Genomic DNA, 57,671 nt, shown 5'->3' with positions numbered 1-57,671 from the left:
CGTCAAGGCCGAGGACTGGAGCGGCTCCCAGCTCGCTGCCTGGTGCGCCGATCCCGCCTTCACCGTGACGTGCCACGGCCAGACCGGCGAGCCCCTCCCCCACTGACCCGCCGGCCGGTCCCGGGGCGGCAACCCCGGGACCGGCCCCCTCACCAACTCGAAGGGCACCCACGTGAACGCCGTACTCACCGCCCCAGCCCCCCGCGTGCTCACGCCGACGGTGGACGCCGAGACGTGCACGTGCACGCCCGCCGTCCGCTACGCCTGCGGCCACTGCTACCACGACCAGTGCCTGGACTGCGGGTTCTGCACCATCGGCAGTTGCGTCTGCCGCTGCGAATACGGTCTCGGCTTCCACCCGAGCGACTCGCCGGCCGAGGGACCGATGTTCTGGATCGGCGGGCACCACGCCAAGTGGCTCTCCACGTGGGGCGTGCCCATGTGCGTCTCGCGCTCGACACTGACCGAACGCGCGACGCTGCCGCGCGCCGCAGACGCCTGGGTGTGCGACTCGGGCGCCTTCTCCGAACTCGGCGACCACGGCGGCTGGACGGTCAGTCCGTACGCCTACGTCCGGGAGCTGCGCCGGTATCGCGACGAGATCGGCCTTCTGGTCTGGGCCGGCCCGCAGGACTGGATGTGCGAACCCGACATGATCGCCAAGACGGGCCTGTCGGTGGGTGAGCACATCGACCGCACCGTGGGCAACTTCGTCGACCTGATGGCCGAGGAACCCGGTGTCGACATCATCCCTACCGTTCAGGGCTGGCGACCGGCCGGCTACGAGGCCTGCTTGGACCTGTACGACAAGCGCGGCGTCCGGCTGGCGGACTATCCGCTGGTCGGGGTCGGCTCCGTATGCCGCCGCAAGTCGGTCAAGGACGTTCAGGCCGTCCTCGCCACGGTGGCCGCCGCCGGGCTGCGCCTGCACGGCTTCGGGCTGAAGACCCAGGCGCTCGAAACGTGCGCCGAGTACCTGGCCTCCGCCGACTCCCTTGCGTGGTCGCGCGATGCCCGCTGGAACGCCCCGCTGCCCCAGTGCGAGGGCAAGCACAAGAGCTGCTCCAACTGCGTGCACTGGGCGATGCGCTGGCGCGAACGCGTCCTGGACGTGCTGCACGCCCCCCCGTCAGCTGATGCTCCCCACCACCTGACCCACCGCCCGCTGTGCCGGTCCCAGGGCGGCAACCCCGGACCCGGCCTTCCTTCACCAACTCACCCACCCCGAGGGGAACACCCTGATGTCTGCGTACGAGCAACCCCCGCTCGATCTCAGCGCCGTCTGCCAGCGGTGGAAGAACCGCCGGCACAGCTGGAGGCCGACCAGCGAGGGCGGGTTCGACTCCACCCGCTACCCCCAGTCGTCCGCGAGATGCCGAACCATCTGGTCCACACAGCGAAGGCCTTCGTGCGCGCCCACCACTACAGCGGCTCGTGGCTCCGTCCGCTTCGCCTACGGTCTCATCGACACCGCCGCGCCCGCGGCCGGCCAGTTGGTGGGAGTGCTCACCCTGGGTATCCCGACCCAGGCCGCCGTGCTCACCTCGGTGTTCGGCCGGCTCACCCCGTACGAGGAGAGCTTGGAGCTGAACCGGCTGGTGCTGCTCGACGAGGTCCCGGCGAACGCGGAGACGTGGGCGCAGGCGTGCGCCTTCCGCCTGGCGGCCGCCCGAGGCGTGCGTGGGGTCGTGGCGCACAGCGATCCCGAGCCCAGGACACGCCTCACCGCCCACGGGCCCGAGACGATCTTTCCCGGCCACTACGGGACGATCTACCAGGCCAAGGGGATGGACTACCTGGGCAAGACGCGCCCGCGGCGCCTGACCATGCTGCCCGACGGCTCGGTCCTCCACGACCGCGCGATGTCCAAGGTCCGCAACGACGAGCGCGGCCGCGGCGGGGTCGAGCGGCGCCTGGTCGCCCTCGGCGCTCGCCCCCGTGACCCGGGCGAGCCGGGCCGGGCGTGGCTGGAGGAGGCCCTGCACGCCGTCGGCGCGCAGGGCGTGCACCACGGCGGCCACCACCGCTACGCCGCCTACATCGGACCGCGCACCGGCCGCCGCCTCGCCGTCACCTCCTACCCGTACCCGAAGGCCGACCAAGGGGGTGCGGCCGCATGAACGCCACCGCCCGCGTCGCAGCCAGCCTCGGCTTCGAGGGCATCGAGCTGGTCATCAACTGGGGATTGGGGGTCGACTCGACCGCGTACTTGGTGAAGATGCTGGAGGACCCTGCCGCTCACGGAGTCGACCTGGCCCGCACCCTGGTCATGCACCAGCTCACCGGGGACGAGTGGCCAGCCACCCGCGCCCACGCCGAGGAGTTCGTGCTGCCGCTCCTTCGCGAGCACCGGGTCCGGCTCGTTCAAGTCGCCCGGGCCAGCCGCGCGTTGGAGATCGCGGTCATGGACGACTCCCGGCAGCCCGAGAGGATCATCGAGCGCGGGCCCTGGGCGCTGTGGGACGAGTACGAGGCGGGCGGCACGGTTCCCCAGCAGGGCGGCATTCGGCTCTGCAGCCTGCACGCGAAGGGCGAGGTCGGTGACGCGCTGATCGCCCTGGGAATCGGCGACCGGCCGTTTCGGCAGGTGATGGGGTTCAACGCCGACGAGGCCGTCCGCAGTCGTCGGGACGAGGCGGCGAGCAAGAATCCGCTGCGCCAGGGCGTGTATCCCTTGATCGACTGGGGGTGGGGGCGTGATCGGTGCGAAGCGTTCCTGTACGAGCGGTTCGGCGTGCGGTGGGAAAAGAGTTACTGCAGCTTCTGCTGTTTCCCGGTCTCGATGGGCGCCATGGCTGACCACCTGGACCGGATGCGCGCGCACCCGGACATCGGCGGACGGGTGTTGCGCCTTGAGTACACGTCGGTGAGCCTGAACCCAAAGGCGAAGCTGTTCGGCCGAGACAGCCTGCTGGAGAAGTTTGACCCGAGCCGTCCCGCCGACCGGCCCGTCCTCGCCGCCTTCGAGGAGGAGCTCGCATGCCCGTGGGCGCTGTATCACGTGCGGCGGATTCTGCCCGTCGCGAAGGCGGACCCTGCTCGCCGCGGCCGGGCGCTGCGTTCGGTGGAGCGCGTCGACGTGGGCCGGGCAGCCGTTCTCGGGCGGCGGCTGCGGAGCGTCTCGGAGCGGCACGGCGTCCCCGTCGAGGTCGACGAACGCTTCGGGCGGGTGCGGGCGTGGATCCACCGGCGGGGGCCGGCCCTTCCGACCGTGGAGGAACTGATGGTCACCGCCCCGTTCCAGGTCCGGGACAAGCAGGTGCCGCACTTCGAACGGGAGTGGGCCGCGCACCGTAGGTTCCGGTCGTGACGCGGTCTTGGCGCCGGCGAGATTGACAGCCACCACCAAGAGCGTCATATTGATTACGCGAAACAAGCGGCAAAAGCGGTGGGCGGCGGAAGGCACCCTCTCACGAGGGTGTCGACCCAGGGCGGCAACCCCGGCCGAACGTCCCGCCGACCACCTTCACCAACTCGACTCGCCCGCCGGCGCGTGAGCGCCGGAGGAACAAAGAGGAGCAGGCCCCAAGTATAGGGCCGCGGCCAGAACCGGAGAGTGCAGTGACCAAGGCCCTGAACCCGCAGCGTCGCCTCGTCGGCGGCCGCACCGTGGTGAACCGCGACTGGATCCGCGAGTTCACCGGCGCCAGCGTCGGCACCGCGGCCCGCTGGTACAAAGTGCGGGACGAGCAGCCCAAGGAGCACCGCCACCCGGAGAAGGAGCGGATCGACGGGACCGACTTCTACGACGAGCAGCAGTTCCGGGACTTCTACACGTGGTTCCAGGAGGAGAAGGCGAGCAAGGTCCTCAAGGCCGATCCCGAGCTGTATGAGCTCGACCCCGAGGACGTCGTCTCCATCAACAAGGCTGCCAAGCTGCTGAACTTCAGCGGGCCCTCGGTGATCCGCAAGTACCACCAGGCGAACCCTGGCTACTTCCCGGACTCCGTCGGCGAGGTCGAGGGCCCCACCGGCCGCATGATTGCCGCCTTCCGCGTCGGCGACCTGCAGGACTTCGACCGCAAGCGCACCGGGGACAAGCTCGGCAAGGCCGGCCGCCGCCCCGGGCCTCAGCCGGAGGCGCCCGTCGGCCGGCCTTCCGCCCTCGAGGAGGTTCTCGCCGCCGAGCTGAGCGCCCACGCCGCCGGTGAGCCGCTCACCGCCACGCAGCTCGCCGAGCAGTTCGCCGCCGAGGCGATCGAACGCGACGGCTACCACCCGGGGCTGGCCGCAGATCTGAGCGTGCAGTACGGGGGGCCGCAGAGGTCCTGGGAGTACGTCGTACGCAACGCCCTCGAGCACCGCCCCACGCCCGCGGCCGCGCCGCCCCGCTCGGAGGCCGACCGGCGGGCGGACATCGCCCTGGTCGCCCTGCGCGAGCGGGGCGATGTCCGGGGACTCGCCGCCTCCCTCGCCCGTGAGCACGGCGGCAGCCCCGATGTCTGGTCGCGCGCGGTGAACGCGGCACGACGGCTCGCCGACCCCACCACCTGATCACCCCACCTGCCGGAGGACGAGCCCGCATGTCCAGCTACCAGCTCCGCGACACCGCCACCCGCCAGCTCCTCGCCCACGGCCTGGCCGACTACGCCGCGGCCGAGGCTGCCCTGGACCGCCTCGACGACCAACTGGAACACGACCTCGCGGCCAACGGTGAAGGCGCCGGGCGCATCCGGCTGCGCCTCGACGTCGAGAAGGTCACCGCCGGCACCACCGAGGCCGTCGGACACCACGTGCTCATCCTTGGCGTCGACGGCCCCACCGACCCCCTGCCCGCGCTGTAGCCGCCTCTGCCCGGATACCCGCTCCCGTCTTGAGGATCACGAGCTCGGCCGCCGACTGAACGGGCTTCTGACCTGCGCCCCCTTCTGCGAAGGGGGTTGCACCATTCCCGAAAGAGAGTATAATTGATTTTAAGTTTCAGGCGGCAACCTGGAACGGTCACCAGCCGGCTCAGGAGCAGACGTGATCACATTGCCTCTCACCCCCGAACAGCGCACCGTCTACTGGACAGTGACGGTCCACGAAACGTACGGGTCCGCGCACCAGTCGACCGGCCTGCACGCCTCAGCCGTTCACCAGCAGTACGACTTCTGGTCCGCGAAGCCGTCGACAGCCCGGATGGAGATCACCGAGCACACGCTCATTCAGGCCCGCACCATCACCACCTTCGAGGACCTGCCGGGCAAGGGCGAAGCGACGCCGCTGCCGGATCTCCCGGCCGGCGCACACGAGGTGAAGCGGTTCTTCAAATTCACCCGTGCTCTTGAGGACGGCTCTCTGACCGGCTTCGGCCCGACCGTTCTGCCAACCGGCGACGACGTCCGCCGCTTCTACAACTGGACCGTCACCACCCAGGACCGCGCCCAGGCCGTCCACGTCGACGTCACCACCCTCCGGATCCTCGACATCACGCTCACCCACTACACCCGTGAGATCCAACTCGCCGATCTGCCCGACGACTTCACCACCTCGCTCATGGGCCAGCTGGAGACGGAGGGCCTGTGCTGGGTCCCCGTCCACGAGCACGCAGGAACGTACCTGCGCGTCCCCCTCGCCGACGGCTCCGAGATCACCATCAGCGGCGCGACCGCCGACGGGCGCGAGGCCAGCTCCCAGCACACGGCCGACGACCACGCCGGCTGGCTTGCTGTGTGGGGCAACTCCAACGACACCGTCGTCGAGGTCTACCGCTCTGCCCGCCAGGGCCTGACCCGTGCCGCAGACACCACAGCTCTGGCGGCCGCCGTACTCAAGTACGCCCGCGGGCACGGTGGTGGGCCCGTCCTTCGGGACCAGCCCCGGCAACCCCACGCCTGAGACGCCTGCTCGATCCCCTGCCTGTCGGCCGGGCGCGGCAACGCCCCGCCGACGGCCTCACCACCTCCACTCGCAGAGGAGCCACTCGTGCTGCGGTACGCACCCGTTCTCTCATCTCTCGAACTGGCGCGGCTCAAGGCCGCCCTGGGGCCCATCCCCTTCATCGACCTCTTCTGCGGCTGCGGAGGCAGCAGCCGCGGCCTGGAGGAGGCCGGCTACTTGCTTGAGCTGGCGATCAACCACGATCCCGTGTCCGTCTGGACCCACCGCACCAACCACCCGCACGCCGAGCACAAGTGCGAGGACATCCACAAGTACGACAAGCGCAACCTGCCGCGCACCCGCGTGGTCTGGGCCTCCATCCTGTGCACCGAGGCCAGCCCCGCCGGCGGGAAGAAGCGCACCCGGGGACAGACCCGCCTCAGCCTCACCGGCAAGGACGAGGGCGCCAAGGAAGCCACCTTCGTACAGACGAGGGCCTCCGCCCTGGACGTCCTGGCGGTCACGGACCTGCACCGGCCTGACGCCGTGCTGATCGAGAACGTCACCGAGTTCGCCACCGACTGGGAACTGTTCGACTGGTGGCTGCGCGGCATGGAACTGCTCGGCTACAACGTGCAGATCGTCAACGCGTCCTCGGCGCACCTGGGCGGCGGGGACAACCTGCTGCCGCCGCAACTGCGCGACCGCATCTACATCGTCTTCACCCGCAAGGGTCTCCCCCTGCCGGATGTGCGGGTACGCCCGGAGGCGATCTGCCCGGAGTGCGGGCCGGTGTTGGCCAACCAGGTATGGAAGGACCCGAAGGCACGCCGCATCGGCAAGTGGGGCGTCGAGTACACCTTCCACTGCCCCAACCGGACGTGCGGCCACCTGGAGCTGACGCCGCTGACCCGCCCGGTCGGCGACATCATCGACTGGAACCTGACCGGCCAGAGGGTGGGTGACGGCCGACCCAACTTCAAGAAGTTCAAGCCGTACGCGGCCGCGACCCGGGCCCGGATCGCGGTGGGCTTGGAGCGGTTCGGCACTGACCCGCACATCGTGATGCTGCGCAACCACGGCACAGCCCTGCCGATCACCGGCCCGGTGCCCGCCCTGGCCGCGCAGGGCCGCCACCACGCGCTGATCGTCCCGATCGGCCGCAAGGGCGCCCCGCGCACCACCGCCGCGCCGCTGACCACAGTGGCGTGCAAGCCGCACCACTCGCTGGTCATCCCGGCCCCAACCGTGGACGACTGCACGCTGCGAATGCTGGCGGTGGAAGAGCTCAAGCTCGTCCAGCGCTTCCCGGAGGAGTTCATCATCCGCGGCAACCAGACCGAGGCGATCCTCCAGATCGGCAACGCGGTCAGCGTCAACGCCGCCCGCTGGCTGGGCGAACGGCTGCTCCCCAGCCTTGCCCTGGCCGCCTAACCCGTCCCCACGGCGGTCCGGAACCCCTTGGTCCCGGACCCTCCCCTCGCCCGTCGGCCAGGTGCGGCAACGCCTGGCCGACGCCCTCCACCGACTCACCTCACGAGAAGGAGCTCCGCCCATGTCCCTGCAGACGACCCCCGACCGGCGAGCCTTCACCGTCCGACGACACGTCGTCCAGTTCAGCGGCGGCATCGGGTCCTTCGCCGTCGCCGTCCGCGTCGCCCGGAAGCACGGCACCCACAACCTCACCCTCCTGATCGCCGACACGGGCATAGAGGACGACGATCTGTGGAGGTTCGCCGACGACACCAGCCAACTTCTCGGTGTCCCCCTGACGAAGGTCGCCGACGGGCGCACCCCCTGGGAGGTGTTCCGCGACGTCCGGTTCCTCGGCAACGACCGGCTGGCCCCCTGCACCCGTCTGATCAAACAGATCCCGTGCCGGGAATGGATGGAACAGCACGCCGACCCTGCCGACACGCTGGTGTACGTGGGAATCGAGAACACAAAGCGCGACCGGGCCCGGATCCCGGCGATCGCCCACAATTGGAAGCCGTGGCGGGTGCGGTTCCCGCTGTGCGGAAAGTGGGAGCCTGTGCGTACGAAGGAGGATCTCCTCAAGGAGGCGCGAACCCTCGGGGTCGAACCGCCACGTCTGTACGCGCTCGGCTTCGCGCACAACAACTGCCTGCATCCGGACACCCGATTCATCACTGACCAGGGCATCAAATCCCTGCGCGAGTGCGTCGGCATGGAGGTGCGAGTCCTCGGGCGCGGTGGTGGATGGCGCGACGCCACAGTCGAATCCTTCGGGCAACAGCCGACTCACGAAGTCAAACTCAAGCGATACGGAGACGAGAAGACCGTGGTCGCCACGGCAGATCATCTCTGGCCTGTGCGCAAGGCTGCCGGGCGCACCGACTACCAGTTCAGAACCACAGCCAGCCTGCCCGAAGGTGCTCGCGTTGCCGGGATGTACGGGCACGTTCGGCATAACGTCACGCCATCCGCCATCGGCATCATGGCCGGCTTCACCTTCGGCGACGGCACTGCTCCAGCCCTGGGCAGTGGTCAGATCCAGCCTGCCCGCGCCTATTTGTGCGGGGACAAGGACAAGGCTCTTCTGCCGTACTTTTCGGGCTGCCGCTCCAGGCAGGAGTCGGACAAGGTCACTGTCCTCGACCTTCCACGCTCTTGGAAGCAGCCGCCACCGCTTGACGAGTCTCAGTCTTACCCCTACGGCTGGCTGGCCGGGTACTTCGCTGCGGACGGCAGCGTGCGAAAGGGGTCGGCCACCATCAGTTCAGCTGACCTTGCCCACATCGAGGTCGTGAAGGACGTCGCCGCCCGCCTTGGTATGGCGACAGGCCGCATTCGCACCGAACATCGCCTTGGGTACGGCAGCAAGCCCAGCCCTCTACATCGCGTCGCGCTGCTGGCGAGCACGCTCCGAGAGGACTTTTTCCTTCTCCCCGAGCACCGCGCCCGGTTTGCCGCAGCTATGTCGCAGCCTCAGCCAGCGGACTGGACGGTGGTCTCCGTCATGCCCACCGGCCGCGTGGAGGAAGTGATGTGCGCGGTCGTGCCTGACGGCCACATCTTCACCCTTGAGGACAACCTGCTCACCCACAATTGCGGGGGCACGTGCGTGCGCGCGGGCCAGCGCCAGTGGAGGCACCTGCTGGAGACCCTGCCCGAGCGCTACGCGTACGCCGAAGGGCAGGAGGAGGAGCTGCGGGAGCTGCTCGGCGACGTCAGCATCCTCCGCGACCGGCGCGGCGGCGACTGCCGGCCTCTCCCGCTGAGCCTGCTGCGCGAACGGTAGGTAGTGATCACCGCCACGCCCCAGACGATCGTCTGGGGCGTCCGGCTGTTCAATGCCCCGTTCTGCACCCCGGACGCGAGCGGCGCACGCGGGGCATACACCTTTTAGAGGCCAGCTCTTGAATGGCCACTCTGCACATGTTCATCTTCAGCACGCCCTCCACCGGACCGATCCGGCGGGGGCGTTTTTCATGCCCAGTCCTGTCGGCCAAAGGGCGAACCCGCCGAACTGCTGGAAGCGGACACCGACGAGTGGTGGGTCTGGAGGTTGTTGCGGGGCTAACCCCTCAGCCCTCCACCGTCGTACCGATCGCCGGGACGGCGGGACTATTTCGAGATCTTGGAGGACCAGTGAACAACGACAAGCGCACCGAATTCGCGATGGTCGTGATCGCGGCGGTGGTTGTCGGAATGATCGCCGTGGCGCACCCCGCGTCGATCCCGGTCATCGGCGTCGTCGCAGCCGTCGTGGCCCTGCTGCTGGTCTGGCTGAAGCTCTGACGGCGGCCCGGCGTTGGGCCGGGGAGCGGAGCGGTGATCGGAGCGGCTCGGCCCAGCGCCGGGCCGCTCCGCCCGTTCGCGGGCGCCCTTGAAGCAGTAGAGAACGATATTCAGGCAGCGGGTGTTCTGCCCTTTGCCCGGTGTGTCAGGCGGTGGAGCAGTCGCTGGAAGTCCGCCCACACCGCCCGTGGTTCATATCCGAACAGCGTCTGCACTCCGCTTCCCTCGGGGCCGGTCGGGCCCATGCGGCCTGCGGCTCATCGCGGTCTCACGCGCGCCGGCAGAGCGGGGCCAGGAGGCCGTCGCCGGGCCAGAGGTCCTGCTCGGCCGCCAGGCAGGCGAGGAACGTGTCGACCTCGGCCAGGACGGCGGCACGCTCCGCTGGTCCGTAGGCGATGAACTCACCGGCCGCGGCGTCGAAGGCGCGCACGTGGCTGTGCGGTCCGGTGCAGATGAGGGCACGTGCGATCTCGGGCAGGCCGAGGCTGAGGGCATCGCACTCCCCGTCGCGGACGAGCTGCAGCAGGTCGGTGGTGATGCGTTCCCAGTCGCCGACCGTCGGCCAGTCGGCACCGCCACCCAGTTCATGGGTGAGGGTGGCCAGCGGAACGATCTCGCCCGGCTGGCGTCCTCGGGTGAGACGGTCGTGGATCTGGGCCCCGTCGGGCTGCTGTACCCGGGGGTGGAGCAGCGAGGCAGCAGGCACCAGGGTCGTGTTGATCTCCTGGGCGCCGGGTCCGGGGTAGTACGGCTCGTGCGCGAACAGCAGGTAGACGTCCGCAGCGCGGGCAGCGTGATCGGGCTGGGTCTGGGGCATGGGGTGGAATCCCTTCAGTGGTGACGTACCGGACGTGCGTCGAGGTGCGGGCCGTGCCGTCTGCTCGAAGCCGGGCGGGTACGGGCCCAACGGCCCCTCGTGCCCGCGGGGCTGGTCCGCGTCGGCTGGGCCGTCCTCGGTGTGGGTGCGCTTCAGCATCTGGGCGACCTGGTCGGCGAGCTGGACCATCAGCCGTTCGCGGGCGATGAGGTCGGCCGAGGCCGAGCGGGTGTCCTGGTTCTGGAGCAGGCCGGCGGAGTCCCACAGCAGGCATTGGCCGATCTCGGCCGAGCGGCGCAGCTCGTAGCGGTCGCTGCCGGCGGCGGCCTGGACGAGGGAGGTGTGCAGGGTGGCGAGGCGCTGCAGGTACCGGCAGGCGGCGTCGTCTTCGACAGTGCGCACGTGTTCGCGGGCCCGCGCGTCCAGCTGTCCCGGCAGGTACTCGGCGAGCAGCGGAGCGAGCAGCATCGCCGGCAGCACGACGTCGACGGGAATGCCGCGGACTAGAGCGAACAGGCCGACGACCAGGCTGATGGGGGCGACGGCGGCGGCGGAGAGCCTCAGGGATCCGGGGATGGTGAGGGCCAGGGCGATGCGCTGTGCGGGGCGCCTGGTCAGCCAACGCAGGGCCAGGCGCTGTACACGCGACGCGGACGGGGTGAGAACGCCGATCTGATGAGGTTGCTCGGGCAGGGTGCCGTCGCCGGGGATGGTCCAGGCGAGCCAGCCCCACCGGGTGCGCTCGTACACCAGCACGGGCTCGCACGCGGCTGAGCACGCGGTGCCGCGGACGTGGCCGGTCCGCAGGGCGCGTGAGCGTTCCGCCTCCCACCGGGTGGGGTCGCCGGCGAAGGGCCGCAAGGAGGGCGTGGCGGTGGGCGGCGGGGTGCGCAGGGTGTCCGTCATGATCTGCTTCCTTCGCTCTCGCGGGTCAGCGCGGCATGGCAGGAGGTGCAGCTGCCGTCGCCGTCGGGGTGGGCGCGCCGCGGTGTGGGTCCGGGGCAGGTTTGGCACAGCGGCCAGCCGAGGCAGGCCGGGCAGAGGTCTTCGCCGGGGGCGGTTCCGGGAGCGCCGCAGCCGGCGCATTCGACGAGGGCCCGGTAGGTCAGGGCCTCGGTCACCGTGCGGGCGGCGGACGTCGACGACCGTCCGGTTGGCGCCGAAGCGAGCGGCTGGTCCCACGGGGGCGCATCGTGGTGGTCCGCCGCAGTGGCGGGCGGCGGGTAGGCCTGGGCGGCACGGAGCCGGGCGGCGATGATCGCCCCGACCGAGGTACGCACCGGGCGCGGCAGGGGCCGGTCGGTAATGACGTGGCGCAGCTGCGCAGCACTCCAGCCGGCGTCCATCATCACGGTCGCCACTCGCCCCTGATCGGTCAGCGGCTTCCCGGTCAGCAGCAGTTCGGGACGGCTCGCTCCGATCTCGAGCAGCAGCCGGATCCCCGGATGCATCTCGTCTGCCGGGGGTGGAGGCGTCGAGGACGCTGCCGCGTCCGGGGGGGCTGTCCTTCCGTTCGTGCTCGCGGCTTCGGCGCGGTCGCACGGACGGAGGGAACTGGTGTGCTGCTTGTTGGTCTTCTTACTGATGGTGTTCTTAGTGGATCGATCAGCCAACGTAGGGTCATCCACTGGTGGAAAACCCGACTCTGGTTGTGACCTGGTGTCTTGCAGGGCCGGCAGATCGGTGATGAGGTAAGCGACCGCGCCGAGGGTGCCGTCTGGGTCGCGCTCGCGTTCGCGGACCAGGAAGCCGTGTTTCTCCAGTTCCTTCAGCCCGCTCTTGACGGCTGACTCGCCGTCGCGGCCGCGGCGGGCGATGTCTGTGACGGTCATCCGCCAGCCCTCCCGGTGCGTGGAGAGCAGTCCGAACAGTCCCTTGGCCTTGAAGGACAGCTGGGCGTCGCGGAATAGCGCGTTGGCGATCTGGGTGAACTGGTCGCCGGCCATCACGCCCCGGCGGATCCCCGCACCGAACCCGCCGGTCGAGTCGGTCTCGGGGGCGGTGACCACCAAGTCGGCTTCGATCAGCGCGATGTCCAGGGTGGCCGGGCGGTCGGTGATGCAGTAGACGATCTCGCCGAGGGTGCCGTCCGGGCGGCGCAGGCGTTCACGGATCAGGTAGCCGTGCGCCTCCAGTTCCTTCAGGGCGGTACGGACGGTTTCCCGTCCGTCCGGGCCCAGGCGGACGAGGTCGGCGATCGTCACCTGCCAGCCGTTTCGGTGCGTACTGACGTACCCGAAGATCCCCTTCGCTTTGAACGACAGCTGGGCGTCGCGGAACAGCGCGTTGGCGATCTGGGTGAACTGATCGCCGGCCATCACGCCCCGGCGGATCCCCACACCGAAGCGGCTCACCGCCGTGCCCCCGACGCCGGCTGCGCGCGGTGGCCACGGCGGCGCACCAGGCTCGCCGAGGTGGGGCGGCCGGTGGTCCTGGGTGTGGAGGCGTGCGTGTGTTCCATGACGTCAGCTCACTCGCCGACCCCGACCAGGCTGACGGCCACCAGCCCCGACCATCGGTCACGATCCGGCAACATGCCCGTCTAGCTGCCGTGGTCGGGCTCATGGTCGGGCCGACCACGCGGCGTCAGCCCGGCGGGCACTCGGTGCGCAGGCCCGATTGCGCAGACCCGGACGGGCGGTGCGCAATCGGGGCTGTGCAACTGGTCGAGGGTCGTGCGCAGTCGGGTGGCGTGGAGCGGCTGCGCAGTCCGCCCGCGGGTTCCTGATGTTCGGGTGCGCAGGTTCGGATGGCGCGCTGCGAGGCTCCGCCGCCGTCCCGGGCGGATGCCGTCTGCGCATCGGTGTACGGGTCCGATAGCCGCGCGGCATGAAGGCCTCGCAGCGGTCGCCGGCAGTAGGGGCTTGCGCAGGACAGGGTGAGCGGTCGCCAGCTCGCGGCTGACCCATGGTCGGGGTCATGGTCGGGCCGACCATGACCCCGACCATGGACTTCGTGTCTCCATCGTGACCGTGGTCGGGGTCTCGTGGTCGGTGGTCGGGTCGGGGTCGGCGGGTTTTCTCAAGGTCAGCAACATTCGTTCTGACCTGGGAGTTTGACCATGTCTCCTGGCAAGCAGGCCTCTACGAGCGAGGCCGCTGCTCCGATGGCGGCAGGCGCCCGGCTGGAGGCGATGCGGCGCCGCGTCCGTCTTTCGCGCCTGGCGTTCTGGACCGTCATCGCGGCCGGCCCGATCGCCCTGGGCGTCGCCGTCACCTCCACCCCGACCACGGTCGAGGCGGCCACCTCGACCAAGCCCACCGCCGTGCGCACCACGGCGGTGGCCGCCGACCCGTCCGGCTATGCGCAGCTGTTCGTCAGCACGTGGTTGCGCAGCAGCGCGGATGACGCGACGAGTGCGCAGGCGCGGCTTGCGCAGTCGATGGCACCCAACGTCGAACTGCCCGACCCCGCCGCGGATGCGCAGTCGACGCCTCAGTCCGTGATGGCGGTGCGCAGTGCGCAGCGCTCCGACGGTGCGTGGTCGGTCACGGTGGCTGCGCAATACGCCGACGGATCGGTGCGGTACTACGCCGTGCCGGTGGCCGCCGATCGCGCAGGCGCCTCGTTCGCCGTGACCGGTGCGCCGGGCGTGGTGATCGGCCCGTCCCGGGCCGAGGTGCCGAAGTCGTCGTACGGCGTGAGTGTCCCGGAGGGCGATCTGTCGTCCGCGCTCGGGGAGTTCCTCGCCGCCTACCTGACCGGTGCCGGAGAGGTGGACCGCTACCTCGCACCCGGCGTGCAGCTCACCGCCGTCTCGCCCGCCCCGTACACGACGGTCACGGTGCAGCAGGTCTCCGCCGTCGAGGAGGCTGCGGCCGCCGAGCAGGTGCCGGCCGACGGCACGAAGGTCCGCGTCCTCGCACACGTGGAAGCCCGGGACTTGGGCGGGCGGTGGCCGCTGGCGTACGAGCTCACGCTCACGGCCCGCTCGGGCCGGTGGGAAGTCGCAGCGCTTGAGTCCGGCACCGCTCAGCACGGGGGTGCCCGGTGAACACCGTGAACAGCCTGATGCTCGCCGGGCAGCTGGACGACCTCGGCGACTCGTGGATCACCATGCTCCAGGACTGGGCGACCAAGGGTCTGCAGGCCGGACTGCTCGTGCTCGTCGTCGTCATCATGATCCAAAAATTCAGCCTCAAGGCGGGGATCGGCGCCCTATTGCTGATGATCACCGCGCTGGGGTTGTACAACTCCCGCGAGGACCTCTCGGACATGTTCGAGGACGAGGTCAAGAACCCGGCCAAGGGCGCGCCCGCTGTCCCCGGAATCGAGCGCGGTTCTGATGCGGTCGTGCGGGAGCACTCCGTCGGCGCGGGAGGCTGGCTGTGAGCGCGGCCGCCGCGGCTGGGCGGGTAGGGCGCTTCTACACCGCCGCCCGTCGCCATCCCTGGGTGCTGGGGAAGGTCGCGGACTGGAAGATCCCCCTCGGCCCGTATACACCTGCGCAGATCGCGGTCGCCGCCGTCGGCGGCTTCCTTCTGGTCAAGACCATCAGCTGGTGGTCGATGCTGGGGCCGATCCCGATCGCGGCGTGGCTGCTGGCGATCTGGGCAGTCCGCCGTCCGAAGATCCGGGGCCGTGCCCCGATGCAGGCCGCTTTGGGCTGGGTGCTGCTGGGATGGCAGCCCCAGGGCGGGCGGATCGGCGGGCGGGCCGCCCGCGACCGCGCTCCCCACCCGCTGCTCGGCGGCTTCACGATCGAGGACACACTCAGCCCCGCTCTGGCAGCCACACCGTCCCGCCCGGCTCAGCGGCACACCAGCCGGGCGCCGCACCCGAACCCGGCCGCAGCTCGCACGTCCACGCGTCGTCGCACGGAGCCGGCCGCTCCCGCAGTGCCGGTGGGGCCGGTGTCGGGTGTTCAGCAGCTGCTCGCACTCACCTCGCAGGGCGGGGGTGTGCGATGAGGGTTCCGATCCGTCACATCGCCGGGCACCTTCTCTGGTCGACGCACGGCAGCGTGTGGGCCGTCTACCGCCTTCACCCGGGCCCGGACGCGCAGGGACAGAACGAAGAGACCGTCCAGGGCACCTACGTGCCCGCCGCGGTCCGCGACGAACAGCTCGCCAAGATCACACATTTGGTGAGGTCGTTGTCCGGGGCGCCACGGTTGTTCGGAGTGTGCGCGCAGGTCGACCCGGGCGAGATCGCCCTGCGGATGATCGAGGGCATCGAGCCGGCCGAGACAGCACCGGACGCGGGAGCGCACCCGTGGGTGGAGAACGTCGAGGCGGCCCTGGATCTGCTGGACGACCAGGAGATGCACCGCCGCACATTGTGGCTGGCGGTGCCGCTGCAGACCGATCAGACCGGTCTACAGGTGTCGGCGTCGCTCGGTGCGGCGTGGGCGGAGCTGTCTCCGATGCTGGGCATGCGCCCGGCGCCCGTGGCACGGCGCGAGGTGAGTGCCTACCGCGAGCAGGCCTCCCGGGTGGAGGCCGCGCTCGCCGGCGGGATCGCCTTCCGTCCGGCGCGCCCGGCGGAGATCGTGTGGATGATCCAGCACGCCCTCCATCGAGGCCTTGCCGAGCCGCTGCTGGCGGAAGCCGAGACCAGCGATCTGTACGGCGGGCACCTGCGTGACGGGGTGCTGCGCTCCCCCAGCTACGCCGACCTCGGTCAAGTGCGCCTGCAGGAAGGCGGCATCGACCCCGACCTCGACGACGTCGACGAGCTCAAGAGCGCGGGCCGGATCACGCGGTCGGGCCGCAAGGCCTGGTGGCGGCTGAACACCGGCTCGCCGCTGGGGCGGCGCTGGCTGCAGGTCGAATCCGAGGCTGGGGTGGGCTATCAGGCGCAGTTGGTGCTGGCCGAGTGCCCGCCTGCGGTCAGCCAGGACGCGGCCGACTTGTTCGCGCAGTTGGAAACCCTCGATTTCCCCGTCGATTACGCCGTCGACCTCACTCTGGTGTCCGCGGAGAAGGCCCGCGACCAGGTGCGGCGCAAGAAGAACGAACTCATCGACCAGGCCGACCAGTACGACGCGCGGCCCACCGGGATGCCGGCCTCGCTGACCGAGGCCGCCCGCGACCTGGGCGAGCTGGATGCCCGCCTGTCGCGTACGTCGGTCGAGGTCGAGGTGCAGTCCGTCACCGTCCTGACGGTGTGGGGGCCGACCGCCGCCGTCTGCGACGCCCGCGCCCGGGCGTTGGCCGCGCTGCTGGGTGGCGCCGACTACCGGGCGGTGCGCCCTGCCGGCCTGCAGGAGGCCCTGTTCACCCTCGGCCTGCCCGGCACCGTACGGCCCGGCGTGGTGCGGGAGTTCACGCAACATCAGGTCTCCGAGGACTGGGCGTTGGGCGGGGCCTTCACCACCGCGGAGGTCGGTGACCCGAACGGAATGTGCCTGGGCATCGACCTGGACTGCGGTACCAGCCGCCCCGTGATGATCAACGTGGCAGATGCGCCCAAGGTCGACGCGTCCGCCTCCATGGGCATCGTCGGGGACCTGGGAGCGGGCAAGAGCGTCCTGCAGAAGCTGATCGCGGAGGCGGTGTGGGCCCGCGGCGGCTGCGCGATCTGCATCGACCGCACCCCCGTACGCGAGTGGGCCACCTTCGCCCGCACCGCAGCCAAGGGCCGCGTCCAGATCATCGACGCCGCCCAGGCCGAGGTGTCCATCGACCCGCTGCGCATGTTCGACGGCCCTGAAGGCCGCCACTACGCCCTGTCCTACCTCACTCTGCAGCTCGGCATCGGCCCGATGAGCACCAACGGCGAGGTCCTGCACCACGCCGTCGAGCAGGCCGCCGCCCACGCCCAGCCGTCCATGCACCGTGTGATTCAGGTCCTCGAGGAGATGGCCACGAGCGAGGTGGGAAAGCGCCAGGACGCAGCCGCCAGCCTCGCCGGCCTCGTCCGCGTGGTGGCCACCAACTCCCTGGCCCGGATGGTTTTCGATCCCACGCTGCCGCCGGTGCGGCTGGACGCCTCCAGCGCCTCCGACATGATCGTGATCACGACGGCGGGTCTGAAGTTGCCGCCCAAAGCGGCTTTCGACAATCCGGAGGTCCTGCATCAGCAGCCGCTGGAGGCGCTGATCGGGCGCGCCGTGCTGTATCTGATCGCCGCACTCGCCCGGCAGACCGCGTTCGAGGACCCGGCGCGGTTCACCGCGGTGGTCGCGGACGAGTTGTACTGGCTCACCTCGTCGGCCGAGGGCACCGCGCTGGTGCACGAGATCCTCCACGACGGCCGCAAGCACGGCGCCGGCCTCCTCGCTGCCTCCCACGACGCCGAGGAACTCGGCCCCGACCGTGGCCTGATGGCCTACCGCGCGCTCGCCCGCACCACCGACCGCGAACGCGCCCGCCGCGGCCTGGAGTTCGTCGGCCTCGACCAGAACGACCCGGAGTTGCTCCGGCTGGTGACCACCGGCCTGTCCCCCGTCGGCCGCAAGGGCCGGGAGGGCGAGTTCCTGCTGACCTGCCCGCGGCAGAACACCGGCCGGGTCAAAGTCTCCATCCCCCGTATCCCGCGCATCACCACGTCCATCACCACCACACCAGGACGCCGCACGAGCGCCGCCTCGCCGTCTGTTCCTGAGCCGCTCGCTGGTGAGGCCGCGGGGCCCCGTCCGAAGGAAATCGTCTGATGACCTCTTCTTCCTGGGACCTCTCTCGGCGCCGTGCTGCGGCCGCGGGTGTCCTCATTGTCATCGCCCTCGCTCTCGGCGTGCTCGTCCTGGCCGTCGGGGTGGGTGTGCCTCAGGCGTGGTGGCCGGACACGGGGCAGGCCTTCGCCGCTGACGCCCGCCCCGCGGACCAGGATCCGTGCGACCTGATCGTGGGCCCGGTCAAAGACTCCTGCGAGCGGGGCACCACAACGACTGCCTCCGCCGAGCAGCCGGGCGTTGCCGGTGCGGCGTGGAGGCTGGTGTCGGCCGGTGCGGGCCTAGCCGCCTTCGTGGTGTGGCGGCTCCGGAGCGCCGTTGGGCAAAGGCGGCGCTGAAATGTTCCGTCCAGACCGCGCGACTCTCCGCTCGGCCGGCTTCGTCGTGCTGCTCACCGGCGTGTTCCTCATCGTGAACAGCCAGGTCGTGTACGCGGCGAGCGGCGACAGCGAGACCGGTGACCTGCTCGCGCCGCTGAACATCACCTCCTCGGAGGGGGTGCCGATCAACGGCTACGAGCTGAACGCTTCAGGGGGATCCATTTTCGCCTTCAAGGCGCAAGCCCTGGCCTTCGCCCTGTCCGGGCTGTTCACCCTCATCCGGCTGCTGGTCGGACTGGCGGGCTGGTCGATCGAGCTCGCCTTCCGGTTCCCGCTACTGAAGATCCTCACCCGCCCGGCGCAGAAGGTCGCCGATGCCTACAACGACGTGGTCGTCGACACGCTCGGGCTGAAGGCGCTCTTGCTGGCCTGGGCGTTCGTCTTCGCCGGTTTCATGATCGTGCGCGGGCGGGTCGGGCGCGGGCTGGGCGAAATCTTCCTGACCCTGCTGATCGCGGCTTTCGCGGCGTCGGCCTTCGTCCGCCCCGACTACCTGCTCGCCCAGGACGGGCCGCTGGGGCAGAGCCAGCAGGTGGCCGCCGAGGTCGCCAAGGAGAGCGTCAACTCCTACGACTGGGGCGGCAAGCTCGCCAGCCGTGGCCCGTGCGACGGCATGGCCGGCATGGAGGAGGTCAAGTGCCTGGAGCGGGAAGCCCGAGCCCCGATCTCCGCGACGGACGTGGCCCGTCCGCTCCAGGACTCGATCACCAACGCGCTGATCACGAAACCTTTCATGCTGCTGCAGTACGGGCGCATCCTCGACCCGGCCAAGGCTTCCGACCGCACGGCGTACGCCGTCCACCTGAAGTGGGTCACCGGCGGCTACAAAGCCGGCGCCCAGAAGGATGACGACGAGGACAACGCCTGCAGCCTGCTCTCCGGTGCGGCCAGAGAACACTGCGAACACGACACCAGCGAAGAGGCCTCGGACGGCCGGGAGGACGCCTGCAGTCTGCTCACCGGTGCGGCCAAAGACCTCTGCGAACAGGGCAACGGCGACGCCTCCCACGGCAGCGGCAGCCTGCCCTCCCTCACCCCTGGCGGCCAGTTGCTGGACGCCTCCAACGCGATCGTCACCGACGAGGACCGTGAGTTCGACGCCTTCCTGCACGACATGAAGAAGGCCGGCGACGTCGGCAAAACGTGCGCCGCCTACGCCGAAAAACCCACCTGGTGGCGCGTCGGAGGCGCCGCCCTGCTGCTGATCGCCGCCCTGTTCATCTGCGGCATGCTGCTGTCCAGCGCGATCGTGATGCTCGGCACCCAGGGCGTCTGCGCCGCGGCGGCGGCCGCCGGCGGCGTCACCCTCATCGCGGGAATGCTGCCCGGGCCCGCGCGCCAGTCGGTCTGGAAGTGGTTGTCGATCTGGGCCATCTCGGCCCTGGCCGTGGTTGGGATCTGCGCCTTCGTGCCGTTCTTCGGGATCGCCGTCGACGCCACCATCACCGACGGCCCGGACCTGATGGTGGAACGAATCCTGCTGATCGACGTGCTGGCCATCGCCGGTGCGGCCGGGCATCGCAGGCTGCTGACCGGGATCACGTCCTTCGGCCGGCGCATGGCCATGCGGATGCGCTACGCCAAGGTCGGCGGCACCCACCTGCCGGGCGACACCTCCGAGCTCGGCGCCGCGCTCGCTATGAACTCCCCCGCAGCGATGAGCGGATACGGCGGCGGACTGCGCGCCTTCACCGGCGGCGGTGGCGGCCGGTACGGGATGCTCGGCACCCGCCAGCGTCTGTTGGGCGCGCTCACCTCTCTGTCCGACGGTGCGGGCATGCCGGTGGACACCGGCCGGGTGCTTGCTGATGCCACTGCCGAAGCCGGGCGCGGTCTGGCTCCGCTCACCGCGGCCGCGGCCGTGGGCTCCCTGGGCGCACGGCTCGGCGCGAAGGGCGCGCACTGGCTGCTGATCGGCCGCCGGCCGGACAAGGAGCAGTTGGCCAAGTGGCGCAAGCCCACGGCCGACGGCGACCCGAACCCGGGCGGCCCGCCGGACGGCGGGGACGGCGGTTCAGGCGGCACCGGGCCGCGCCGGCCCTCAGGTCCGCCTGACCGGTACCGCAACGAGCACGGGCAGGTCGTCGACCGCGACACCGGCCAGGTGCTGCACGACCAGCACGCCGACCGCACACTGCTGTCGACCCGGGCCCACAACCGCCTCGTGCGCTTCCGCGGTTACCGCATCCTCAACCGGGGCGGCCGGACCGCGTACGGGGCGACGGCCGGCTTGCCGGCAGGCGTCCGCCGGGCCCGGTCGGGAGGCTCGCGGTATTCGCAGGATGCCCGGCAGCAGGTGCGGGTGTGGGGCAACACGGTCCGCGAGGACGGCCGGGCCTGGGCCGACACGGGGCGTCATGTGTCCCGTGTCCTGCGGGAGCGCACCGACGACAGGGGCGGACCCGGCCCGTTCGTCAGCCGTCGCCTGCCGACCCGGGCGGCCCCGGCTCCGCGTCCGACCGGTTCCTCCAGTTCCGCGGGCCGTACGAGGCCGGCCGCCCCGCGGCCCGGCGCGCCGACGTCTCCGGCCGGAGGCAGCGCCGCACTGGCGTCCACGCCGCCGACGTCCCCGACGCGGCTCACAGGCGGTGCGCCCCGTCGTCCGGCAAGCCCGGAACCGACCAGGCCCGGGCCGGTCCTTCCCCCAGGCGCAGGCACCAGCAGCACCCGTGACGAGGCGCGAGCCCGGTTCCAGGAGCTGATGCGGCGGACCGCGCCCGACGCCGAGCGGATGCGCCAGGAGCGGGACCGGCAGCGGGAGGGCGGTGAGGACGAGTGAGGCCGGCCCGGCGCCGCATGGCGCGGTGGGGGTGTGTGGTGGTCCTGCTGCTGTTCGCCGCCGTGTGCTGTGCCGTACCGGTAGGGAACGCGATCAGCGCCTACGTCGCGCTGAAGACGTGGGCGCAGGACGACGGCGGGATCGCCGAGGGCGGCAGTGCCGCGGACATCCCGCCGCGCATGCTCACCGCCTACAAGAAGGCCGTCCAGCAGGTCGGCAAGCATGTGCCCACGTGCCAGGGCATGCGCTGGCCGATCCTCGCCGGGATCGCCAAGGTCGAGTCCAACCACGCCATCGGCCGGAACATCGCCGCAGGCGGCGACATCCGCCCGCGCATCTACGGGGTGCTCCTCAACGGCTCCGGGGCCGGCGGCAACACCACCGTCTTCCCCGACACCGACAACGGCCGCTGGGACGGCACCGCCACCGGGGAGCGCGCGGTCGGTCCTTTCCAATTCTTGCCGTCCACCTGGGAGGGAGTCGGAAAGGACACAGGCGGCGACAAGGCCGCCGACCCGCACAACGCCGACGACGCCGCCCTCGGCGCCGCGATCTACCTGTGCGGCAACGGCCGTGATCTGACGAAGCGGGCGCAGCTGAAGGCCGCGATCCTGCAGTACAACCACTCCAATGAGTACGTCGCCAATGTGCTGGGCTGGATCGACCAGTACACGGCGGCCGCCAAGGACCCGGGCCTGAAGAACGTGTCCGGGCAGATCCGCACCATCATCGAGGCGGCGCTCTCCCAGCGCGGTGTCCCGTACTCGTGGGGCGGCGGCAACGCGAGCGGCAAGTCGTACGGCATCTGCTGCTCCCCCAGCGGGAAGAGCGGCACCAACATCAAGGGCTTCGACTGCTCCGGGCTGACCCAGTACGCGTACGCGAAGGTCGGCATCAGCCTGCCGCGCGTCGCGGCCTCCCAGGCCGGTGTCGGCAAGCGGATCCCGGCCAGCCTCGGCACGAGCGCGCTCAAGGCCGGTGACCTCGTCTTCTACGCCACCGCTCCCGGACGCGATTCCACGATCTATCACGTCGGGATCTACGTGGGCAGCGGAAAAATGGTCAACGCTCCCCGCCCGGGGACCGTGGTGCGCCTGGACGCCGTCAACGCGATGTCGGGTTTTGCGGGGGGAGCGCGGCTGCTGTGACCACCGCCCCGCGCTCACCGCGCCTGCTGTTGCTGAGCACCGTCGTGCTCGCCGTCGCGGGTATCGCCCTGCTGGGCGTGCCGCACGGTCAGGAGCAACCGGCCCCGGCGTCGACCGCGTACGCGACTACGGATCCATCATCGGCGGCCACAGTGCCTCCCGCCAGCAAGCCGACCGCTGGCACGTCTCGCTCCGCGACGCCCGCCGCATCGACCCCGTCGGCCGTCGAGTCCGCTCTGCCGCCGCACGGCGAGGGCGTGGCCGGCGACCCGGCGGTCCAGCGGAACCTGGAGGCCGCCTGGCCCGTCGACCTTGCCTCCGACGACGAGCGGGAGTTGCTTACCGCCGGGCGCGCTCTACTTCGCGCGGACGCCACCGGAGTCGGCCGCGCGAAGTGGCCAGAGGTTTTCCCCGACTCGGGCCAGGTGGTAGCCCCGGCGTTCGCCACCGCTCGCTTCCGTATCCAGGCCGCGATCGCTCGCCGCGACGGCAGCCCGGACAAGGCGGTGGTCCATCTGGTGTGGGCCGGCATGGACCGCGGCGGCACCTTCACCGACCTCCGCATCACCGACTGGTTCTTCACCCGCACTATCAAGAAGGGAGTAGCGACGTGGACTCCGCAGCCCCGTACCTGACCGACCGGGCCGATGACACGGCCGCTGGTCAGGTACTCGGCCTGGTCACCGGCCTGGTCGACGCCGCCGACTGGCTCTACGACCACTGGTACCTGCTCGCCCTGGCGATCGCCGCGTGCTGGGGCGTGGGTGAGCTGGTGGTACGTCGGCTCGCGGCCAAGGCTTCGGCCGAGCGGATGGCCCTGGAGCTCGTCTCCAACCGGCACTTCGACCCGAGCCTGGAGGAGATCTTCCGCCGCGGCGTGCAGCTCGCCCGCGCCTCCACGGCCATGCCCTGGTGGGCGCCCCGCAGAGCCAAGGCCGTACAGATCCGGCTGCGCGCGGACGGCAGTGCGCCGTTGCGCTACCGCATCGAGGGCCCGGCGGGCGGTGAACGCTTGTTGTCGATCACCCCGTTCGGGCCGGACGTCACCGTCAACCGGTCCCGGCCGATCGTCGACGAGCCCCGGACGCACACTGTGCGGGCCGAGTTCATCCTGCGCGGCAAACTCATCTCTCCGCTGCGCGAGGTGCCGCTCACCCCCGACCCGCTCCAGCCTCTCGTCGACGCCGTGGCCGACCTGCGCGCCGAACTCGGCGACCTCGCCGAGATCCGGCTCGACATCCAGCGCGCCCCGAAGTGGGCGTTGCGGGCGCGCCGCCTGCAGCTGATGAGCACCGCGCGCCGGTCCGAACGCCGGGAGGCCCAGCGGGCCGCGCGCTGGCTGCGGCAGGACGCCAGCGGCATCGAGGACTCCCTGGGCTGGCAGCTGCAGCAGCTCCTCAGTGACAAGCCCAGCTCGGGCGCCGGGCGGAGGCTGGTGATGCCGCCGGTGCCCCGTCGGGTGGAGTCGGCGGAGGCGCTGGGCAAGCTCGCCGAGGACGACCACCTGGTCCGAGTCCAGCTGCTCGTCCTGTGCGCCTCGAACACCGAGGGCCGCGCCCAGGCCCGGCTCGCCCAACTCCAGGCCGGCCTCGACGTGTTCGGCGGCCGCTCCCGGTGGGCCATGCGCGGCTGGAGGCTGGGACCGTGGCGAGTGGGCGCCGACCACTGGCCCACCCGCCGTGGCTTCGAGCGCCGCTGGAATCGGGGGCACTGCCAGCCGCCCCGCGCGAACTGGGTCCGGCTGGAGGAGCTGACCGGCCTGCTCAAGCCCCCGACCACGCACTGCCGTCTGCCGGTGCTCGCCGGTGACCTGCCGACCTTCGCCTTCGGCGAGCCCGAGTTGCTGCTGCAGGGCATCTACCGCGGACCGGACGGCCGCGAGCGGCTGGTCGCCACCCACGCCGAGGAAACCCTGTTCGAGGTCGGGGTCGGCAAGGCGGGCGGCGGCAAGACCGAGCGGGCCCTGGCGCAGGCGATCGGCTGGGCACACGCGGGCGGCGGGCTGGTCTTCGTCGACCCGCACCGCGACTCCTGGCCGCGGGCCACCACGTTCCTCGCGCACGAGGCCCTGATGCCGCGGATCGCGCTGATCGACCTCAACGGCCTCGGCCCCTCGCCGCGGGTGAGTTCGTGGAATCCGCTCGGGATGCACCAGGGCCAGGCGGCGCACGAGGTCGTCGAGGCGATCGCCGACGCCTACGCCTCCACACTGGCCTGGGACGACGCGACCGCCCCGCGCGCACTCACCATCCTCACCGCCGCGCTCACTGTCCTGGTCGCGGTCAACGAGGCCGCCTGCCAGGCCGGCCGGCCCGAGGACCAGGCCACGATCTTCCACGTACGGGCCCTGATCACCGACGCCAAGTTCCGCAAAGCAGCGCTCACCGCTGTGGCGGGCCGGCTGGATGAGGAGACCCGCGCGTGGTGGCAGGCGGTGTTCCCGACCCTGCCACCCGACGCATTCGCCGTCGTCCTCAACCCGATCGCCCGCCTTGCCGCCAACCCCATCACCCGCGCCTTCCTCGGCCAGGGAATCGGTGTCTACAACATCCGCGCGGCGATGGACTCCAAGATGATCGTGTGGGTGTGCCCGGGCGGCAACGGGCCCACCGACCGCCTCTTGACCGCGCTGCTCGCCCGCGATCTGCTGCGCGCCGCACGCTCCCGGCGCGACACGCCCGAAGAGAGGCGGGTGCCGTTCCGCCCGTACTTCGACGAGCTGATCACACTGACCGGCGCGGCCCCGGAGACCATCGCCGCGATGTTCGAGGATTTCCGCAAGTACCGGTGCCACGTCCATGGCATGACTCAGCTGCTGTCCCGCCTTCCCACGCCGGTGCGGCTGTCCTTGGTGCAGAACGCGTCCACGCTGGCCACCACCGCCGGTTCGAAGTCTGCGATCGCGCCCATCACCGCCGAGTGGGGAGACAATCCCAGCCCCGACCGGGTCGCCACCATGGAGCGGTTCGAGCACTACGTGTCCATGAACGTGCACGGCCGCCGGGTCGGGCCCGTCCAGCTGCGCGGGCCCCATCTCGACGACGTCTTCGCCGCCCAGGCCTGCCCGAAGGACGTCCCCGCGCTGGAGCGGGCCGCCTACGCGAACGCCGGGGCGCTTCCGCTGGACCAGCTCACCGAGCGCGCCGCGAAGCAGCTCGGTCGCGTCGCCGCCTTCCTCGCCGAGCACTCCCCCGCCGGCGCCACCGCTGTCCCCCTGTCGAAGGAAGACGAATGGAACTGACCACCGCCCAGCCGAAGGACCGTACGGCGGCGGGCTTCACGCCCAGCCCCGTGGAGCCTCTCGTGCATCAACTCCTGGCCACGCTCGCCCAGCACCGCATGGCCTCCACCAACCAGTTGCACGTCCTGCTGCGGCCCGACCGCTCCCGCCAGTCGGTCTCGGAGCGGCTGAACCAGTTGCTCGGCGAGCGCCTGGTCGACTTCGTCGTGCTGCCCCAGTCCAACCGCACCCGGGTCTGGTACCTCACCCCGAAGGGCGCCCGCCTCACGAGGGACTGGCCCGCGCTGCGCGGCCGCCCGCCGTACCCAATCACCTCGACCACAGCCGCCTCACTGAAAACCCCGCACACCCTCACCGTCCTGCGCACCCACCTGGTATTCGTCGCCGATGCCCGCCGCCGCGGCGACGAACACGGCCACCTCGACTGGACCCCCGAGGTGTTCCACGCGATCGGCGACGGCGAGAAGGTCGTAGCCGACGCGCTCATGCACTACACCCTCATCGACGGCCAACAGCGGCGGAAACTGAGGGCGTTCGTCGAGGTCGACCGGGCCACCATGAGCAGCGAGCGCCTGGCCGCCAAGCTGATCGAGTACGCGAGGCTGTGGTCGTACGAACCACAGCCTGTCGGTCGGCGCCGACCTGCCGCCGGGCCCGGCTGGCTGCGCTGGTACCCGGTGTTTCCCCGGGTCCTTTTCGTGCTGACCGGCGCTGGGCGTCAGGCGATGGACAACCGGATCAGCGACCTCAAGGCCATGGTCGCCCATCATCCCCTCGTGGCTGACCTGGCCCGCGAAGTGCCGCTGGGAGCGGTCGTCCTGGACGACCTCGAAGAGCACGGCCCCACCTCTGACGTGTGGGTTCCGCTGGCCGGCGGCAAGCCCTGCCCGTGGACCGAGCTGTGACATGGGGCGTTGTCCGCGTTCGCGTCCTATGCCGTACCAGGGCCAGGCGGACACCACGTTCATGACCCGGCACCCCACTCACTGGCCGTTCCTCCCCAGCGCTCTGGCGTCTCCTCCAGAAACCGCCCGTCAATCCGTGTTGAGGGCTTCGAGTTGCAGGAGGCGGCGTTCCCGCTCGGTCAGCGGAGGTTCCGCGAGCGGGGGCAGGAGTGGTCCCGTGAGGGCGGCGGCCAGGACGGAGGGGCGCAGGAGGCGGGTGGCGCCCTTGCGCATGCTGGTGACGTCGGTCAGGGCGGTGGCCATGAAGAATGATCCGGTTGCTGTGCGCGACAGTCGGCTGGTGAAGGAGGCGACGAGGCGGTCCTGCAGGGTGGGGGCCTGGTCGTGGGCGTCGGTGTAGTGGATGTCCTGGGCGGTGGCCAGGGCCCATGCGGCCTCGACGGGGCCGGCTGTGGCGCGTTGGACGCGGCGGGCCAGGCCGGGCGAGCGGACGTCACCGGTGCGGGCCAGGTGGCGGTGCAGGGCGAGGGCGCCTTGTGCGGCGACGCTCATGCCCTGGCCGTAGACCGGGTTGAAGGTGGCGATGGAGTCGCCCAGGGCGATGAAGTTCTCCGGCCAGTTCCGGGCTTTCTCGAAGTAGCGGCGGCGGTTGCGGGTGCTGTGGGTGAGCGTGACGTCGGTGAGGGGGTGAGCGCGGGAGATGATGTCGCCGATGAGGGGGTGGCGCAGGGAGCGTGCGAAGCGCACGAAGTCCTCGGGATCGGCGGTGGGTTCGCCGCCGCGGGTGCCGCCGAGGCTGACGATCCACTGGCCGTTCTCGATCGGTGCGAGGGCGGCGGCTTGTCCTGGGCCCGTCCCGCGGGGGTCGGCCATCACGTTGATCACGGGAATGGTTTCGGCGCCGTCGAGGGCGCGGTAGATGCGGGTGGCGTATGTGAGGCCGGTGTCCATGGTGTGCTCGGGTATGCCGGTGATGCCGAGGTCGGCGAGCCAGGTGGTGGCCCGGGAGCCCCGGCCGGAGGCATCGATGACGAGGTCGGCTGTCAGCTCCTCCGTGTCACGGCTGGGTCCGGCCGTGGTGAGGGTGACACCGCTCACGCGATGGCTGCTGCCGAGCAGACCGGTCGCCTGGCGGCCCGACAGTACTTCGATGCGTTCGTCCTTCAGGACTTGGGTGCGGACCACGTGGTCCAGGAGGTCCCGGCTGACGGTGATCAGGTAGTGGGTGGGGCGCCAGCGCCGGTACCAGCCCTCCGGTGACAGGGCCACCATGTGGGAGGTGAGCGGTTGGAAGTGGGCGCCTTCGGCGAGCAGGTAGTCCGTGGTGCCGGGCAGCAGTTTGTCGATGGCTTCGGCGCCGCCGGCCATGAGGGTGTGGATGTGCCGTGCCTGGGGCAGGCCCTTGCGGGGGCGGGGACCGTCCGGCAGTTCGTCCCGCTCGATGACGGTGACGGTGTCGACGGCCTTGCTGACGGCGGTTGCGGCGAGCAAGCCGGCCAGACCGCCGCCGATCACGATGGCACGGCGCATGGGGGAATGTGTCCTTTCTGTGGAACTGTCACGCAGTGTTCGGAGGTGCTTCGTGGGCGCGCCCTACCGCTGCGGGTGGTTGGGGCAGGGCTCGGGAGAGTTCCACCAGTGTGCGGACGGATCCGTGCGTGGAGGTGAGCTTGTAGGCGCCGTCGGGGTTGCACGGTGGTGCGCCGGCGGCGGAGGACTCGACAGCCGCGGCGATCACGGCTGCCTCGGCGGTGATGTCCGCGCTGGCTGCCGGCTGGCCGTCTGCCAGGGCGGATGCCCGGGCGCTGGCGTGGACTCGCTGGTCGAAGTGCGGGTTGAGCCGCAGCAGCGCGTCGTGGATGGCTATCTGGCGCAGACTCAGCCGGTACTCCGGTGACTGCCACCATGTGACCAGGGGCTGGATGGGAACGCCGACGTGGCTCAGCGTGGACCACAGAGGGGCCAGCTGCCGGTACTCGTCGTGGGCCTTCCACTGGGCGGCTATTGGCCGGCTGACGCGGGGCAGTGTGAAGCCCGCTGCGACGAGGAAGGCGGCGGTGGAGACCATGACCGGGGCTATGGAGGTGGAGAAGAAGTCAAGGTCGTGTCCGGTCCACCGGGCCACGACCGAGATGTACTTCGAGAACTGGAAACCGAAGTCGAACCAGCCGCCTATGAGGATCATCCACAGGCCGGTGCGGAGCGCGCCGTCGACCTCGCGCTGCCAGGCCTGGCACAGTCGCATGAGGGTGGCGACCGCGACGGTATGAGCGGCCAGGTACAGGACGATCATCTCGCGGATGAAGGGGGTGGTGGCGTAGTAGCTGTCGAAGTCGGTCAGCCGTTCGACGGGGGCGTCGCCCAGGGCGAACAAGACGATCACGGCTGCCGCGCAGGCGGTGTAGATGCTCAGGCACAGCTGCCAGGCACGGCGGATCCGGTCCGGCTCCCCGCCTCTCCAGTTGATCATGAGGGCGACGATCGCGCCGCTGAAGCTCGTGTTGAGGGCGTACACGAGTGGCGCGGAGAAGTTGGCGACGCCGGTGATGGCGTTGACTTCGCGGATCACGGCAGGTTGTGCGTGAAAGAGCGTCAGGGCTCCGATGAGCAGGACGGCGTAGCCCGATCTGACGACGGGTATCCGCCATTTCCTCCGCACGGGCAGATGCAGTGCGAAAGCGATGACCAGGCCCACGATCGGAACCAGATAGAGGGTCGTGGGCTTCATCTGCAGGACTCCCGCCGAGGCGGGTTACCGCTCAGGCACGTCAGTCGCCCCGGCACGCCGGCGAGTGCGACAGCCGGCTGCGGCCTGGCCGGGTGTCGTGTCACGCCGGTCTCCGGCCCGGCCGCGGACGCCGCACACCTGTACCGGGAGTGTCGGAGATGCCTCTCAGCGATGCCCCGATGCGTACGGCCAGCCCGTCGGAGGCGGCCGTGTCGGCTGCCCCCTCCAGCCACGGCGCCAGTTGCTGCCACATGATCAGCCCGAAACGCTCGGCGTCCTGCTCGGCCTGCTCATGGAAGGTGGTACGCGCCGCCAGGTTGACGACCACCGCGCCGAGATCGGCTTCGTCGGCCAGCAGCCGTGCGGCGACCGTGTCATCGCCGACATGGATGCCGCAGTCACCGTGCAGCATGTGCCACACCTCATGGAAGAAGATCACCAGCTGGTGCCAGGGTGCCGCGCGCTGGTCGATGACGATGATGTCGTGGGTCTTGAGCTCCATCCACAAGCCGGTGGCGGTCTGGGGCGGGAAGACCTCGGTGCGCAGCACCACCTCGCGCCCGCGTTCTTCTGCGGCCAGACGCGTCAGTTCGTGGAGCAGCGCGTCAGGGGCCGCGGGCGCCGGGAGGGTCAGGTCCGCAACGAAGCGCTCGGCCAGCCGCCGCATCTCTTTGCTCTTGCTCACCGCTCTCCCCGAAACGTTCGTGCGGGCCGGTGCCAGGTGTCCTCTTGACGCCGGAGCCTGTCGTGGGCGGCCGGTCGTCTCCTTATCGGCTGGCGCCTGTCCGCCTTTCCTGGGTAGTTGCTGTCGTCAATATGCCAAATCCCGTGTCCGGACAGCCACATGTGGCCCATGAGAGAGGCGGGAGCACGGGAGGGACAAAAGGTGTACAGCGCGGCAAGGGGGAACGAGACCGAGACCTGGTGACCGGAAACCGTCGCGGTTTTGGCGCGGTGGTGACCTTGCGGTGAGGCTTGCACGATCACCCTTCGGTGTTCTCCTTGCGGTCCTCGGTCAGGATCCACTCGGCGAATTTCAGGAGGGTTGCGCGCTGCTGGGGGTCCATGTCGGCTGCGCGCTCGGCGATTTGCAGCAGCCCGGCGTCACGGAGCCTCGCCTTCGGGTCTGCCGCGGTCTCCAGCTCGCGCAGTTCCTTCTGCAGTGCGCCGTTGAGGGCTTCCGGAGCGGTTGCGGTGAAGAATCCCGCCGGCAGGCTGAAGTGACTCCGGAGCCGCTCGGCGTGCTCCATGCTCGGCATGCCCTTCGTGCGCCACTCACTGAGCCATTGACGGCTGGTGCCCGCGATGCCCGCGAGCTCCCCCAGGGAATACCGTTTGCCGTCCGGCCTCCTCTGAGTCTGGCGGACGAATTCCAGGCGCTGGCGCACTCGTGCGGCGAGGTCAGGCTCGGGCACCTCCCGGCCGGACAGGAGCGCGGCCACCACGTCGGCGGGCACGCCCGAGCGCTTGGCCAGGTCCTCCACGTTGAGGATCTCGGGCAGGGAAGGGATCTCGTGTCCCGTCACCTGGGAGATTCGCTCGAGCGTGTCGGCGAGGGTGTTCGCATCTCTCACCGAGAAGTCTCCGATCGGTCGCTGATGCCGAGGTGAGGGTAGCCGTTCACCCCCTCCACAGCCAGACCGCCAACTATTACTACCTCATTGGGCAGCAATAGTTGACACTCGGCGTGTTGGGTAGAAGGATCACCACCCGGCGTAAGGGCCGACTTTCGTACCGCAGGTGAGGGTTCTCGCGTACGCCCGCGCTCACCAAGGCCCGGTCAGCGGCCGTGCACCGTCCAGGGGCGCGCGGACGCTGACCGGCCGTCGGCCACGAGGCCCGCATTGCCGCGCTCGTGGCCGACGGTCACCAAACTGACGCAGTCTGACGTCCGGAGGGCGCCCCGTGCACACCGCAACACGCCGCCGCCCCGTACTGCTCGTGGGTGCCGGCACCCGTGAAATCCACCTCCACACCTTCCTGCAGATCGTCGCCGAGCATCCCGTGGTACTGGTCGACCACCCCATTCCGCTCTGGGCCCGCCCCTACCTCACCGGCGAGATCACCGCCGCCCTGGCTTGTCCCGACGAAGTCGCCACCGCGGTAGCTGAGTTCACCGCCAGCCGTCCCGTCGGCGGAGTCATCGCCTACGACCAGCGGCGTGCCGTTCTCGCGGCCCGGATGGCCCAGCAGCTGGGACTGCCCGGCAACGCACCCCAGACCATGGACGCCTGCCGCAACCCGGCGTGGACGTGCCGGCTGCTGCAAGACCACGGCGTGCCCGCGGTGCCGTCCGCCGCCGTTCACGACGAGGACAACGCAGTCGAAGCCGCCCGAGCAGTGCGCGGTCCTGTCTCCCTCACCGCAACTGCCGCGGGTGGCACGCTGATTCGGGCGGACGGTGACGACGAGGTCCGCACGGCGTACCGGACGCTCAGCCAGGCCAGCGCCGGTGAGCCGTTCGTCGCGCCGGTGACGGTCGAGGAGTTCGGACTCGACGGCCCGGAGATCGGGGTCGAGGCGGTAGTCGTCTCCCCTCAGGAGATACAGATCATCGCCGTGACCCGCTCCGACATACGGCCGGAGCTGGCTACCAGTCCGTTCGGCCACAGCGTCGACGGCGCCGACGAGCTGCTCCAGGACGACGCGCTCAGAGAGCTCATAGGCCGGGCGCTGGCCGTACTGGGCCTGTCCGTCGGCGTGGTTCAGGTGCAGGTGCGTCTGACCCGCAGCGGGCCGCACGTGGTGCAGATCAGCCCAGGCCTAGCCGACGACCTGGTGCCGCTGCTGGTGGCCCGCGCCACCGGCATCGATCTCGCCAGGACGGCGGCCCGACTGGCCACCGGCGCCTTTCCCGACATGCTCCCCACGCGGCAAAAGGCCGCCGCGGTCCGGTTCCTCTACCCCCACGCCTCGGGAGAACTGGCGCGCATCACCCCGCCCGGCCCGGCTCTGGAGAGCCAGCACTGGGTGGACCGCTTCATCCCGATGCGGGAGACCGGCGGCACGGTTCTCGGACCGCCGCGCTGCGGTGCCCAGGACCGTCTCGCGTACTGGGTGGTCACGGGCGAGGACGCAGCCCAGTGCACGGTGCAGCTCGACGCGGTCGCCGAGCACGTCTCCGCACGCATCCGACGGCCGGTGCCCAGTCCGGTCGGCGCCCCTTGACCATGCCGCTTCACATGGGGAGACGACCTGACACGTACCGCGCACTGCGCAGTCACGCTGGTCCGGTGACGCCAACGGTTGCTGGAGATGCAGCCCGCAGCTTGGTCGACGGCGCCCTCCGTGTCCAAAGCCCGCACACGGCCCCGCGCCGGCTTCTCCCTCCCCCCCCACATCACATCGTTCCAAGAGGAGGAACACCATCCCATGTCCCGCCCCACGCGCCTGCGCCAGCTGACCGTGCTCGCCATCGGCGTGACCACGGCGGTCGCCCTCACCGCATGCAGCGCCGCCTCAGGCACCGACGCGGCCGAGGATCCCAGTCCGAGCGCGAGTGCCACCCCGCAGGGCGTGGTCACAGAGCAGGCCGCCAAGCAGGTGCTCGACACCTACGAGAACGTCAACAACAAGGCGAACAGCACCCGGAACGCAAAGCTGCTGGGCACGGTCGAAGCCGGGCAGCTCTACGTGCAGGACCAGGCCGACTACGTCCAGTGGAAGACATGGCCGAAGAAGAAACAGAAGCGGTACGGATCCCCCTTCACGTACCAGAGCCGCACGTACTACATCCCCGCCGCCGGCACCGCTTCCTGGTTTGCGGTCGAGGTCACCGCCTCCTCGTCCAAGTCCCGCGGCCTGCTGTTCTTCGACAAGGTCGACGGGACCTACAAGATGGTCATGGCGTTCTACGAGGGGGACGGGGAGTCGATACCCAAAATTGCCGTCGACCGGTACGGGCTCGCCACGGTCGTCGACCCCTCGAAGCGGGTCGGCACACTCGCCCCGGACCAGCTCAGCCCCGCGTATGAGGACCTGTTCGAGACCGGAGGGACGCGGGAGGGCAAGAAGCTGACGCCCACGAAACTGACCAAGCAGGCGGTCCGGGTCTACCGGGACAGCGAGAAGAGCGGCACCGCAGAGGGCCACGCGACCAAGAAGTTCTTCGCCGAGGACCCGGCCTCCAAGAGGGTGTACGCGCTGAAGACGGCCAACGGCGCAGTCCTCGCCTCCTTCGGCACCGCGCACACCCAGGAGTCGCTGGTCAAGTCCCAGTACCGGAGCAGCTACGAGCTCATCCCCAATGAGGTGCAGTCTCTCTACAGCGCTACGAGAGGCGCTCTGATCACAGACACGTACCAGGGGCAGGTCCTCGCCGAGCTGACCCCGACGAGCGCGCGATTGACGAACTCCGAGTGGCAGCACGTGGACTCTCGATGAGCGCCCGCTGCGAGCACACCTCGCCCAGAACAGCCCGTCCGCACCGTCTGCTCCGCCCGGAGGGCCCTTGGGGAGCGGGACAAGTGAGGGACCGAACCACAGACCGGCTTTCTGTCCTCAAAGCGGCCGCCGACGTTCCGGGCTGTACTGGTGAACTCAGGTGCCGAACCGGGAAGTTGACCGGACTGCCGTGCACCGGCAGCCGGATCCGGCGGGCACGCCGCACCACGTCGCATGGGGAGACAACGTGACACGTGCACAACCACACCCGTCTGGGCCCGCCGCTGTTCGCACCCGGAAGCCCGCAACTGCCCTGCTCCTCGCAGGGAGTCTGCTGGCGCTGGCCGGTTGCAGCGACAGCGACGCGGACTCGTCACCGTCCAAGCCCAGCCGTACTCAAACGGCCGGCTCGCCGTCCCCCAGTTCCACCGCCGACGCCGAGGACACCGCTGTCATCGCGGCGTACACCAGCTCGTGGGACGCGCAGACCGAGGCCTACAAGAAGGCATCCTCCGCAGGCACCGGCCTGAAGAAGAGCACCACTCTCCAGGCCCTGGCCGACATCGAGAACGACTTGTCCGCCATGCGGCAGGCCGGACAGGTGACGACCGGGAATCCCGTCATCCACCCGAAGGTCGTCAAAGTGACCGACGCCGAGATCCCCAAGGCCACGATCGCGGACTGCGTCGACACCACGAACTGGACCCTGATCGACAAGACCTCGAAGAAGGAGGTCCCGCTGCCATCGGAGCGACTCACCAAGTACGTCAGCACCGCAACGCTGGAAAAGTGGGGGACGAAGTGGATGGTCACAAAGTTGACCGCTCAAGATCAAGCCTGCTGACCCGACGCCTCGCCGTACTCACCGGCGCCCTCGTCCTGGCCTCAGCCGGTACCGCGCAGGCCGACGACGACCCCGATGTCGATGCGGGCAAGTGCCAGGTCATCAAGTTCTGCGTCGGTGTCGGCGTCGACGACACGACCGACGGGAGTGGCGGGCAGGCGGGCGGCTCGCAGGGCGGCAGCGACAGCAAGCTGGAGTGCGAGCTGACCAAGGTCGATCCAGAGCCGCCGGCCAACCATCCGGCCTGGAACGGCGCCGATCCCAAGACGAACGACCTGTACTTCCGCAGTTGTTCGGACGGTGGTCAGAACAACACCGACGGCTTCGTCGTCGTGAGGCAGGACCAGCCCGCGCCCCAGGTGGATCCGCAGGACCTGGCGCAGCAGGCGCTCGACAAGATGCTGCTGGAAGGCCCCGACATCAACATCAACCCCAAGCCCGGTGGCAAGGGCCTGGTGGGGATGCCCGTGTGGATGGCCGTGGAGCAGTCGCAGACCACGTGGGGGCCGAACACGGCGAGCGCTTCGGCCGGCGGGGTCACGGTGACTGCCACGGCGGAGGTGTCGCAGATCGTGTGGGCGATGGGGGACGGCACCTCGGTCACCTGCACAAGTCCCGGCACGGTCTACCAGAAGTCGTACGGGCTGAAGAAGTCGCCGGACTGCGGTCACGTCTACGCCCAGCCGTCGGCTGACGCGCCGGGCGGCACGTACAAGGTCACCGCGACCTCGACCTGGGTCATCGACTGGCAGGTGAACGGTGGCGGGGCGGCCGGCCAACTGACCGAGGTCCGCAACTCCTCGGTGGCAGTGACCATCGTCGAGTCGCAGGCCGTCAATTCGTAAACGTCGCACGAGATCGAAGGGCCTGTAGGCCGATGGACACCACCAAGACCTCATTTGCGCCGCGTCACGATGCACAGCGGCAGCCCGAGCTGGCAGTCAGCACCGGCACGAAGAAACGATCAGGCCGCACGTGGTCGACGCCGGTTCTGCTGGTGCTGGTGACGCTGATCGGTGCGCTCGGTGGTGCGGTCGTCGTGGCGCGGGCCGGGGACCGCGTCGATGTCCTTGCCGTCGCGCGGGATGTCCCGGTCGGTCAGACGGTCACCGTGCAGGACGTGAAGGTCGTGTCGTTCGCGGACGATCCCGGCCTGTCCCCGATCCCCGCCAGCCAGCGGGCCTCGGTCGTGGGCCAGCGTGCAGCAGTTGACCTGCACCCCGGCGAGCTGCTGACCCGCTCGCAGCTGAGCGCGCGCGGTGGACTGGGGGACAGCGAGCAGGTGGTCGGGGTGGAACTCAAGCGGGGCTTCGTGCCACGCGAGGAGCTGCGGCCGGGCGACAAGGTGGCCGCCGTCGTCCTTCCCGCCCAGGGAGGGGACACAGGATCCACGGGGTCCGGGTCCACGGGGAGCGAGGCGCCGGAGACGATCGCGGCAACGGTGAAGTCGGTCGGCACTCCGGACTCGACCGGCGCACTGGTCGTCAACCTGGTGGTGGCGCCTGCGGACGGTCCCCTGCTGGCGACGAAGGCCGCGGCCAAGCAGATCGCTCTCGTACGGCAGCCCCGCCAGAGCGGGAGCTGACCATGGCTCTGATCGCTTTGGTGTCCGCGAAGTCGGACGGCGTGACCACAGCGGCGGCGGCCCTGGCCCTGGCCAGCCGCAGGCCGGTGCTGCTCGCCGAGCTCGACATGGCCGGCGGGACCCTGCGCCACGGGCTGCTGCGCGACGTGACACGCGGTGAGCAGCGTCTGGACGGGCACATCGGACTGCACCGGTTGCCGCAGGCTGACTGGGAACGCACCAGCGCCGAGCAGGACTTCACTCCGCAGGTCGCGTGGCAATTGTGGCCGATGGACGACAGCGACTACCGGGTCGCGCTGCCTGGGCTGATCGATCCCCGGCAGGCCGCCTCCCTGACGTCGACCTGGCCGACGCTGCTGAACGTACTGCAGCTGACAGACCAGCAGCTGGGCTGGGACGTCCTGGTCGACGGCGGGCGGATGGTCCTCGAGGGCGGCCGCCTGCACCCGGTCCTCACCCCCGCACCCGTGCTGCGCGAAGCCGACCTGGTGCTGCTGGTGGTCCGCATGACCGAGGAGTCCCAGGCACTCGCCTACCCGATGGTGCGGGCCCTGCAGATCGACCTCGCCGCGCAGGGAGCCGGTGCCCGTGCCCTGGGGCTGCTCGTGCTCGGCGAGGGCTACCGGCCCGACGAGGTCTCACGGGCCTTGGAGGCACCGGTGCTGGCCACCCTGCCGTGGGACGAGACGGCCGCCGCCTACCTGCGCACCGGCGGACGCATGCCGCGCGGGGTCACGCGCTCACGCCTGATGCGCGCCGCGCGGGACACCATGGTGCCGCTGCGCGAGCACGCCGACCGGCGGCGGCTGCACCTGCAGATGCGGCAGGTCCAGGCGGCCAACCCGGCAGTGGAGCGGATCGTCGCTCAGCTCGGGCAGCGGGGGGTGCGTCATGGCTGACCGGCGCGGCACGGGCGGCGCCAACGGACAGAACGTGGCCACCCGGTTGGGGGGCCTGTGGGCCGAGCACGCCGCTACCCGTCCACCCGCGCCACCCGAACCTCCTCCCCCTCCGGCGCCTGCCCCGGTGCCGGCACCGATCCCGGCTCCTTCAGCTCCCCCCTCCCCGGCGCCGGTGCCGCCGGGGGCAGGACCTGCCGACACTGCCACGGCTGCCGCCTTGCCCGGGGCGCTTCCCGTGCCCTGGGGGGAGATCACGAAACTGCGGCAGCAGGTCGCTGACGACGTCGACCAGGTCAAGAAGGACCGGCGCCAGGCCGGATCGCCGCTCGGCGAGAAGGACCTGGAGGAGGCTGTCCGCGCCCGGGTGCGCAGCAGAGTCGCGGAGTGGGCGCAGGCGTGGTCGCTGACGAATCCGCCGCTGCCGGGCGGGGAACTGGAGCGGCTGCGCACCGAGGTCTTCAACCTGATCTTCCTGGCAGGTGCGCTGCAGCGGGTCCTTGACCGGCCGGGCGTGGAGGACGTCCTGGTCGACGGCGAGTGGATGTACATCGACTCCCACGGCAAGCCGCGCGAACGGGTCCGCTCCCCGTTCTCCAGCAAGGCGCAGGCCGTCGAGTGGGTCAACCAGATGGCCGCGGCCTCCGGGCACGGCGAGCGGCTGCTGTCGTACGCCACCGGCAAGGTGGAGTTCGACCTGCCGGACGGCTCGCGCGTGGCGGCCACGCTGCTGACCGACGACGTGACGATCGCGATCCGCCGCCATGTGCTGGAACGGGCCACCCTCGCGGACCTGGTGGAGTGGGGCGCCGTCGACACGATCGTCGCCTCGTTCCTGTCGGCTGCGGTGAAGGCTGGCCTGTCGATCATTATCGCGGGGGATATGGCGACCGGGAAGACGACACTGATGCGGGCACTGGGCCGGGAAGTCCCCGCTCATGAACGGTTGGCGACGCTGGAGAGCGAGCCGGAGCTGCGGCTGAACTTGGACGACCCGGACCGGCACGCGCACGTGCTGGCCTTCCGCACCCGGCAGGGCAACGGCGAGAGGGACGCCACCGGGCAGGTCACGCTCGCCGACCTGGTACCCGTCTCGCTGCGCTACAAGGCCACCCGGGTCATGGTCGGCGAGGTCCGCGGCGATGAGGCCGTAGCCATGCTGGAGGCGATGATCGCAGGCGGTTCGGGCTCGATGTGCACCCTGCACGCCAAGGACCCCGAGGCCGTGGTCGACCGGCTGATGGTGCCGCTGGCCCGGGCCGGGCTCAGCGACCAGGCCTCCTACCGGCTCATCGCCGCCGCCGTCGACCTGATCGTGTACGTGGACGCGATCGACGAAACCGACCTGGGCGGCCAGGTGCACCGGTTCGTCTCCCACGTATGGGAGACGGCCGGCCGCAGCGAAGGCGGAGGCGTCGCGTTGTCGCAGATCTTCGCGCCGCGCGAGGACGCGGGCGAGGCGCGCGCTATGCCCACCCGTACGCCGATGAACGAGCGCCGGATGCGCAAGCTGGAACGCAAGGGCTTCGACCGGCGCTGGCTGATCACCTACCCGAACGGTCAATGGCGGCCGCTGCGCCAGGCGGGAGGTGCCGCGTGACCTCGTCCTACCTGTCCGCGCTCGGCATGCTCGCCGGCGCAGTGGTGACCCTGAGCCTGACCGGGATCGTCGCCGTACTGCGCGGCTGGCAGCCCGCCTCGCGCGGCTTCCGGCCCGGCCGCGTGCGGGGCAGGCTGCGGCGGGCAGCTGAGGAACTGCCGCCCGGCTGGCGGGACAACTACCGGCTGCTGCTGGCCGGGGCCGCAGGCGCGGGCACGCTGATGTGGGCGCTCACGGGATGGCCGGTGCACGGCCTGCTCGCGTTCACGGCGGTGGCCGGGCTGCCGTTCGTGCTGTACCCGGGCGGTTCCGGCCGTACGGAGGTGGCCCGGCTGGAGGCGCTCGCGGAGTGGCTGCAGCAGCTCGCCAGTGTGCGGGCCGGCGGCAAGCCGCTGGAGGCCACGATCGTGGATCTGGACACCGTTCCGGCACTGTTGCAGCGACCAGTTGGCAGGCTCGCCGACCGGCTGGCTTCCGGAATGTCGGCGCGGTGGGCGTACCGAGGCCTGGCCGACGACCTCGCCAGCCGCATCGGCGACGACATCGCCCAGCTGTTCATGGATCACGTCACCAGCCGCGGCCCCGGACTGGCTCGCGCCCTGTCCGCGCAGGCCGCCCTGGTCGCCCGGCAGGCCGCAGATCTGCGCGACATTGACGCCGAGCGCGCCAAGGCCCGCTCCGAAGCCCGAAGGGTGTCCCTGTTCGCGATCACCGTGGTCGCCGTGATCCTCGTCAACGGCTCCTACTCCGAACCGTTCGCCACCCCGCTCGGCCAGCTCGGACTGCTGGTGCTGGGCGTGCTGTTCGTCGCCTCGCTGCTGTGGCTGCGCCAGATGGCCGCGATGGAGGAAGAGCCGCGCACCCTGCTCACCGCCGAGGAACGTGCGAAGGAGAGTGAGACGGCATGAGCCTGTCCGTCCCCGGCATGCTGCTGGGCGGGCTGAGCGCACTCGGCGGCACGCTCGCGGTGCGCAGCCTGCTGCCCAAGCGGACCCCACTCGATCAGGTCCTGCGCCGCACCCACGCCCCGGCCCCGCGCACCACGTCCGCCACCACGGCGGCGAAGGGGTCCGCGCAGTGGGCGGACCGGGTCGGTGCCCGGCTGATGGAAACCGACGCGTTCGTGACCCGGCTGCCCGCCCGGGACCTGAACCTGCTGGAGATGGCCCCCGCCTCGCTGCTGGGCCGCTGCGCCCTTTACGCGCTGGGCGGGTTCCTCATCCCGCAGTGGATCATGTTCCTGCTGCGGTTGGGCGGGCTGACGCTGCCATTCGTCATCCCGGCGGCCGCCGGGGTGGGCGTCGCACTGTTCATGGTGTTCAAGTGCCTGGACGACGTCCGCGGCAAAGCCACCGACGCACGCCTTGAGTACCGCTACTACATCGCCTCCGTCCTGGAGCGCGTCGCCCTGGCCCGAAACTCCGACGCCGGCGCGGCCGAGGCACTCGCCCGCGCCGTGGAGTCAGGCGACGGACACGCCGCAGTCCGGATCCGGGACACCGTCGAGCACGCCCGCCTGGCCGGAGTCAGCCCCTGGGATGCTCTCGGCCGGCTCGGCACCGAGCTCGGCGTGCCCGACCTCGCCCGCCTGTCCGCCAGCCTGAGTCTCGCGGGCGAGGAACAGGCTGCCGTCTACGACCAGTTGGAGGCCCAGGCCGAGGTCGTCCGCCGGGGTCTGCTGGCAGACCGCAAGGAGAAGGCGAACGAGGCCACCGAGAAGATGCACGTGCCCTCGCTGGCGATCGTCTTCCTGATGGCCATCTTCCTTCTCGCGCCGGCCCTCGTGCGCGTCATTTCGTTCTGACCGCCACCCCACGGGTGCCGCCAGGTCGGCGCCGTGAACCCCTGTGGAGGAAACCCATGCACACCGTACGCACCCGCTTCTCCCGCATGCTGGACGCGCTGCGCCGGCACAGTGCCGTGCTCCGCGCCCAGGTGAAAGACCGTGGCGCCTCGGCCACCGACTGGGCCCTGATCCTGGTCGCCGGGGGCACGATGGTCGGCGTCGTGTACGCCGCAGCCAACACCAAGATCGGCGAGAAGACAGCGCAGATACTGGGCTTCTGAACATGCCAGCGACACACATACGACCATGGCGGCACCTGACAGGCCGACGGTGGTGGCGGGAGGACCGCGGCGCCACAGCCCTGGACCTGTCAATGGCCGTCCCCCTCGCGTTCCTGATGGTGTTCACCCTGATTCAGGGCGGCATCTGGTTCCACGGCCGGTCAGTGGCACACCACGCTGCCCAGCAGGCCGTGGACGCACAACGGGCCTACGACGCAGCCCCTGGCGCGGGAGCAGCGGCCGCCGCCGACTTCCTGGCCCGGATGGGCAGCTCCCTGACCGGCGCAGCCGTACACGTCAGTGACAACGGCGAGACCGTCAGCGTCTCTGTGGAAGGCAACGTGATCAACCTGGTGCCGGGATGGAGCGGGCACGTCAGCCAGAGCGTCCAGGCCCCCGTCGAGAAGTTCCGCCCATGAGCCGCCACGTGTGGCCCGGCCGGTTGGACCGTGACCGCGGCAGCGTCGCCTTGACCACGGCCATCTTCGTGCCCGTGGCGCTGATGCTGATCGGCTTGACGATCGCCTGCGGGCGGGTGGCTCTGGCCGAGGGCGCCACCGACGCTGCCGCGCGGGACGCCGCGCGCACCGCGTCGCTGGCCGTCGACCCGGCCTCCGGCGAGGCAGACGCCCGCCAGGCCGCGCAGACCAGTTTGGCCAACTCCGGCATCCACTGCGCCGACATCAGCGTCCAGTTGGACACCAGCGGTCTCGCCGCGCCGGTCGGGCAAGCCACCAGTGTGACGGCCACCGTGTCGTGCACCGCACCGCTGAGCGAACTGGCGCTGCCCGGCGTCGCCGGGTCCAAAACGCTCACCAGCACCAAGACCTCCGTCGTGGACACCTGGGCAACACGGGACGGCACATGACCAGGTGGCGTCGACGACTTCGTATCCACTCCAGCTGCCCGGACCGGGGCGGCATGGAACTGTTCTACGCGGGCACCGTGCTGATCGCGTTCCTCATCATCGGCCTTGTCATCGATGGCGGGCTGGCCCTGGACCGGATGTCGGATGCCGACTACGTCGCGCAGGAGGCTGCGCGGGCCGGTGCCCAGCAGATCGATCCGGGCCAGGCCATCACCGGTGAGGCGATCGTGGTCGACCCGGACGCCGCCCAAGCCGCCGCCCGCGCTTTCCTCAGCCGCGAGGGCGTCGACGGTGACGTCGTCATCGCCGAGGACGGGCAGAGCCTCACGGTGACCGTGCGCGACGCCTACCACCCCTACTTCGCGTCCCTGATCGGCGTCGGTGAGATGTCCGTGACGGGACACGGCACTGCCACGTTGCTTCACCAGCCCGGAGGCTGACCCCATGCCCCACTCCCCCACGCCCGTGCGCCGCCAGGACCGCTCCTGGCCACGGGCGGTCGTGCGTGGCCTGTTCGCGCTCGTCGCGCTGGCCGCTCTGGTCGTCGGCGTGCCCGCGCTGCTGCTGGCCGTCGGCACGCTGCCCGCGACGGTGCCGACGCTCGACGAGTCGCGCAAGGTGCTGCTGAGCCCGGACGATGACGGCTCGGGGCTGCTGACCACAATGACCGTGGCGGCGTGGATCGCGTGGCTGTGGCTGGTGATCCCCGTCCTGATCGAGGTCGTCGCCGTCATGGCCCGGCGTACGACACCGCGGCTTCCGGGCATGGCGACCGGACAGCGTCTGGCCGGGTTCCTGCTGGGCAGCATCCTGCTGGCCTCCCCCGCTGCCGCGGCCAGCGCCGCCACCCCAGCGGTCGCCGCCACCGCGCCCCACACGCCAGCGACCGACCACGCGACGAGCAGCCCCCAGAGCACCCCCGCCCCAACCGCGGCCGCAGAGAGGACGGCGCCGACCGGGAACGTCCGGGAGTTCACCGTGGGGGCGGAGGACACCACCTGGTGGGAACTGGCCGAGCAGCTGCTGGGGGACGGCACTCGCTACACCGAACTGCAGCGCCTCAACCCCGAAGTGCCCACCACGGCCACGGTGATTCCGCAGGGCACGACCCTGCGCGTGCCCGCACACGCCGAGGTGAACAGTGAGGCACCCGAGACGGGCATCCGCACTCAACTCGCCTCCAGCACGCACGACGCTCCCGACGAGGGTGGGGACGGCGATGTGGTCACCGTGGAGCCCGGCGACTCCCTTTCGGAGATCGCGGCCGAGGAGCTCCATGACGGCAGTAAGTGGCCGCAGTTGTTCGAGGCCAGCCGGGGCACGGCGCAGCCAGACGGCCTGCCGAAGATCACGGACCCGAACATGATCTACCCGGGTCAGCAGGTCACCATGCCCACGGCGGCATCCGAGCGACCCGAGCTTCCCCGCGAGGACACAGAGGACGGCTCCGGGGCCAAGCGCTCCACTCCCCCAGCTCCGGACGACACCGAGCGGGAGCCGGATGCCGACACAGAAGTTGGCGAGCCGACGGCTCCCAGTCAGTCCGCCACCTCGGGAACGGAGACTCCTGCTCCCAGCGAGTCGAGCCGTCCGGCCGAGCAGCCCGGGCATGGCCAGGGTGCCACGCCCACCGGACCTTCGACCGGCAACAGCGCGCCGTCCGCACCCGAATCGGGCGAGCCGTCGATATCGGACACGCCCACGACGCCGGCGTCCGAGAGACCCGCATCGTCGCCCGCGGGTCAAGTGCTGCAGCTGCGGATGGTGCTGGGCGCCGGTGCGTTGCTGGCAGCGGCCGTGACCGGTGCGCTCGCCACGCGCCGCATGCTGCAGCGCCGTCGCCGCAAGCCCGGTGAGACGATCGCGATCGCCTCGGAGACCTCGTCGGCCGAGGCGCAGTTGGCGGCCGCCGCCGAGCCCAACGGGTCGGCCCGACTGGATGTGGCCCTGCGGACGATGGCCTACCAACTGGAGGACGAAGCCGGCCTGCCCGGGCTGCGGTCCGCACGGATCGGGGCCCGGTCGCTGGAGGTTCTGCCCGAGGACCTCGAGTTGGAGCCGCCGGTGCCGTTCACGGCGGGCCGCGCTGGTTGGTGGGTGCTGCCGGGGGACGCCGAGTTCCTGGACGAGGAGGCCGCCCGTGAGGTGCTGGCACCGTATCCGGGGCTGGTGACCCTGGGAAGCACCGAGGACGGTGACCTCCTGCTGGTGAACTTGGCCCAGTTGCCCGCGCTGTTGCTCGACGGCGATCCGACACGCATCGCAGAAGTGTGCACGTCGCTCGCGGTGGAGATCGGGATGAGCCCGTGGGGCGGCGTGGTCGAGGTCGTCGCCGTCGGGTTCGGTGAGGACCTGCCGCGGCTGCTGCCGACCTCTCGGATCATGCACATGCGAGAGGCCGTGCACGCCCTGCGGGATCTCTCCGAGCGTCTGCTGGAGGTGCACCAGATGCCGGAGACCAGCCACCATCCCTATCTGCTGCTGTGCGCCGCCTCTCTCGATGGGGACACGGCGTGGCAGTTCGCCGATGTCATCGACAAGGCCCGGATTCCGGTCACGCTGGTCGCCCCGGCGGCCGCGGCCGCCGCGCACTTTCCCGATGCCGAGCTCCTCAACGCCGAGCTCGACGAGCCGCAGCAACTCGACTACGCCGGCACCGAGATCACGGTGCAGCGTCTTGGGCACGCCGCGTACCAGCAGATCGCCACGGCGCTCGCCGTGTCCGGGCAGCCCGCCGCACCGGCCGAGGGGCCGTGGGAGGAGATTCCGGACGAGCCCGAGATGACGTCCCCGCCGGCTGTGGCAGAGCCCGATGACCACGTCACCGGCACCGACACATTTGCCGCCAACGACTCCTCCGGCGCAACGGTCGCGACGGTGACGGTGCACACCAGCGACAGCGACGACGACAGCGATGTGTTCCCGGCCCTGCTGGCCGCCTCCGCAGACCCGGCCGGGCTCCGCCTCCTGCCCTCCGCGCCGCCTCACGGGCAGGACAATCCCGACGAGGACCAGGCGCTCGCCGTTGCCCCCACAGAGGAGGAACCGGACGTCCAACTCCCGGAGCCGGAGAACGGCGAGGGTGCAGAGGAGCCGGAGGTACACGACCTGCATGCCCCGGAGATCCGTGTCCTGGGCCCGGTCGAGGTGGACGGCGTGGTCGCCTCAGGTCACGGCCCCCGGATCGCGCAGCTCGCCGCTTTGCTCTACTTCCGGCCCGGTCGCTCCGCCGATGCGCTGTGCACCGACATGGACCCGCTCGCCCCGTGGAGTTCGAGCACCCTCAACGCCCGGCTGCGAGGGCTGCGCAGCGCTCTGGGTAATGATCCGGCCGGCAACGCGTACGTTCCGCGCCGTCGCACCGGCGACGACCCGTACATGCTGTCCGACAGCGTCCAGTGCGACTGGACCCGGTTCACCCGGCTCGCCGAGCGTGCCCTGCCGCAAGGCCCGGCCGGGCTGTCCGACCTGGAGCGAGCCCTCGGCCTGGTGCGGGGCCGACCGTTCGGGACCCGACCGCTGCCGTGGGCCGTGCCCTACCAGCAGGAAATGATCATCCGGATCATCGACGTCGCCCACACTGTCGCCACCTACCGCACCCCCGCCGGTCCCCTGCACGACCTCTCCGCGGCCCGGCAGGCCATCGCGACCGGACTCGACGTCGACGACACCTCCGAGCTGCTGTACCGGGACTGGATGCGCATCGAGCACGCGGCCGGCAGCCGATCCGGCCTGTACGCCGCCATCACGCGCCTTCAGCAGGTCAACGCCTGCATGGACTGCTCCCCGGAGCCGGAGACCGAACAGCTCATCCACGACCTACTCGGCAGAACCGACCTGGGACACCGGCAGAGCCCATGAGCAGCTTTCAGACCACATCATCCGGCCACCGGATCACGCATCAGTTCACGGCGGCCACCTCCGCAGTTCGCCCGCCGCATACCACTGTGGCACCAGCCGCCGCGGAATCCGTCCCACACCGCCACGACGGCGCCTCCGTCCTGACCGGCAGGCAACGCCGGCTCATCGGCGTGGTCGTCACCGGTGCCGTCGTCATCGCCGGTATCGGCTTCGCGGGGTCGTACGCGGCCGTCCGTGAACTCGCCCTCAAAAAGGGCTTCGGGGACTTCAGTTACGTCTTCCCGATCGGCATCGACGCGGGCATCTGCGTCCTGCTGGCCCTGGACCTGCTCCTGACCTGGATCAGGATCCCCTTCCCCCTCCTCCGCCAGACGGCCTGGCTGCTGACGGCGGCAACGATCGCGTTCAACGGCGCGGCGGCCTGGCCGGACCCCCTCGGCGTCGGCATGCACGCCGTCATCCCCATCCTGTTCGTGGTCGCGGTCGAGGCCGCCCGCCACGCGACCGGCCGCATCGCCGACATCACGGCCGACAAGCACATGGAAGGCGTCCGCCTCACCCGCTGGCTCCTGTCCCCGGTCCCCACGTTCCTGCTGTGGCGCCGCATGAGACTCTGGGAACTCCGCTCCTACGACCAGGTCATCAAGCTGGAGCAGGAACGTCTCGTCTACCAGGCCGGCCTCCGCTCCCGCTACGGCCGCGCCTGGCGCCGCAAGGCCCCGGTCGAGTCCCTCATGCCCCTGCGCCTGGCCAAGTACGGGGTCCCGCTGGCGGAGACGGCCCCAGCGGGTCTGGCAGCGGCGGGCATCGAACCGGCCCTGCAAGCTTCTGCGCCCGCGCCAGACCCCGCCACCAACCAACCCGTAGCTGACGCACCTGCGGACCATCTCGGAACAGCAGGCATCACAGCAGCGCGGACACAGTCATCCGCCCCGGGAACATCAGGCGCCACAGCACTTCACAGCGAGCAACGTCTTCCTTCCACCCCCCGAATCCCCGACCAGCCACAGCACAGGCAGAACCCCCCACAGGAGGCGAACGCACACTTCACCGATCCTCACCAGCAGACCCTCCTCCACGAAACCGGCCACGCCCGCTCCGACCCGCAAGAACAGCACGACCAGAGCCACGAAGACCGTGCACACCAGCCGGACGAGCACCCCTCCATAGCGCGTAACGCCGCCGCTCTCTCGCCGGGAAAGGAAGACCCTGCCTCACCAGGCGAACGGCCCCGGCCCCACACCCCCACGACGACCGAACCGCAAACGACCACGACAACCCCAGCGGACCCATCCCACAGCGGCCCCTTGCAGCCGACCACCCCGCCACAGCAAACAGCACGCCAGACACCCACACACAACAACTATCTCGCGGGCATCGGCATATCCGATAAATCGACAGTGATCACCCAACCCGTCACCAATGAAGAACAGCCACAGCCCACCGAGAAACCAGAAAAACACCACGACGGCTTCATACAGCAACACGACACTTGCACAGCCCGCGAACATGAGCACACCACCCCACCCACTGCCTCCGCGCACATTCCCCCCACCGAGCAGAGCCCCGAACCCCGCCCGCATGAAGAACCACACCCCCACACCCCAGACCTAACAAGCCATCAAAACCACGAAACACCCCAGGCTCGCCAACTGACCCCAGTCGACCACTACTACCTGGCCTGGCACGACTTCCAGCAACAACACGGAAAAGAACCAGACGGCACCGAACTCTCGGCCCACCTCGCCAGACGAGGAATCCTCGATCCAAAAAGCCAGCCGGTCAAACCCAAAGCACTCGCCCGCTACTTCCACAAATTCCGCATCTACACCACCTGGGCCCAGCACCGAGCCACCACACTCACCCCGCCACTCGACCAGATCATCGAAGACCTCGCCCAACGCGGCATCACAGCCCAATACAACAAACCCCTCCGCACACCAGACCTAGCAAAACACCTCCCCGACTTCGAACGCCGCTGGCAAACGCTCACCCACCACACCGCAACCACACACCCGGCTCAGGCGGCCGCGCGCACCAGCAGCGCGTCGAGCTGAGCCGCGGTGGCCTCGGGATCTGTCGTGTGGTGGATGGTGCGAATCCCGAGCGCTTCTGCCGGCGGAAGGTTCTGAATGTGATCGTCGACGAACACGCACTCCGGTCCGGTCAGTCCCAGCGCGGTCAGCGCTCGCTGGTAGATGGCAGGCGACGGCTTCCGCACGCCTTCCAGTTCGGACAGGATCACCGCGTCGAACGCGTCCTGCCACATGCCGAGCGCCTCGTATGGGTTGTAGGGCTCCAGGCCGAAGCTGTTCGAGAGCATCGCCACCTTCACCCCCGCTGCACGCGCCCGGTCGACGGCCGCCACGATGGCCGGCTCAGGCCGAAGGTTGGCCAGGGCCCGACGCATGAGGTCAGTGGGGTCGACACCGAGGATTCCGCCGATGACCTTGTTCCAGTCCTCCTGGGTGGCCTTGCCGACTTCGAGGGCGGAGTACACGCGTACGCCCTCGGGGTTCTCTTCGAGGGCGTGGAAGTAGGTGCCCGGCGTGAGTCCTTCGGAGCGTTCGAAGGCCTGGCCGTTGAGCCGCATCTGTGTGGTGAGGACTCCGCCGAAGTCGAGGATCAGGCCGCGGTAGGAGGAGGACAAGGGGGACACTCCTTGCGAGACGCGCGTCGTACGGCGGTCCCCCACCGGGTTCGGCGGGGACCTTTGTGTGCCCTCCCGCAGGGGGAGAGACAGCCAGTATCCCCCTTCCGGGCGCCAACGGGCCTACGCTGCTTGTGAGTGCCCAACCCCACCGCGGAGAACAGGTCAATCCATGTTAAAGACAAGAGAGTTGTTCACAACCGGACAGAGGGTCAAGTACTACCGTGAGCGCCGTGGCATGTCGCAAAGGCACCTCGGGGAGTTGATCGGCCGCTCGGAGAACTGGGTCTACAAGGTAGAGCACGAGCAGATCCCGATCGACAAACTCTCGCTGCTCCTTGATCTCAGGCGGGTGCTTCGCTGTGACCTCGAAGACCTGATGGGCTGCGGTTTCCTCTCGGGCGTCAGCACCGGCCTGGACACGGAGCACGAGCACGTTCCTGAGATCCGGAGCGCTCTGTCGCTGCCCTCGTCGCTCCTGCCCAGCACTGTGGGACCGGTGAGCGTTCAGGACTTCACTGCGTCCGTCGACGACGCGTGGAAGATCTACGAGATGCAGGCCGTGGACCGGTATCAGCATGTGGGTGCCCGCCTGCCCCAGCTTCTCCGCCAGGGCCACGCGGCCCTCCGCGACGCCAGGGGTGACGAGGAGCAGGTGGCGCTGCGTCAGCTCATCAGCCTCTACGGCCTCCACCAGATCTGGCTGCGCCGTGTCGGTGAGCCGACTCTCGCCCGTATCGCCGCCGACCGCGGCCTGTCGCTCGCCGACAGCACCGGAGACCCGGCCCTCATGGCGGCCGCCGCCTGGAACCTCTCCTGCGTCCTCACGTCCGCCGGTGAGGTGCACGACAGTGTGGAGCTCGCGCGCCAGACAATCGCGAACTACGCCCCGACCGATGACTCCTCAACCGAGCACTGGTCGGCGTACGGGGCCCTGCACCTACAGGCGGCCGTCGCTGCCGTCCGCGCGACGAAAGGGCCCGTCGCCTGGGACTTGTACCGCGGTGCGAAGGCCGCAGCCCAGCGAGTGGGCGGAGATCGAAACGACTGGCACGCGTGCTTCGGTCCGGCGAACGTGGCCATGCACGAGGTGCACCTGACCGCCGAGGAGGGCAACGCGGGCGAGGCCCTGCGCCTGGCCGACACCGTCGAGATCGACCCGAACTTGCCGCTGGAGCGCCGCACGCGGTACTTGATCGAGGTCATGAACTGCAACCGGATTCAGCGCGACGACTACGCCACGGTGCACGTGTTGAGCAAGCTCAAGGAGCAGTCGCCGGAAGAGATCATGTTCTCCCCACTGGTCAGGGAAGCGGTCACGGATCTCCTCAAGCGTGAGAAGCCCTTGTTCCGGGACGACTTGCGTTCAGTGGCCACCCACATCGGAATCGCAGCCTGACCCTGAACGCCGAGCTTCGCCCCTGAACTCCAGTCAGCCCTGATTCGGATTCAGGGGTGATCTTGGTAAATGGCCCTACGTTGTTGCGTCATGACGAAGGGTCACCGCCCGGATGAGTCCTCCGCTGCGTCCTTACCCGCAATGCGAGTCGAGCGCGCGGAGGGTCGACCGGTACACCTCACGCAGGCCGGCAGGATCGCCGTACCGCTCGCCCTGATACGAGGCTCCGAGCCCGTCGAAGACGTCGCGCTCGTGCTCCCGGCCGAGCAGATGGAAGCCTTCTACGAGGAAATCGGCGCGATCCTCTACAAACACCGGTCTGCCAACTCGGCCCCGGCGGCGGAGGCGGCGTCATGACCGCCCCGCACCGTACGGCAGACGACCGTGTCAGGCGCCTCACGCTCGCCGATGCAGCCGCGGCACCCCTCCCTGCCCCGCCGACCGTGCCCCTCATGCGCCGCCCCCCGAGCAGTCGACGCGCGGCGCTGGTCGCCTCGATCTCCCAGCCGGATGACGGGGGACAGCCGAGATGACCACAACCAGCCTGGCGCAGCAGATCACCGTCTTCGTCGACAGCATCTCCGTCATCGAGTGGCCACGCGAGCCGTCTCGTGCCTGCGGCGACGCAGGGCCGCACGAACCTCTGTGCGTTCCCAAGAACCACCAAGCCCGTCTCGGCAGGCTGCGCCGTGCGGCAATGGATGCGGCGGTCCGCCGGGAAGGCGCTCGCTACCAGGTGGTGGTCTACGCGGTTGTCCCCGCTGGGGACGACCCTGCCGCCGCTTTGGAGCTCGCGGAGGCTTACGCCCGGGAACGGGACTGGTGCGTCATCGACCGACTCGTCGACGAGCCGGGCAACTCCCGGCCCTGGGCGCGTGAAGAGTGGCGACGAGTCCTGAAGGCCCTCCGAGGCGGCTTCGCCCAGGGGGTGGTGACCATTGACCGATCGGCCGTGTCGCTCGCTGACGAGCCGTACGAGCAGACCCTGCACTGGCTGCTCGATCACTTCAGCTTCGTCGCCCATGTGCGCCCCCGTCCCCTCGCCACGGCGTCATCGCCCCAATGACCGCTGCCCGTCGTCCCGCCTGTCCCGAAGGAACCCACCTGATGCCGCCCACCGCTAGTGCACCATCGTCGCTCGCTCAACCTGTGCACGACCGAAGAGGCGAGCAAGAGAGGACGAGCCACATGTGTCGGCACGCACCCTTCTGCCCCGCTGCTGACGCCGCCGACCATGACGCGGCTGCGGTCGTCGTCCGGCATGACGAACAGGGCTGGGCGCTGCTGTGTAACGGCGTCGTTCACTTCGACGACACCGGCGAACTCCTGCCCGACGGCCGGATCGTTCCGCCGCACCGACCTTCCCCCGCAGGCGTGACCGCATGAACGGGCCCCGGACCCGTGCCCGTTCCACGCTCGCGACGTCGTGTCCCTGCACGGCTGTACCCCCGTCAACTTTGGTGAACTCGCGGCGACCGCCACGGCGTAGATGTCCGTCCGGCGGGTCCGGCTGCTGCCAAAGCCCGGGCCGTCGGACGGCGCAATCCTCCGGCGTGGGGATGCCTGGCCAACGTGCCTCCCCTCCTCGTAGGGCACGTCGGAACGTCCCCGCGCTGGGCTCTCCACCCCTTCCGCCCCGAACTGGAGAAATGCTTTGCTGACTGCCCCGACATACCGCAGCGTCGAAGGCGCCTGGCTCGCCCTGCTGCATCTCGCGAGCAAGGAGAACGAGCACCACATCGATGCGCGCGGCAACGCCGGCCGCGAGGTGATCGGCGTGGGTTTCCGGCTTCCCGACCCGCGGCAGCGTCTGCCCTATCTGGCCGAACGCAAGGTCAATCCGGTCTTCCAGTTCGCCGAGTCGCTCTGGTACCTCGCCGGCCGCCGTGACCTGGAGATGATTGTCTACTACGCCCCGTCCATGCGTAACAGCTCGGCCGACGGGGTCCACCTCGGCGGGTCCGCGTACGGCTACACCCTCTTCAATGCGGCCGAGGGCGACAAGTTGTCGCCGTACGACCAGGTAGTGGGGCTGCTGCTGAACGAGACCGACAGCAAGCGCGGCTACCTGCCCGTGTTCTCGGCGAAGGAGCTGGCCGACCGCGCCAATCCGGACGTGGCGTGCCTGGCCGGCCTTCATCTGCTGCCACGCGGCGGGCGGCTGCACATGGTGTGCAACATGCGGGCGAACGATCTCGACTGTGGTCTTCTGTCCGACGTGTTCTCGTTCACGATGATCCAGGAGTACGCGGCCATCCAGCTCGGCCTGAAACTCGGCACGTATACGCACTTCATCGGCTCGGCACACGTCAACGACTGCAACGCGGACCGTGTCCGCCGAGTCCTTGATGAGGCCAGCCGGCGCCCGGCCCCGACGACGTTCCTGTTCCCCGCGATGCCGGAGAGCACCACCGCGGCGACCATCACGCACGTCCTGGAGCACGAAGAGGCACTGCGCACGAACCAGATCCGCTACAACGCCGAACACATCCAGGGCCTGAGCCTTGAGCCGTACTGGCAGCAGGTGGTGATGCTGTTCGAGCTGTACCGGCAGATTCAGCACGACCAGACCACGGCCGTCGACCCGGATCTCCTGGCCGCGCTCGACCCGGGCCTGCGCTGGCTCATGGAACGCAAGTGGCCGGCCTGCACAGCTGCTACGGCCGGAGATGCCCAGTGACCGGGAAGCCGAAGAGCGGCGCCGTGGTGGAGGGCGTCGACTTCGATCGCTGGGCGGTGATCCTGTGCAAGCCGGACGCCGTGGCGCGCGGCCTGGTCAACCGAATCCTGGGGATGATCTCCGACGCGGGCATCGCAGTCTCGGACCGCATGGACCTGGTCGCCCAGCCGTGGCAAGCGCACGTCGTCTACCGGGACATGCTCGCCGACACCGGCCGCCACCGCCTGCGCGATCTGCCCTCCTACATTGACGCCGCGTACGCGGGCCAGAAGGTCACCGTCGCCCTGGCGCACGGCGAACCCGGTGTGCACGCCCGGCTGCGCCAACTCATCGGCCACACCGATCCGACCCGGGCGGTGCCCGGCACGATCCGCGGCGACCTCGGTGACGACAGCCTCGCCGTTGCCCAGGCCGAGAGGCGCCTCGTACGCAACCTCGTGCACACCAGCGACGATCCGCCCGGGGCACGCCGGGAGTACGGCACTTGGTACGGGCCCGGCCGTCACCTGCACGTCTCCGATTTCGACCGGTGCTCGGTGATCCTGTGCAAGCCGGACGCGGTGGAACGCGGCCTGGTGGACGCCGTACTCACGCGGATCGCCACCGCCAGCGTCACCGTCACCAACCGCATCGACGTCACCGTGCAGCCGTGGCAGGCCCACGTGCACTACTGGGACCTCCTCGTAGACGCCGACTGGTTCCCTGACCGGGACATCCCCGCTTGCCTGGACGACGCGTACGCGGGCAAGCCGGTCACGGTCGCCCTCGCGTACGGCGAGCCGGGCATCCACGCCCGACTGCGCCAGCTCATCGGGCACTTCGACCCGCCCCGGGCGGTCGCCGGCACGATCCGCTGTGACTACGGCAACGACAGCCTTGAAGCCGCCCTCGCGCAGAAGCGCCTCGTGCACAACCTCGTCCACACCTCGGACGACCCGGACGCCGCCCGCCGCGACTTCGGTACCTGGTTCGGCGCCGCCCGCCGTCTGCTGCTCACCTCCCCGTCCGGCGTGCCGCTCCAGCCCACGCACGCCGACCGCTGACCACCCCCAGCCCCTGGAGGATCCCGTGACTGCTCCCACCATGGCTCGCCGTCGCCTACTGCCGCTCCTGACCCCCGAGCAGATCAGTGAACTCAGGCCCGATCTCGCCGAGGTGATCGAGTACCGCAAGTCGGGCCTGTCGCTGAACCACATCGTCGGTTGTCCGCTGGAGTGCGGCTACTGCGTCCGTCACCTGTTCGACAACTTCGCCATGAAGACCCCGAGGCGGCTGATGAGCGACGAGGACGCGGTCGCCCAGCTCGTCAACCACCCGTACTTCCGGCCCCACAAGACACCGATCCAGCTCCTGAACCGTGCTACCGACCCGATGCTTCCGTTGGTCAAGCCGCACGTCTTCTCGGTGCTGCGGCAGCTCGACGAGCAGGGCCTGACCAACCACGTCCTGGTCATCACCCGGTGGCGGGTGAGCGCCGAGGACTGCGCCGTCCTCAACTCCTTCAAGAACCTGCGGCTGACGATCCTCGTCACCCACTCCGGCATAGACAGCCCGGCCATCGAGCCGGTGAACTCCGCCATCGCCGCCAACAGCTTGTGCATGCTCTACGAGCACGCCGAGCGCTACCGGGTGGTCCTTTACTGGCGGCCGATCGTGCCGGGCCTCAACGACTCCGCCGGGCACATCGAGCGGGCCCGGGAACTGTCCCTGCACGCCCACGCCACCGTGTTCACAGGCCTGTTCTTCCGGGACGAGATCGCCGCCTACTACCAAGAGCTCGGCCTGCCGATGCCCTACGAGGACACAGCCCGGCGGAAGATCATGCCGGAACAGTCGGAGCAGCGAATCCTGGACGCCTTCGACTCAGCGCAGCTCCCCCGAGGAGCACCGTGGGGGACGCTGTTCCGCAAGACGAGCTGCGCGGTCGCCTACGCCCACGGGGAGGCCGACTACAACGGCCACTACGGGGTGCGGGAGTTGTGCGACATCTGCCCGCCCGCGCAGGTCGCCCTGTGCGCACAGGCGTGGTCCAAACCCGATCTGGAAGAGGTCACCCACGAGGCACGAGCCCTGGGGGCGGTCGGCGACGTTGAGGTCAACGACCGTGCCATCGTCGTGGAGGGACTGGATGAGCCGCCCCGCTACTTCCTTCAGCACGGGTTCGGCTACCAGTGCCACGACCGCACCAAGCCCCACCTCTACCGCCAGCACGGCCGGGCCCCCATCGGCTGGGAGGCGGAGAACGGACCCCACACCCCATGAACTTCGCCTCTTGGCCCGCGCTGCTCGTCGTCGACGTCGAAGGCAACGGAACCAACCCGCCTGATCTCGTCGAGGTCGCCGCGCTGCCCATCCGGGACGGCCGTCCCGACAAGAGCACCGCGAGGGCGTGGCTGACCCGCCCGAACCGCCCCATCACGCCCTACGCGACGAAGGTGCACGGCCTGTCCAACCAAGACCTGGCCAACAAGCCCGCGTGGGCGGAGATCGCGCAGGAGGTGCACGGCTTCCTCAGCACGGCGTGGATCTGCGCGCACAACGCGCACACCGACTACCGGGTGATGACAGCCCATCTGCCGACATGGAAGCCCGCCGGGGTGTTGGACACCCTCCGCCTGGCCAGGGCCACGTTCCCGGGCCTGGGCCGCTACAGCCTGGACGCCCTCATCGAGCACGTGCAGCCCGACCTGAGCGAGGCCCCCGCACAGCGGCACCGGGCCACGTTCGACGCCTTCGCCACGGCGCAGCTCCTCATCGCCATGGCCGCCCGCTGTGAGACCTGGGACCAGCTGGTCGCCGCGGCCGTGCCGCCCGGCCTGCCCGGCGCCCCCGAACCAGACAAGGACCCCACCCTGTGGTGACTCCCGTCCAGCCCATCCGCATTGGCGTGCTCGGCACCCACTCCACCAGCAAGACGACGCTCTGCAAGCGCATAGAGATGGAGCTGCGCGGCCACTGCGTCACCGTGGCGCGCACCGGCCGACTCGCCAAGCGCGCCGCCGCAGCCGGCCTGCCGAAGATGCAGCACCACACCGCGCAGTCCACCGAGTGGATCATCACGCAGGGCATCGCCGACGCGATCGGCGCGGCCGCCCAAGGCGCTGAAGTCGTCCTCGTCGACCGGGCCGCCCACGACGCCATCGCCTACTTCCACGCCGCGCTGGAGTACCGGAACGAAGCCCCGCCTCGCCTGGAACGCGAACGCCTGCGCGTGCTCGCCTCCACCCAGCTGCCCAAGTACGACCTGCTGTTCGCGACCGTGCTCGACGAGGACATGCCCGTCGACACCAGCCACGACTACGACGCCCGCTACCGCCGCCTCGTCGACCAGCACGTGCACCGCCTCCTGGACGAGGACGACATTGTCCACAGGCGCGTCACCAGCGACCCCGACAGCCAGGCCCACGCGGTCGACGTCGCTGTCCAGCTGTGCCTGAAGGAGGCCCTCGTATGACGCCCGCACCGCCCGCAGGCACCATCACCATCGCCGGAAAGACCGTGTCCCGGCTCGGCTTCGGCACCATGCGCCTGACCGGCCCCGGCACCTGGGGCGACCCCACGGACCGCGACACCGCGCTCGGCGTCCTCCGCCAGGCCGTGCACACCCACGGCATCAGTCACATCGACACCGCCGACGCGTACGGCCCCCACACCGTCGAGGACCTGATCCGCGAGGCCCTCTACCCGTACCCGGAACACGTGCTGATCGCCACGAAGGTCGGCCTGCTGCGCCCCGCCCCGGGTCAGTGGGTACCCCTCGGCAGCCCCTTCTACCTGCGGTCAAGCGTCGAGGCGAGCCTGCGCCGCCTGAAGGCCGACCGGCTGGAGCTGTGCTACTTGCACCGCATCGATCCCGAAGTCTCGCTCGACGACCAGATCGCCGTCATGCAGTCTCTGCAAGACGAGGGCAAGGTCGGGCACATCGGCTTGTCGAAGGTGACGCCCGAGGACATCCGCCGGGTGGGCAAGGACCTGGCTATCGCCGCGGTGCAGAACGTCCTCAACTCCACCGACAGCTACGACCCGGCCGTGGAGCTCTGCCAGGAACTCAACATCCCCTACGTGGCGTACAGGCCGCTCGGCGCCGGCAACTTGGCTCGTGGGAACGGGCCGCTCGCGCCACTGCACTGGCTCCTCGATCATGGCCCCCACATTGCGCCCATCCCCAGCACCAGTCAGCCCCGTCATCTCGACGAGATCGTGGCCGCAGCGCAAGGCCGCCCGGCCTGATGCCAGCCACGGCCGCGATACTCACCCAACGCAGTCGCGCCGCCTGCGAGAACTGGCGGCCGCCGGTGGTCGGCGTTGCTCTTCTGGTGCCGGTCGGAGCCGATTGCCTCGCCGTCGCCGACCTGCGCGGCATACTCATGCTGCCCGTGGGCGGGGTGTACGGCGGGCAGACGCTGGAGCAAGCCGCCCAACGTGTCCTGTCCGGCGCCCCGGACGGGCCGCCGCTGCTGCGTCGCGTTGCCGTGGACTGGGTGCAGATGCGGCGCAGGAAGGTCGTCACGCATGTGCTAGCCGCCGCGCCGATGACTCGCGAGGCCGTCGCAGCGCTGGCCTATCGCGACCCCCGCGCCACCGTGCGCGTCATGCCGACCTCGCAGCTCATCGACCGGGTGTGGCCGAAGGCGCGACTTCGGATCCTGGTGGGGCTACAGGCCCTCGCCACCGGAGAGACAGCCAGCATCGAAGCAGGCGTCGTACGCGCCGGTATCCCAGCGGACCTCACCTCATAGGAATCTGGGGCGCGTCACTGCGGCACTTGGGCGGGCACCTCCGTCCGATAGATGATCTTGCCGCTGTTCTGCTGAGCTCCCCGGGTCGCGTAGAAGGCAAGGGCAGCGGGGTTGTCTGCGTCGGCAGTCCACTCCAGGCGCGAGCAGCCCGCCGCGGCGGCGGCCTGGACGGTGTCCAACAGTTGGGTGCCGACTCCGCGCCGACGGTACTGCTCCCTCACGAACAGTTCCTTGAGGTAGAGGGGAGACGTCAGCGCCCGCAGCGGGCCGCAGTCGGCTGTAGGAAGCGAATCCGAGTGCCTCGCCGTCATCGTCACGCGCGATCAAGACAGTGGCCACAGGACGCGGGCCGAGAAGGGCGGCCCGGATCTGCTCCGGGTCGCCGGGAATGTTCTCGCCTCCGTAGTACGCCTCGACCTCACCCAGCATCCGCGACAGGACGTTGATGTCCGCCTCCGCTGCTGCCTCGATCTTCACAGCCGCCCCTTTCAGGCAGAGCCAACGCCTCGTGCAGCGACCGGACTTCCGCCGACCCCTGTGGAGCAATTGTCAAGACCTGTGGATGGGAGCTGTGCCGACCCAGCGGTGGTAGGCGTCTACGTCGACGTTGCTGCCGCACACGATGGTGACAACGTGTCGGCCGGCGAAGCGGTCGCGGTCTTCGAGGATCGCCGCGATGCCGAGCGCGGCCGAAGGTTCGACGACGAGGCCGGCGTGGTCGAGGAGCATCCGCATACCGGCGGTGATCGACGGCTCCTGGACCAGGACGGCGTCGTCGGCGACCAGGAGGAGGTCGTCCAGGACGGCCGGGATGGGACGCCGGCCGGCGACGCCGTCAGCGATGGTGTTGGTCGAGTCGGTGGTGACGACACGCCGCTGGCGCCACGAGTGTGTCATCGCCGGTGCGCCCAGCGGCTGG

Annotated in this window: 54 protein-coding genes and 1 pseudogene (1 of these 55 running past the window's edge); 46 read left to right on the top strand and 9 right to left on the bottom strand. The window is 70.0% G+C overall.

Translation table 11 applies throughout. The features are described from left to right. The 10 genes and pseudogenes from ACWD3C_RS29430 to ACWD3C_RS29385 all read left to right on the top strand — a co-directional run. Positions 1–106, top strand: partial view of a hypothetical protein gene (locus ACWD3C_RS29430; protein ID WP_451149158.1) — the 3' portion only. Its footprint begins 629 nt before the window's first position; 106 of the gene's 735 nt are visible here — the last part of the coding sequence; its start codon lies beyond the left edge, outside the window; it ends in the stop codon at positions 104–106. A 279-nt stretch (positions 107–385) separates the two neighbouring features. Continuing rightward, positions 386–1,051, top strand: a pseudogene (locus tag ACWD3C_RS29425) (deazapurine DNA modification protein DpdA family protein); the annotation flags it as partial. Between the two features lie 190 nt (positions 1,052–1,241). Then, positions 1,242–2,120: a Mom family adenine methylcarbamoylation protein gene (locus ACWD3C_RS29420; RefSeq protein ID WP_451149156.1), complete on the top strand. Its 879-nt coding sequence runs from the start codon at positions 1,242–1,244 to the stop codon at positions 2,118–2,120. After that, complete coding sequence (locus tag ACWD3C_RS29415) at positions 2,117–3,310, top strand: hypothetical protein (RefSeq protein ID WP_451149154.1); 1,194 nt, start codon at positions 2,117–2,119, stop codon at positions 3,308–3,310. Before ACWD3C_RS29420 ends, ACWD3C_RS29415 begins: the two co-directional genes overlap by 4 nt. 251 nt (positions 3,311–3,561) lie before the next feature. Continuing rightward, on the top strand, positions 3,562–4,494 hold the full coding sequence (locus ACWD3C_RS29410) for a hypothetical protein (RefSeq protein ID WP_451149152.1): 933 nt from the start codon (positions 3,562–3,564) through the stop codon (positions 4,492–4,494). Positions 4,495–4,523: 29 nt separating this feature from the next. Continuing rightward, positions 4,524–4,784 carry a hypothetical protein gene (locus ACWD3C_RS29405; RefSeq protein ID WP_451149150.1) on the top strand — a complete coding sequence of 87 codons (261 nt, stop codon included), beginning with the start codon at positions 4,524–4,526 and terminating at the stop codon, positions 4,782–4,784. A 181-nt stretch (positions 4,785–4,965) separates the two neighbouring features. Then, on the top strand, positions 4,966–5,820 hold the full coding sequence (locus ACWD3C_RS29400) for a hypothetical protein (RefSeq protein ID WP_451149148.1): 855 nt from the start codon (positions 4,966–4,968) through the stop codon (positions 5,818–5,820). Positions 5,821–5,907: 87 nt separating this feature from the next. Continuing rightward, a complete protein-coding gene (locus tag ACWD3C_RS29395) occupies positions 5,908–7,236 on the top strand; it encodes a DNA cytosine methyltransferase (RefSeq protein ID WP_451149146.1) in 1,329 nt (442 codons plus the stop codon). A 370-nt stretch (positions 7,237–7,606) separates the two neighbouring features. Next, entirely contained in the window at positions 7,607–9,064 is a 1,458-nt protein-coding gene (locus ACWD3C_RS29390; protein WP_451149144.1) for an LAGLIDADG family homing endonuclease, read from the top strand. A 350-nt stretch (positions 9,065–9,414) separates the two neighbouring features. Further along, positions 9,415–9,564, top strand: coding sequence for a hypothetical protein (locus ACWD3C_RS29385; RefSeq protein WP_164662679.1), 150 nt, complete (start codon positions 9,415–9,417; stop codon positions 9,562–9,564). Positions 9,565–9,832: 268 nt separating this feature from the next. On the opposite strand, the gene ACWD3C_RS29380 is transcribed toward ACWD3C_RS29385, so the two are convergent. Next, the gene (locus ACWD3C_RS29380) at positions 9,833–11,287 is read right to left on the bottom strand and encodes a hypothetical protein (RefSeq protein ID WP_451149142.1); all 1,455 of its coding nucleotides are present in this window, start codon (positions 11,285–11,287) and stop codon (positions 9,833–9,835) included. Continuing rightward, positions 11,284–12,735: a hypothetical protein gene (locus ACWD3C_RS29375; RefSeq protein ID WP_451149140.1), complete on the bottom strand. Its 1,452-nt coding sequence runs from the start codon at positions 12,733–12,735 to the stop codon at positions 11,284–11,286. Before ACWD3C_RS29375 ends, ACWD3C_RS29380 begins: the two co-directional genes overlap by 4 nt. Before the next feature lie 707 nt (positions 12,736–13,442). Here ACWD3C_RS29375 and ACWD3C_RS29370 point away from each other — a divergent pair. From ACWD3C_RS29370 to ACWD3C_RS29325, 10 genes are read left to right on the top strand one after another with little or no spacing between them, the layout of a single operon-like run. Beyond that, on the top strand, positions 13,443–14,375 hold the full coding sequence (locus tag ACWD3C_RS29370; RefSeq protein ID WP_451149138.1) for a conjugal transfer protein: 933 nt from the start codon (positions 13,443–13,445) through the stop codon (positions 14,373–14,375). Further along, on the top strand, positions 14,372–14,713 hold the full coding sequence (locus ACWD3C_RS29365) for a hypothetical protein (protein ID WP_451149136.1): 342 nt from the start codon (positions 14,372–14,374) through the stop codon (positions 14,711–14,713). Before ACWD3C_RS29370 ends, ACWD3C_RS29365 begins: the two co-directional genes overlap by 4 nt. Continuing rightward, on the top strand, positions 14,710–15,291 hold the full coding sequence (locus tag ACWD3C_RS29360) for a hypothetical protein (protein WP_451149134.1): 582 nt from the start codon (positions 14,710–14,712) through the stop codon (positions 15,289–15,291). Before ACWD3C_RS29365 ends, ACWD3C_RS29360 begins: the two co-directional genes overlap by 4 nt. Further along, positions 15,288–17,978, top strand: coding sequence for an ATP-binding protein (locus ACWD3C_RS29355; RefSeq protein WP_451149132.1), 2,691 nt, complete (start codon positions 15,288–15,290; stop codon positions 17,976–17,978). The genes ACWD3C_RS29360 and ACWD3C_RS29355 overlap by 4 nt, the downstream gene beginning before the upstream one ends. Further along, positions 17,978–18,334 carry a hypothetical protein gene (locus ACWD3C_RS29350; protein WP_451149130.1) on the top strand — a complete coding sequence of 119 codons (357 nt, stop codon included), beginning with the start codon at positions 17,978–17,980 and terminating at the stop codon, positions 18,332–18,334. The genes ACWD3C_RS29355 and ACWD3C_RS29350 overlap by 1 nt, the downstream gene beginning before the upstream one ends. A 1-nt stretch (position 18,335) precedes the next feature. Then, entirely contained in the window at positions 18,336–21,155 is a 2,820-nt protein-coding gene (locus tag ACWD3C_RS29345) for a hypothetical protein (protein WP_451149128.1), read from the top strand. Then, positions 21,152–22,303 carry a C40 family peptidase gene (locus ACWD3C_RS29340; RefSeq protein WP_451149126.1) on the top strand — a complete coding sequence of 384 codons (1,152 nt, stop codon included), beginning with the start codon at positions 21,152–21,154 and terminating at the stop codon, positions 22,301–22,303. Before ACWD3C_RS29345 ends, ACWD3C_RS29340 begins: the two co-directional genes overlap by 4 nt. Further along, positions 22,300–22,938 carry a hypothetical protein gene (locus tag ACWD3C_RS29335; RefSeq protein ID WP_451149124.1) on the top strand — a complete coding sequence of 213 codons (639 nt, stop codon included), beginning with the start codon at positions 22,300–22,302 and terminating at the stop codon, positions 22,936–22,938. Before ACWD3C_RS29340 ends, ACWD3C_RS29335 begins: the two co-directional genes overlap by 4 nt. Further along, complete coding sequence (locus ACWD3C_RS29330; protein ID WP_451149122.1) at positions 22,914–25,544, top strand: ATP/GTP-binding protein; 2,631 nt, start codon at positions 22,914–22,916, stop codon at positions 25,542–25,544. Before ACWD3C_RS29335 ends, ACWD3C_RS29330 begins: the two co-directional genes overlap by 25 nt. Then, positions 25,535–26,449: a replication-relaxation family protein gene (locus ACWD3C_RS29325; protein WP_451149120.1), complete on the top strand. Its 915-nt coding sequence runs from the start codon at positions 25,535–25,537 to the stop codon at positions 26,447–26,449. The genes ACWD3C_RS29330 and ACWD3C_RS29325 overlap by 10 nt, the downstream gene beginning before the upstream one ends. Before the next feature lie 129 nt (positions 26,450–26,578). Here ACWD3C_RS29325 and ACWD3C_RS29320 read toward each other — a convergent pair whose 3' ends face one another. The 4 genes from ACWD3C_RS29320 to ACWD3C_RS29305 form a co-directional block, all read right to left on the bottom strand. Next, positions 26,579–27,979, bottom strand: coding sequence for an NAD(P)/FAD-dependent oxidoreductase (locus tag ACWD3C_RS29320; RefSeq protein WP_451149118.1), 1,401 nt, complete (start codon positions 27,977–27,979; stop codon positions 26,579–26,581). A 28-nt stretch (positions 27,980–28,007) separates the two neighbouring features. Further along, entirely contained in the window at positions 28,008–29,177 is a 1,170-nt protein-coding gene (locus ACWD3C_RS29315; RefSeq protein WP_451149116.1) for an MAB_1171c family putative transporter, read from the bottom strand. A gap of 100 nt (positions 29,178–29,277) precedes the next feature. After that, positions 29,278–29,862 carry a toxin-antitoxin system, toxin component gene (locus ACWD3C_RS29310; protein WP_451149114.1) on the bottom strand — a complete coding sequence of 195 codons (585 nt, stop codon included), beginning with the start codon at positions 29,860–29,862 and terminating at the stop codon, positions 29,278–29,280. Positions 29,863–30,160: 298 nt separating this feature from the next. Further along, positions 30,161–30,751: an XRE family transcriptional regulator gene (locus ACWD3C_RS29305; protein ID WP_451149112.1), complete on the bottom strand. Its 591-nt coding sequence runs from the start codon at positions 30,749–30,751 to the stop codon at positions 30,161–30,163. A 331-nt stretch (positions 30,752–31,082) separates the two neighbouring features. On the opposite strand from ACWD3C_RS29305, the gene ACWD3C_RS29300 reads away from it, so the two are divergent. From ACWD3C_RS29300 to ACWD3C_RS29230, 15 genes are all read left to right on the top strand, one after another. Then, positions 31,083–32,345: an ATP-grasp domain-containing protein gene (locus tag ACWD3C_RS29300; protein ID WP_451149110.1), complete on the top strand. Its 1,263-nt coding sequence runs from the start codon at positions 31,083–31,085 to the stop codon at positions 32,343–32,345. A 204-nt stretch (positions 32,346–32,549) separates the two neighbouring features. Then, positions 32,550–33,560 (top strand): hypothetical protein, encoded by a 1,011-nt coding sequence (locus ACWD3C_RS29295; protein ID WP_451149108.1) that lies wholly within the window; start codon positions 32,550–32,552, stop codon positions 33,558–33,560. Between the two features lie 247 nt (positions 33,561–33,807). Next, complete coding sequence (locus tag ACWD3C_RS29290; RefSeq protein WP_451149106.1) at positions 33,808–34,404, top strand: hypothetical protein; 597 nt, start codon at positions 33,808–33,810, stop codon at positions 34,402–34,404. After that, positions 34,350–35,249, top strand: coding sequence for an ATP/GTP-binding protein (locus ACWD3C_RS29285; RefSeq protein ID WP_451149104.1), 900 nt, complete (start codon positions 34,350–34,352; stop codon positions 35,247–35,249). The genes ACWD3C_RS29290 and ACWD3C_RS29285 overlap by 55 nt, the downstream gene beginning before the upstream one ends. Before the next feature lie 32 nt (positions 35,250–35,281). Next, positions 35,282–35,989, top strand: coding sequence for an SAF domain-containing protein (locus ACWD3C_RS29280; protein WP_451149102.1), 708 nt, complete (start codon positions 35,282–35,284; stop codon positions 35,987–35,989). Positions 35,990–35,991: 2 nt separating this feature from the next. Beyond that, complete coding sequence (locus ACWD3C_RS29275) at positions 35,992–36,888, top strand: hypothetical protein (RefSeq protein WP_451149100.1); 897 nt, start codon at positions 35,992–35,994, stop codon at positions 36,886–36,888. A 238-nt stretch (positions 36,889–37,126) separates the two neighbouring features. After that, positions 37,127–38,488 (top strand): CpaF family protein, encoded by a 1,362-nt coding sequence (locus tag ACWD3C_RS29270; protein ID WP_451149098.1) that lies wholly within the window; start codon positions 37,127–37,129, stop codon positions 38,486–38,488. Next, positions 38,485–39,396 carry a type II secretion system F family protein gene (locus ACWD3C_RS29265; protein ID WP_451149096.1) on the top strand — a complete coding sequence of 304 codons (912 nt, stop codon included), beginning with the start codon at positions 38,485–38,487 and terminating at the stop codon, positions 39,394–39,396. Before ACWD3C_RS29270 ends, ACWD3C_RS29265 begins: the two co-directional genes overlap by 4 nt. Beyond that, complete coding sequence (locus ACWD3C_RS29260; RefSeq protein ID WP_451149094.1) at positions 39,393–40,292, top strand: type II secretion system F family protein; 900 nt, start codon at positions 39,393–39,395, stop codon at positions 40,290–40,292. The genes ACWD3C_RS29265 and ACWD3C_RS29260 overlap by 4 nt, the downstream gene beginning before the upstream one ends. Before the next feature lie 56 nt (positions 40,293–40,348). Beyond that, a complete protein-coding gene (locus ACWD3C_RS29255; RefSeq protein WP_451149092.1) occupies positions 40,349–40,555 on the top strand; it encodes a hypothetical protein in 207 nt (68 codons plus the stop codon). Between the two features lie 2 nt (positions 40,556–40,557). After that, positions 40,558–40,974 (top strand): TadE/TadG family type IV pilus assembly protein, encoded by a 417-nt coding sequence (locus tag ACWD3C_RS29250; protein WP_451149090.1) that lies wholly within the window; start codon positions 40,558–40,560, stop codon positions 40,972–40,974. Then, a complete protein-coding gene (locus ACWD3C_RS29245; protein WP_451149088.1) occupies positions 40,971–41,423 on the top strand; it encodes a pilus assembly protein in 453 nt (150 codons plus the stop codon). The genes ACWD3C_RS29250 and ACWD3C_RS29245 overlap by 4 nt, the downstream gene beginning before the upstream one ends. Next, complete coding sequence (locus ACWD3C_RS29240) at positions 41,420–41,863, top strand: pilus assembly protein TadG-related protein (protein ID WP_451149086.1); 444 nt, start codon at positions 41,420–41,422, stop codon at positions 41,861–41,863. The genes ACWD3C_RS29245 and ACWD3C_RS29240 overlap by 4 nt, the downstream gene beginning before the upstream one ends. A gap of 4 nt (positions 41,864–41,867) precedes the next feature. After that, complete coding sequence (locus ACWD3C_RS29235; protein ID WP_451149084.1) at positions 41,868–45,284, top strand: LysM peptidoglycan-binding domain-containing protein; 3,417 nt, start codon at positions 41,868–41,870, stop codon at positions 45,282–45,284. Then, positions 45,281–47,341, top strand: coding sequence for a DUF2637 domain-containing protein (locus ACWD3C_RS29230; protein ID WP_451149082.1), 2,061 nt, complete (start codon positions 45,281–45,283; stop codon positions 47,339–47,341). The genes ACWD3C_RS29235 and ACWD3C_RS29230 overlap by 4 nt, the downstream gene beginning before the upstream one ends. On the opposite strand, the gene ACWD3C_RS29225 is transcribed toward ACWD3C_RS29230, so the two are convergent. Next, positions 47,305–47,934 (bottom strand): HAD-IA family hydrolase, encoded by a 630-nt coding sequence (locus ACWD3C_RS29225; RefSeq protein ID WP_451149080.1) that lies wholly within the window; start codon positions 47,932–47,934, stop codon positions 47,305–47,307. The genes ACWD3C_RS29230 and ACWD3C_RS29225 overlap by 37 nt on opposite strands. 172 nt (positions 47,935–48,106) lie before the next feature. On the opposite strand from ACWD3C_RS29225, the gene ACWD3C_RS29220 reads away from it, so the two are divergent. The 11 genes from ACWD3C_RS29220 (at position 48,107) to ACWD3C_RS29170 (ending at position 56,752) form a co-directional block, all read left to right on the top strand. After that, the gene (locus ACWD3C_RS29220) at positions 48,107–49,333 is read left to right on the top strand and encodes a helix-turn-helix domain-containing protein (protein ID WP_451149078.1); all 1,227 of its coding nucleotides are present in this window, start codon (positions 48,107–48,109) and stop codon (positions 49,331–49,333) included. Positions 49,334–49,474: 141 nt separating this feature from the next. Next, on the top strand, positions 49,475–49,690 hold the full coding sequence (locus tag ACWD3C_RS29215; RefSeq protein WP_451149076.1) for a hypothetical protein: 216 nt from the start codon (positions 49,475–49,477) through the stop codon (positions 49,688–49,690). A gap of 172 nt (positions 49,691–49,862) precedes the next feature. Beyond that, complete coding sequence (locus ACWD3C_RS29210) at positions 49,863–50,399, top strand: hypothetical protein (RefSeq protein WP_451149074.1); 537 nt, start codon at positions 49,863–49,865, stop codon at positions 50,397–50,399. A gap of 122 nt (positions 50,400–50,521) precedes the next feature. Further along, positions 50,522–50,719, top strand: coding sequence for a DUF5999 family protein (locus ACWD3C_RS29205; protein WP_451149072.1), 198 nt, complete (start codon positions 50,522–50,524; stop codon positions 50,717–50,719). A gap of 268 nt (positions 50,720–50,987) precedes the next feature. Next, positions 50,988–52,013 carry a thymidylate synthase gene (locus ACWD3C_RS29200; protein WP_451149070.1) on the top strand — a complete coding sequence of 342 codons (1,026 nt, stop codon included), beginning with the start codon at positions 50,988–50,990 and terminating at the stop codon, positions 52,011–52,013. Then, positions 52,010–53,056 carry a nucleoside-diphosphate kinase gene (locus ACWD3C_RS29195; protein WP_451149069.1) on the top strand — a complete coding sequence of 349 codons (1,047 nt, stop codon included), beginning with the start codon at positions 52,010–52,012 and terminating at the stop codon, positions 53,054–53,056. Before ACWD3C_RS29200 ends, ACWD3C_RS29195 begins: the two co-directional genes overlap by 4 nt. 25 nt (positions 53,057–53,081) lie before the next feature. Further along, the gene (locus tag ACWD3C_RS29190) at positions 53,082–54,275 is read left to right on the top strand and encodes a radical SAM protein (protein ID WP_451149067.1); all 1,194 of its coding nucleotides are present in this window, start codon (positions 53,082–53,084) and stop codon (positions 54,273–54,275) included. Next, a complete protein-coding gene (locus ACWD3C_RS29185) occupies positions 54,272–54,874 on the top strand; it encodes a 3'-5' exonuclease (protein WP_451149065.1) in 603 nt (200 codons plus the stop codon). Before ACWD3C_RS29190 ends, ACWD3C_RS29185 begins: the two co-directional genes overlap by 4 nt. Further along, positions 54,868–55,467 carry an AAA family ATPase gene (locus tag ACWD3C_RS29180; protein WP_451149063.1) on the top strand — a complete coding sequence of 200 codons (600 nt, stop codon included), beginning with the start codon at positions 54,868–54,870 and terminating at the stop codon, positions 55,465–55,467. The genes ACWD3C_RS29185 and ACWD3C_RS29180 overlap by 7 nt, the downstream gene beginning before the upstream one ends. Next, on the top strand, positions 55,464–56,243 hold the full coding sequence (locus ACWD3C_RS29175; protein ID WP_451149061.1) for an aldo/keto reductase: 780 nt from the start codon (positions 55,464–55,466) through the stop codon (positions 56,241–56,243). Before ACWD3C_RS29180 ends, ACWD3C_RS29175 begins: the two co-directional genes overlap by 4 nt. After that, positions 56,243–56,752 carry a hypothetical protein gene (locus ACWD3C_RS29170; RefSeq protein ID WP_451149059.1) on the top strand — a complete coding sequence of 170 codons (510 nt, stop codon included), beginning with the start codon at positions 56,243–56,245 and terminating at the stop codon, positions 56,750–56,752. The genes ACWD3C_RS29175 and ACWD3C_RS29170 overlap by 1 nt, the downstream gene beginning before the upstream one ends. Before the next feature lie 14 nt (positions 56,753–56,766). On the opposite strand, the gene ACWD3C_RS29165 is transcribed toward ACWD3C_RS29170, so the two are convergent. Together ACWD3C_RS29165 and ACWD3C_RS29160 are read right to left on the bottom strand one after the other, a co-directional pair. Continuing rightward, positions 56,767–56,973, bottom strand: coding sequence for an N-acetyltransferase family protein (locus ACWD3C_RS29165; protein WP_451149057.1), 207 nt, complete (start codon positions 56,971–56,973; stop codon positions 56,767–56,769). A 328-nt stretch (positions 56,974–57,301) separates the two neighbouring features. Further along, the coding region (locus ACWD3C_RS29160) for a pyridoxal-phosphate dependent enzyme (protein WP_451149055.1) at positions 57,302–57,671 on the bottom strand (370 nt) is incomplete at its 5' end.

The sequence above is a fragment of the Streptomyces sp. NPDC002845 genome (assembly GCF_053591955.1).
The sequence above is the reverse complement of the archived record's forward strand: the minus strand, read 5'-3'. Positions and strand labels throughout refer to the sequence as shown.

What these genes read in the sequence shown, in the direction of transcription:
- ACWD3C_RS29210 (WP_451149074.1), top strand. Translation starts at nt 49,863, where the DNA reads ATGACCACAACCAGCCTGGCGCAGCAGATCACCGTCTTCGTCGACAGC.
- ACWD3C_RS29245 (WP_451149088.1), top strand. Translation starts at nt 40,971, where the DNA reads ATGAGCCGCCACGTGTGGCCCGGCCGGTTGGACCGTGACCGCGGCAGC.
- ACWD3C_RS29250 (WP_451149090.1), top strand. Translation starts at nt 40,558, where the DNA reads ATGCCAGCGACACACATACGACCATGGCGGCACCTGACAGGCCGACGG.
- ACWD3C_RS29405 (WP_451149150.1), top strand. Translation starts at nt 4,524, where the DNA reads ATGTCCAGCTACCAGCTCCGCGACACCGCCACCCGCCAGCTCCTCGCC.
- ACWD3C_RS29380 (WP_451149142.1), bottom strand. Translation starts at nt 11,287, where the DNA reads ATGACGGACACCCTGCGCACCCCGCCGCCCACCGCCACGCCCTCCTTG.
- ACWD3C_RS29215 (WP_451149076.1), top strand. Translation starts at nt 49,475, where the DNA reads ATGCGAGTCGAGCGCGCGGAGGGTCGACCGGTACACCTCACGCAGGCC.
- ACWD3C_RS29415 (WP_451149154.1), top strand. Translation starts at nt 2,117, where the DNA reads ATGAACGCCACCGCCCGCGTCGCAGCCAGCCTCGGCTTCGAGGGCATC.
- ACWD3C_RS29185 (WP_451149065.1), top strand. Translation starts at nt 54,272, where the DNA reads ATGAACTTCGCCTCTTGGCCCGCGCTGCTCGTCGTCGACGTCGAAGGC.
- ACWD3C_RS29220 (WP_451149078.1), top strand. Translation starts at nt 48,107, where the DNA reads ATGTTAAAGACAAGAGAGTTGTTCACAACCGGACAGAGGGTCAAGTAC.
- ACWD3C_RS29280 (WP_451149102.1), top strand. Translation starts at nt 35,282, where the DNA reads ATGGACACCACCAAGACCTCATTTGCGCCGCGTCACGATGCACAGCGG.
- ACWD3C_RS29255 (WP_451149092.1), top strand. Translation starts at nt 40,349, where the DNA reads ATGCACACCGTACGCACCCGCTTCTCCCGCATGCTGGACGCGCTGCGC.
- ACWD3C_RS29355 (WP_451149132.1), top strand. Translation starts at nt 15,288, where the DNA reads ATGAGGGTTCCGATCCGTCACATCGCCGGGCACCTTCTCTGGTCGACG.
- ACWD3C_RS29275 (WP_451149100.1), top strand. Translation starts at nt 35,992, where the DNA reads ATGGCTCTGATCGCTTTGGTGTCCGCGAAGTCGGACGGCGTGACCACA.
- ACWD3C_RS29205 (WP_451149072.1), top strand. Translation starts at nt 50,522, where the DNA reads ATGTGTCGGCACGCACCCTTCTGCCCCGCTGCTGACGCCGCCGACCAT.
- ACWD3C_RS29240 (WP_451149086.1), top strand. Translation starts at nt 41,420, where the DNA reads ATGACCAGGTGGCGTCGACGACTTCGTATCCACTCCAGCTGCCCGGAC.
- ACWD3C_RS29260 (WP_451149094.1), top strand. Translation starts at nt 39,393, where the DNA reads ATGAGCCTGTCCGTCCCCGGCATGCTGCTGGGCGGGCTGAGCGCACTC.
- ACWD3C_RS29350 (WP_451149130.1), top strand. Translation starts at nt 17,978, where the DNA reads ATGACCTCTTCTTCCTGGGACCTCTCTCGGCGCCGTGCTGCGGCCGCG.
- ACWD3C_RS29235 (WP_451149084.1), top strand. Translation starts at nt 41,868, where the DNA reads ATGCCCCACTCCCCCACGCCCGTGCGCCGCCAGGACCGCTCCTGGCCA.
- ACWD3C_RS29320 (WP_451149118.1), bottom strand. Translation starts at nt 27,979, where the DNA reads ATGCGCCGTGCCATCGTGATCGGCGGCGGTCTGGCCGGCTTGCTCGCC.
- ACWD3C_RS29315 (WP_451149116.1), bottom strand. Translation starts at nt 29,177, where the DNA reads ATGAAGCCCACGACCCTCTATCTGGTTCCGATCGTGGGCCTGGTCATC.
- ACWD3C_RS29345 (WP_451149128.1), top strand. Translation starts at nt 18,336, where the DNA reads ATGTTCCGTCCAGACCGCGCGACTCTCCGCTCGGCCGGCTTCGTCGTG.
- ACWD3C_RS29230 (WP_451149082.1), top strand. Translation starts at nt 45,281, where the DNA reads ATGAGCAGCTTTCAGACCACATCATCCGGCCACCGGATCACGCATCAG.
- ACWD3C_RS29325 (WP_451149120.1), top strand. Translation starts at nt 25,535, where the DNA reads ATGGAACTGACCACCGCCCAGCCGAAGGACCGTACGGCGGCGGGCTTC.
- ACWD3C_RS29170 (WP_451149059.1), top strand. Translation starts at nt 56,243, where the DNA reads ATGCCAGCCACGGCCGCGATACTCACCCAACGCAGTCGCGCCGCCTGC.
- ACWD3C_RS29295 (WP_451149108.1), top strand. Translation starts at nt 32,550, where the DNA reads ATGTCCCGCCCCACGCGCCTGCGCCAGCTGACCGTGCTCGCCATCGGC.
- ACWD3C_RS29370 (WP_451149138.1), top strand. Translation starts at nt 13,443, where the DNA reads ATGTCTCCTGGCAAGCAGGCCTCTACGAGCGAGGCCGCTGCTCCGATG.
- ACWD3C_RS29175 (WP_451149061.1), top strand. Translation starts at nt 55,464, where the DNA reads ATGACGCCCGCACCGCCCGCAGGCACCATCACCATCGCCGGAAAGACC.
- ACWD3C_RS29420 (WP_451149156.1), top strand. Translation starts at nt 1,242, where the DNA reads ATGTCTGCGTACGAGCAACCCCCGCTCGATCTCAGCGCCGTCTGCCAG.